Below are 57671 nucleotides of genomic sequence, written 5' to 3' on the forward strand. Positions count from 1 at the left end.
TTGTTGTATAAGCTTTGTTGCGTTGTTTAAGCAGTGAATTTAGTAAATAAAACACGAACGGCGAAATTCCGGAGGAATTTCCCAAGTGAGCTAAAGCCAGCAATAAAATTTATACGGTGTTGCCCAACGTTTTTCTTATTTTCAGTTCTTTTATTCTTTTTTCAATTACTGATGAATTATTTATAAATTCAACTTCTCCAGTACATTTTATTTCAGCTGACAATAATATTCTATTCCCGTTTTTGTCAATAAACAATATTCCTTCGTCGTGTCTTATTTCAATTTGTTCATCTGCAACTTCCTCTCTTGAAAGTATTAAAATCTCTGAAATCATAAATTCAGAAAAAGTAATGTTTGAGTTAATTCCTTTTTTTGAGGTTTTTTTCAACACATTCTCAAAACTTTCTACAAACTTTTCTCTTTCAACAACCTTAATTTTCAAGTTATAATAATCTATAAGAGTTTCTTTTTCTTCATTCCATTCAGATTGAAATTCAATTTTTTTTGATTGTTCAATTCCAAGTTCATCTTTCCAGAAAAATGGAATTTCGAATAAGTTTGCTGTGTAAATGTTTTCTTTCAGATTTGCTCCAAGATTTGAACATTTAATCAGATATATTCGTTTGTTAATTAAAGTACTTAATTCCTTTAATTTGTTGTCTTTTATATATTCTCCTAATCTTTTCAAGAGTCAGTTTTTAATGTTGGGCAACGTTGTTGTATAAGCTTTGTTGCGTTGTTTAAACAGTGAATTTACTAAATAAAACACGAACGGCGAAATTCCGGAGGAATTTCCCAAGTGAGCCAAAACCAGCAATAAAGTTTATACGGTGTTACAAATAGTACTTTTTTCACTCGTTAATTTTCTATATCACAGTTTTTATTATAGTATTCAATTATCTCAATTAAATTCGTATGTTTTAATTCTTTTGTTTTTATCTTTTTTATTAATTCTGGACAATCTTCAAACAAGTAATAGTATTTACTTTTAATTTTGGTTCCAAGTTTTATTGTTTTGTTGTCTTTCTCAATATAATATAAATTTCCTGATGAAACAGGTAGCCCCATTCCCATAGCAGAACCTGCATTTGAAACAAATACGCTATATAAATTTATTTTCCCTGAACGAACTATTTTCATTCTAATTTTTTGGTCAGTTTTTATTTTTCTACCAGGTCCGAACCTTTGTTTATTCTTAAATTTACTTTCAATTTTTTTAAATCTATATTTAGTTTCAATTCCATCTTCAGTAATATTATAACCAATTAATTGTCTGTCATTTAGTTTTTTAACCGAAGAACTGTCATTTTCTTTATATTTGATTCCATCAAGTGTTCTAACTTTAATTAATCCTTTTATTTCAGTTGAATCTGTTAAAAAAATTATTCCTTTTTTATATTGAGCACTCGAAAGTAAAAAAGAAAATATTGCAATAAAAGTAAGAGTTCTTCTCATCGTTTATGTATTATTTGTAACGTTGTTGTGTATGGTTAGTGGCGTGTTTAAGCACCTAATTTAGCAATTACAAACTGAATAGAAAATCCGCAAGAATTTTCGTAAGCAAGCTAAAACTAGCCATTAATTATACACGGTGTTATGTGCTTTTTTTTACTTTATTAAATATCTTCTTTTATGTCTTCTTCCGATTTCATCAATTAAAGTTTCCAAGTTTTTGCGCTCTATATCTTTAGCACTACTTCTTAATGGCAACAAACGGTTAATTACAAACTCTTCATTTGCAATTGTCCGTAAAACACTATTTGCAATTAGATGTTTTTTTGTGTTTTTAAGTGTTTCAATCATGTAAGAAATTGACTCCTCAGTAAAATCTTCTAACTTCAAACCATTCATTTTTTTAAAAATAACATTAACCAATATGTTGCGATATTTGGAATTAGGATTATTAAATTCAGAAATATAGTCTCGTCTTTTATCAGCAGAAATATAATTTGAAATTACACTTGGTACTCTATCAGCAAACATCCACTTTTTACTTTTTGATTCATCGAATTCAATAAACCAATCTAACCACCAATTTATTGGTCCAATTTCGAATACATGTCGGTTTCCAATATCTTCTTGTAGAGCAAACCTGTCACATAGGTTATATGCTAATTCTGTATTCCTTAATTTTAACAACTTAACGAATAGATTTTCTTGTCCACTCCAGTTTAGTTCTCGCATATGGCCTAAAAGTTCAAAGTTTTCTTTTGATAGATTGTCAGGATCAATTGAAAGAAAGTCTTCAAATGCATTAAAAACAAACTTTTGATTAGTCGGATCTGATATTGAATAGCATAATGCGACTTTTATCATTCCACTACTTTGAGGAATATCTTTCTCAAGATAATAAATCAAATCTTTTCTGTTTGAAAAGATATAATATAGCGCTCCTAGTGCCCATTCCGAATTAGAACTTTTTTGACGCTTAACAATCTCAAATAAAGACCTAATATGTTCAGTTGTGAAAATTGAATAGTCAATATTATCTTCTTTATTAGAAAATCTAACGATAAAATATATTTCTACAGCAATTTTATCAATACCTGCAATTAAAAGATCAGCTGAGATTTTTAATCCATCGTTATTTCTACAGTCCCTTAAATAATTGCACAATACATTAATTTGCACAATTTGTTCTTTTTTCGTTTTTTGAGGGTTATAAAAGGCTAACAAAACAGCTTTAGGATTAAGCTCTTCTAGTATATCTCCAAGAGCAGAATTAAACCCTCCAACTTCTTTGACAATTTTTGAATTTAGTTTTTCTTGAACTTGTTGGCTTAAAGTTGTGAGGAAAGGAAGATCATCTATTGTTACAAATTTTTTAATACTTCTTCCTACGTTACTACAAAAGTTATAATCATCACAATTGGAAACAAGTAAATTCAATGCTTCATTTTTAAAATTATATCCTAATAAATCTAAAACGCACCCAACAGCAATACCTCCCAAAGAATTTCCTTTATTAATTAAATTTTTTAATATTGGGATATGAGGTTCTGAAAAAGGTAGAGATGTTCTTAACTTATATTCGACTTGATCTAGCCATTCAACGTCTTCACCTGATGATGTTTCAATCCTATGTAAAAGTTGACCTACGATTTCATCAGTACTCTCTTCTATGTATTTAACGGATGATACTGCAAGCTCAAAATCGACACTTACTACAGTTTCAAGAAACTTATGAGCATTCTCGTTGTTTAAGAGGCTAAGTGTTAAGTATAGAGCTTGATCCCATCTTCTATAGCTTAGTTTTTCCTTAAGTATTGAGTTATTCTGAGTGAAAAGTGTTGCTAACTTTGATGCTGCTAAATATTCTGTTACAGATTGATGAAAGAAGCTCATTCTTCCATTAATAATAGGTATTATTAACTCTTGTGATATTAACCAATTAACAATATCTAAAGCAGGAACAGAAGATATGTTATCTATTATTAATTCGTCTTCAATATACTTTTCTAATAATTCTGAGGCGTATGTTTCCTCACCACTATCCATAGCGTCCATAGCGATATTTGAAAGCGGTTTTAATAGATTAAAGTTGACTTGAAACCTATCATTGAGTTTTCTGTTAATTAGGTTGATTAGGTTGAGATATATTTTTTGAGGATTTGTATCAGCCTCAATTTTTATATTCTTTTCAAATATAAGTTTGTAAAAAAATGGTTTTTGTAATAAACTTATGATTTCATTTCTGAATAGACCTTTTAGTTCAAATTGGTTTTTTACTAAGCTTGTTTTGATGAAATCCTTGTCAATAGTGTCTAAGTTAAACTCTGAAAATTCTAATTCTTCAAGCCCATCTATAGTTCTAGAAGATATGACAAGAGAAAAAGAATGACTTTTCAGTAGATTTTCGAAATCAGAATTCCAAATTTTAGATTCAATATATTTCTTAGGAATTTCATTAAATGCATCAAAATATATTTTAACTTTAAAATGCGTGCATAATAATGATAGGTTCATTCCAACAGGAATGTTTTGTTCTAATAATTCAACTATATCTCCTTGATAAAGTTTTAAGTCCACATATATAGGTATAATAGTTTCATTTATTTTTACGGAGTCTTCAATGCAACTCGCTGCAAGAGATTTTGATAGTCTAGAAACACTAGCTTTTATTGAATAACTTTTACCTCCTCCAGGTAGACCGATTAGAATGAGTCTATCAGGTCCATTGTCAAGTAATTTTTCGACTGGAGCTTCGTGAAATCTATAGTCATAATTTTCTCTTTGAGTACTTTCTAAGGGATGAACAACTAGAGGAAGGTGTAATCTCTCAATATTAAAGTCTATGTTCTTAGCAGCATGCCTATTAAGACTTAATATGAATTCTGAAGTCAATATGAGATTTGGTTCTATCTCATCAATTTTTATAGATAATAAATCATCAAGTAATTTCAATATAGGAGAATGATCTCTTCTTCCGTCATTTTTTTCAATGGTTTGGTAATCAATTAAATGAATGCCAAAATTTCTTAGCCAATATTCTTTCTCCTGACTACCAATATCAGGCATTATTGCATAGTGATCTCTAGCTCCACCTTTATATGTGTTAATTAGCAAATCTTTTAAATATAAAAAATCTGGATCTCTTAGTCCAAAACCAATGTATACTATTGGTCTACTCAACATTAAAGTCTTAGTGGAATCTAGAGCATGTTGTAATTCACCTCCAAAACTTAAAACTCTATATTGTTCTCTTGTTAAAATAATTGTATCTGAATTTTCTGCATCACCATGTAATTTGAATAAAAAATTATTCGCTCTGGCACCTACAATTTCAGCTGTTTCTGTAAGTTGGTTATTTACAACTGTTCTGAGGTAGATATCAGATTTCCATTTCTGAAAACTTAACTCTAAAAGCTTATCATAATTAGTTGTTATATAACAAGTGGGTCCAAGTGAGATGATTTTTTTATGTATATCATGTGGTTGCGCAACACCTAGTCGACTTGCTCCTCTAATAAATTCAGCAACTTGAGGTTTACTTAATTTGTCAAAACCGTAACTTGCTGCTTGTAAATAGTCTCCTCTTTTAAGTTCATTTTCTGCTAAAGTTGCATCTAAACCATTTTCTTTAATAAAGACAATAAGTTCTTGAATCATTCCTCCCCATGTAGGTAGACCTGACCATAATGATATTCCTGACCCGATAAATAAAACTGTATCTTCTTGTTTGAGTATTCTTTTTAATTTTTCTATCATGCTTTAGAATCGAGAATTTTGTTGGAAATTGCACATAACGGCTTATATCAAAACAAATATATTGATTATACCTTAAATTTCAAGGGATAATCAAACATATTATAATTCTTTAATTTATTAATTAAAGATGATAATTATTCTATGGAAATTTAATTTTCATGAAGTGACATTCTATATTTTATAATATAAAGAGTAAATTTAATTTCTTATTAAAAATAAAAACCCACATCGTTGAGAGGTGGGTAAAATTGCTATGAAAAAGTCTTTAAAAAGACTTTTCGAAAAAGAACTTAAATATAGTGATATTATATTAATTATAATTATTTAAAAATCTAAACTGTAATCATCAGAATAATCTTCAGGTAAAGATGCTCCAATATCGCGGAGGTACTTATTTAAGCTATCTACAGTTTTGTGTCTTGTAATTGGTAACATTTTATGCTTGGCTTCTAAATCTGTTAAACCTTGTTCTTTGTAAGTAGTAAAAATATCTATGGCTGCAGTATGTCTAAAGGAATAGATACCGTAATTTTCATCAAAATTTAAGGCTTTTTTTACTTTAGCAAAACGTCTACCAAAATATGTTCTTTTTACAGTATCCTCAACAAGCCAATTACTAGGTTCTAATTTTGAACTAAATAAGTGATATTCAGTATCAAATTTATGTAAATCCATTTCTGCAATGGTTTCTTTTAATTGCTTGGTAAGAAATACCGTATTTGCAGTAGCATCTTCTGTTTTACTCTGCACAGAAATAGTATTACGATCTATATTGATGTCCTTAATTTTTATTCTACAAACTTCTACAGGTCTAAAAAAACCATACATCACAAATTTTATAAAAAAATATAAATAAGGATCATGTTCTAGTAGGTGTTCTTTTATAGTTTCCATTTCTTTTTTACGAAAGGGAATATTTTTTTTAGGTTTAGATGCAAGTTTAGGAATTCCTTCTACAAAGTTTTTATCAATAATATCGTCAGCAACCATTTGATTAAATAAACTACTTATTGTTTTTCTGTAGGTGTTTCTAGTAGTTGCATTAACTGGCTTACCTTTATCTTTACCAAGATTATTTAAAAAAAGAATAACATGTCGTTTGGTTATCGTTTTAATATCATTTTGGTAAAGGTTATGTTTTTTTAAATAACGAATAAAAACGTTAATAGGGAATTTATTTATGTTAATGGTAGATGCACTCCAGACTTTGTGTTTTTCGGTAATAGCATTTTCTAAAGCTTCTTCAGTTGTCCATTCTTTTTTATCTGCTAAATCTACTTTGCGATATTCAAAAGGAGAATAACCAAGTGCTAAAAATTGTTCGACGGCAATACGAAGGTTCCTAATAGCCATTTTTCGCATGGTAACGGTTTTGTGCCTATTGATTCCTGCTTTTTCTTTAAATTTTTCCATCTTACCAGTCTTAGGATTCCTATAAGAATATTTAACGTACCAGTATTTGCCTTTAGCAACACTAGGTTTTAAAATACCTGCTGCATTTTTTTCTTTGGGTATAAATATTTTAGGTTTTGAAAAAGTCATTTTATGAATTTTAAGGGGCACGATTGGGGGCACGAATGCTTTTTTTAGTCTCATTTTAATTTTTGTTAAAATCAAAATAAACTCCTAAAACACTGTACTACATACAGATACTTGAAGTGCGCACGAGAAGATTCGAACTTCCACGTTCTTGCGAACACAGCCCCCTCAAGGCTGCGCGTCTACCAATTTCGCCACGTGCGCATTTGTATAAAGCAAAAATGTTAAGCATATTGCTTAACATTTTTATTTGTGACCGGGCTGGGGCTCGAACCCAGGACCCTCTCCTTAAAAGGGAGATGCTCTACCAACTGAGCTACCAGGTCTATTTTGTAAACCGGTTGCAAATATACAATCAAACATTGGAATTATAACCATTAAAATGAAAAAAAATTATAGATATTTGCATAAAAATAAAAATCAATGAAAATAGTATTATTAGGGTATATGGCTTCGGGAAAATCTAGCATAGGTAAAAGACTTTCTAAAAAACTGTCTATGAAGTTCTTAGACTTAGATGACTATATTATTGAAAAAGAAAAAATGTCTGTTTCTGAAATATTTAAAACCAAAGGTGAAGTATATTTTAGGTTGATAGAAAACAAATATTTAAAAGAAATTCTAGATAAAGACGAAAAATATATCCTCGCTTTAGGAGGCGGAACACCTTGTTATGCAAATAATATGGAAGAAATTAATAATTCTGATGCAAATTCTATTTATTTACAAGGTAGCACTGCAACGATGATAGAGCGCTTAATTAGAAAAAAGGCTAAAAGACCCTTAATAGCGTCTTTAGGTGATGATAAAATTCCTGAATTTGTTGCAAAACATCTTTTTGAAAGACGCCCTTTTTACGAACAAGCAAAAACGATTGTAAAAATAGACAATAAAACTAAAACAGAAGTTGCAGAAGAATTAGAAAAAATATTAAGCTAAATAAGCTACAGCTTCTTTTCCAGAAAACTCAACTTGTATATGTTCCTTTATAGAGGTAGATAAAGAAATCCCTTTAAAATCTGCCTTTACAGGATATTTTTTGTGGTTTCTATTCACTAATACAGCTGTTTTAAACCTTTTTAAAGGGACGTCTAAAAAATGCTTAATTCCATAAATTAGGGTAGTTCCAGAACTTAAAACATCATCCACTAAAATTAAAGGTTTATTTTTATAATCCTCAACATTTAAAGAAGTGGTAATTGGTTTTAAAGGATGTTTTTTATCAATATTAACTTTACAAATAGTTACTTTTATAGGAGATATTTCTTGTAAAACTTCCATCAATTTTTCAGCAAACAGATAACCATTCCCCACAATACCGGCCAATATAACTTCTTTTTCAGAACTATTAGTTTCGTAAATTTGATACGCAATCCTTCTTATTTTTTGAGAAATTTGCAATTCATTTAATATAATGCTACCTGGTGTTGTCATACTTCTTCTGTTGTATCGTCTTGATAATTATCTATATCTCTTCTATCTTTTTTTGTAGGTCTACCTGCTCCTTTTTTTCGATAGTAATCTTTGGCATATTTTAAAAGATCTGTTTTCTCAAACTCTTCTTTAGGCGTAACATCTTTTCTGTAAAGATCTACTATTTTTGCTCCAACCCTACTTTTTGGTAAATCTAAAACTTTTATTTGATAATTGATTTGGTTTTTTCTAACGAATATCAATTCATCTCCAAAAACTTCTTTAGAAGGTTTTAGGCTTTTATTATCTATCTTAACTTGGCCTTTTTTGCATGCTGTTGTTGCAATACTTCTTGTTTTATAAACTCGAATACACCACAAATATTTATCAATTCTCATAAAAATAGTTAAAATATAACGTTTGTCTTTTTACAAAGGTATAAAATTGGTAAATTGCACGCTCAAATTATTAAGAATAAATGAATAAAATAAAACATATTTTTGCTTTTGCAATTATTTCGATACTACTTTACTCTTGTGGTAGTAGCTCTTCTTCTGAGGTAGATGATTTTGATTATGAAGCACAAGCTTTAATAGATAATGACACGCTAGTTCAATTTTTAAAAAATCATTATTTTGATACTGATATAGATTCTATTAAAGCCTTAGTTCCTGGAAAAACGGCTTTATACGATGATAAAGAGAATCTAAAAACGATGAAGGTTAAAGAAAATGATATAGATTACAATCTATATTATTACGTAAATAGTGTAGGTACTCCAACAATAGACAAAGGAAACCCAACAGTTATGGATTCTGTATTTGTTAAATATTATGGACAAAGAATTGTAGATACCGAAACTATTAGTAACGTTTTTGATTATAATGATTATGTTTGGCTAAATTTAGTTCCTTATTATAGCAATGGAGTTTTAAAAAATGGAGTTATTCGTGGATGGGTTCATGGTTTCACTAATTTTAAAGGAGGTGATAATATTACAGATAATGGCCCAATTACTTATAAAAACGGAGGTAAAGGAATTTTATTTATCCCCTCTGGTTTAGGTTATGGTAGATTTGGAGCAAGTAGTATTTTAGCAAATGAATGTATTCTTTTTTATATTGATTTATATGACTTTGTAAAAGATACAGATCATGATAATGATGGGGTGCCTTCTATAATGGAAGATCCTGATGGAGATTTAAATCCGTTAAATGATGATACCGATTTAGATGGTAGAGCTAATTACTTAGATACGGATGATGATGGTGATGGTGTTCTAACGATAAATGAAGATGCTAATGATGATGAAAATCCTGCTAACGATCGTAGCGATCCTAACAATCCTGACTTACCAGATTACTTGAATCCGGATATTAATTAAAATTATAAAAAACTACATAAGACTCTTAAGAAATTAAGAGTCTTTTTTTTTGTTGAATGTTTTGTTTTTTACTATAAATTGGATGCTTAGAAAGAATGTAAATAAAATCTGTTAGAAAAAGGATTGAATAAGCGTATCTAAAAAAAAGTACTCCAACTATTCAGTCTGCTTTAAAAATAGAATAAAGACTTCTTATATCGCTTTAGAGAAAATTCTAAATTACTTTTTAAAATGAAAATTGAGTAACTAGTACATGATAAAAAATAATTGTAATATAAAGAAGGAATACTCAATTTTTTATACAACAGTAAACGAAGCTTTTACTATTAAATGATAGAAATAAAAAAAGCTCTTGAAAATTTCAAGAGCTTTATGGTGTTTAATAATCTATGTATTTATAACTTTAAAGAAAGTCCAAATATTATTTGATTTGTTCTGTTATCTACGGTAAACTTATCAGCAAATTTAGCTTCAGAGTTAGATAAACCTCTTTCCCAACGAACATCAACTCCTAAGTTTCCAAATTCTAAACCAAGTCCCATTTGAGCGCCTACAGAAAATTTATCAAAATCATCTGTAGTTAAGTTATTAAACTTAAAATCATCTTCTATTACATACTGTAAAGACGGACCAATAAAAGCGTTTACAAATCCAAAAAACTTTTTCCCGATTAAAACAGGAACATCTAGTTTCTTAAAATCGTAATCAGATTTTATAGTATTTAAAGCATATTCACTTTTTACTTCTGTATACACTATTTCTGGTCTTAAATATAAACCAAGAACAGGCAAATCTCCACGAAACCAAATACCTGCATGGTAACCAGATTTAGCTTTCGCTCCGTTTATAACATCACTTCCAGTAGTTTTAAAAGAATCGTTACCTGTATTATTATAATTAACCCCTGCTTTAATACCAAAATCTATTTGAGCATTAGACATTTGGATAGATCCAAAAGCCAAACACATCATTAAAATTACTTTTTTCATTATTTTTAATTTAAAGATTAAACTACTTTAAAACTTAAAACGTAATTATTTTCTAGAAATTACTTTTTTAACAGCTTTTACAACTGCAGCAGCATCTAAACCATATTTAGCCATTAATTGTTCTGGTGTTCCAGATTCTCCAAAAGTATCATTTGTTGCAACAAATTCTTGTGGAGTTGGTGTGTTTAAAGCTAACGTTCTAGCAACACTTTCACCTAAACCACCTAATTTATTATGCTCTTCTGCAGTAACAATACAACCGGTTTTAGCTACAGACTTTAAAATAATTTCTTCGTCTAAAGGTTTAATTGTGTGTATGTTTATTACTTCTACAGAGATTCCTTCTGCTTCTAATTGTTCTGCTGCTTGTAAAGATTCCCAAACTAAATGACCTGTTGCAACAATAGTTACATCAGTTCCTTCTGTTAATTGAATTCCTTTACCAATTTCAAATTTTTCATCAGCTGGCATAAATACAGGTACTTTTGGACGACCAAAACGTAAATATACAGGTCCATCAAAATCTGCAATTGCAATCGTTGCTGCTTTTGTTTGGTTATAATCACACGTATTAATTACGGTCATTCCTGGCAACATTTTCATTAAACCAATATCTTCTAATATTTGATGTGTTGCTCCATCTTCTCCTAAAGTAACTCCAGCATGCGATGCACAAATTTTTACATTTTTACCAGAATACGCCACAGATTGACGAATTTGGTCATACACTCTACCGGTAGAAAAATTAGCAAATGTACCTGTAAACGGAATTTTACCTCCAATTGTTAATCCTGCTGCAATACTAATCATATTAGCTTCTGCAATACCTATTTGGAAAAATCTTTCAGGATTTTCTTCAATAAATTGATCCATTTTTAAAGAACCAATTAAATCTGCACATAAGGCAACTACGTTTGGGTTTGTTCTACCTAATTCTGTTAAACCATCTCCAAAACCTGAACGCGTGTCTTTTTTCTCTGTGTACGTGTATTTCTTCATTATAAATTTGTTGTGTTGTAAAATTTGCGTAAAAATAAACTTTTATTTTACTTTAGAGAAGATAAAAGAGATAATAGCGAAAGACTTTTTAACATATTGTAAGGAAGTTTGACTAAATAGATAAAAATGCACAATTCCAAAAAATATAATAGATGTCTCTTTTTTCTGTTAAAAAATATTTAAACTTCTAAATCTTTATCATAAGGAATGCTATTTAAAATGTGGTTAATAACATTTACTCTAGCTTCTGTTTTTCTATTTGCTCTAATTATTTTCCAAGGAGAAATATCTGTATTTGTTTTTTCAAACATCGCATTTTTATACTCTGTATATTCATCCCAAAAATCTTGAGCTTTCTCATCTAGTTTGGTCATTTTCCATTGCTTTAATGGATTATTTTTTATATCCTCAAAACGTTTAGACTGCTCTTTTTTAGAAATAGACATATAAATTTTAACAACATGAATTCCAGACTCTAAAATCATTCTTTCAAAATCATTTACCTGATTCATAAAAATTTTATAATCTTCCGGAGTACAAAACCCATTTACGGGTTCTATTACCGCTCTATTATACCAACTTCTATCAAAAAAAACAATTTCGCCTGCTTTAGGTAGTTGTTCTATATATCTTTGAAAGTACCATTGTGTTTCCTCATCTTCTGTGGGTTTTGATAATGCAACAATACGCATATGACGTGGATTAATACGTTCTGTTAACCTTCTTATAGCTCCTCCTTTTCCGGCAGCATCTCTTCCTTCAAAAACAACAATTATTCTTTCTTCTTTATTAATAGCCCACTTTTGTAAACGTATCAATTCTACCTGTAACTTTTCCAGTTTTCTTTGATAATCTACATATCTAATGGCTCTATCTATATTTAAAGGTTCTTTAGATAAAAGTGCTAAAAGGCCTTTTTTAGAGTTTAATTTTTTTAAATTTTTAGACGATATTTCCATAGTAAATTTAATCTATATTTGTATTAGATCTATAATAACGCATTACTACATTAGGATCTGGATTTAAAACTGTTTTTGCTTCTTTTTTCCCTTCATAATCAAACTGAGATAAAACATGTCTAATAGCTTCTAGTCTTGCTACTTTTTTATCATTTGTCTTTATCATCATCCAAGGGCTGTATGAAGTATGCGTTTTAGAGAACATTTCTTCTTTATAATAAGTATATTTATCCCAAAGAATTTGTCCTTGTTTATCTACAGGACTAAATTTCCATCTTTTTAATGGGTTTTCCTTTCTGCCTTCAAAGCGAGTTAATTGTTCTCCTTTAGAAATTGACAACCAAAATTTAATAATCACAACACCATCTTCGTACATCATGTGCTCAAATTCTGGTACTTGCACTAAAAATTCTTTATATTGTAAGTCTGAACAAAAACCCATAACAGGTTCTACAACCGCTCTATTGTACCAACTTCTATCAAAGAAAACAATTTCTCCAGGATTTGGCAATTCTTTTATATATCGTTGAAAATACCATTGCCCTTTTTCTATTTCTGTAGGTTTGTTTAAAGCCACCAATCTACTAGATCTCGGATTTAAATGTTCCATAAATCTACGAATATTACCTCCTTTACCAGCTGCATCTCGTCCTTCAAAAATAATAGCAACACGCTTGTTGTTATTAGATATCCATCTTTGTAATTTAACAAGTTCTATTTGAAGCAACCTTAGTTCTTCATTATATATCATTGTTTTTTTTACTTTCTTACTAGCAGCATTCTTCTCCTCTATTAACGCTAATAATTCTTGACTATTTTTAACGCTTTGAAAGTCCTCTGAACTTAATCCCTCTTTAATTTCCATAAATTCTATTTACTCGGACTAAAATAACTACTTTTTTTTAGAATTACATAAAAAAATCATCATTTTAAATAAGTTCTTTTATATTTGTCTTTTATGAAATATTTTATCCTTACTATTATTGTGTTTGTTTCTTCTTATACAATTGCACAAGAAAAATTTACTAAAGAAATTAGCCTAGTAACAGATAACGATCTTTATGTTTCTGCCCATAGAGATAGGTATTATACAAGTGGCATTTTTTTAACGTATAGATATCTTTCTAAAAAGAAAAAAACCTCTTTAGAAAAACGCATTTTAGAATGGCAAATAGGGCAAGAAATGTATACGCCTTACAAAACTACAGTAGAAGATGTAAATGACCAAGATAGACCTTTTGCAGGATATTTATATGGAAGTTTCGGTATAAAAAGGATTTATAAAAATAATCAAATTTTTAAGACATCTGCTCAAATTGGGGTAATTGGTACTAATTCTTATGCAGAAGAATTACAAGAATTTATACATGATATGTATGGTTTTAAAAAAGCAGTAGGATGGAAATATCAAATAAAAAATGCTTTTGCACTAAATTTTAATGCAGAATATTTAAAAACCATCTTAGAAACTACTGATAATAACTTTGATATCACTTGGGTTAACAAGGTAAATCTTGGTACTGTTTATACAAATATTTCTACAGGTTTTTATAGTAGAATTGGGCTAAAACCACTTCAGAAATTAGCAAATTCAATTGCATTTAATACTAATTTAAATAATAACCAAACAGATTATTATAGAGAAGTAGAATCCTTTTTTTTTATAAAACCAATGTTGCGATATGCTGCTTATGATGCCACTCTACAAGGTAGTTTTTTAAACAAAACTAGTCCAATTACGAATGCATTAAAACCAATTGTTTTTGATATTGAGTTAGGTTTAAAATTTACCGTTAATCGTTTAAACTTTGGATATTCTTTTAATTATAATACTAGTAAATCTAAAGATTTAAGATATACCTACGGGCATAAATATGGTAGTATAGCAATTAACTACCTGCTGCGTTAACATCGTTTTCAATTACTTCTAGCGCTTTCTTTAAATCCTATTTTATCGCTATTCTTCAAAAAATTCATCTTTAAAACCAATTAAATACAATTTTTCTTGCGCTCTAGTTAAAGCGGTATATAGCCATCTGTAGTATTCTTTAGAAACTCCTTCTGGCAAATAAGGCTGCTCTATAAACACCGTTTTCCATTGTCCTCCTTGAGATTTATGACAGGTCATGGCATATGAGAATTTTACTTGTAATGCATTAAAAAACACATTCTTTTTAATTTCCATAAACTGTTTTGACTTCGATTTTATATGTGCATAATCTTCCTTTACTGCTTGATACAATTTGTTAGATTCTTCATACGTTAAAGAAGGCGTTTCACTAGTTAGTGTATCTAACAATAAAACCGTTTCAAAAGGTTGCATGTCTGGGTAATCAATCATACGAACTTCTACTTCTGCAAATTTAAAACCGTACAATTCTTTAATAGAAAATATTTTTAAAATTTCACAAATATCTCCATTAGCTATAAAACCTGCGGTTGAATTTTCTTTTAACCAATAATAATTATTTTTTACCACCATAATATAATCTCCAGCAGAAATTTCATTTTCTTGCCCTCGAATTTTCATTCTAATTTGTTGATTATATTCATTTGCTCTTTTGTTAGAACGTACAATAAATGCAGTATCCTCTACTCCATCACTATCATAAGCGGTAACCAAAGCATCTTCAATATCATAACCATCATCTAATCTAATTATATCAGGAAAATTAATATCAAACTTAAAATTAGTGGTATCATTTTGAATCATCAACCTTAATAACGTTGCATTTGCAAGAATACCAGAGTCTTCATGCTGACGCATAACTTCATCTAACTCTATTGATGTAACATTTTTATGATAATCATACACCAAGGTGTCTTCTTCTAAAGCAGGACTAATTTTTAATTTAACAGGAGGTAATTGAGCAGTGTCTCCAATAAAAATTAATTTACATTGATGACCAGAGTATACATAACGAATTAAATCATCTAATAAGGAGCCGGTTTCAAATAATTTCTGATTTTGTCTACTATCCGGAATCATAGAAGATTCATCTACAATAAAAACCGTATTTCTATGCTTATTTGGTTGTAAAACAAAACCTACAGAACCATTTGATTGCTTTTTAGGAAAATATATTTTTTTATGAATTGTAAATGCAGGTCTTTTAGAATACACAGAAATTACTTTAGCAGCTCTACCAGTTGGAGCTAATAAAACTGCTTTTTTACCGATGCTTACTAAACTATTTACATAAGCACTTATACTAGTTGTTTTACCGGTACCTGCGTACCCTTTTAACAAAAACAAGGCATCTGTGTCCTCTGTAAAACTAAAATCGCTTAAAAGCCGTAATAATTTGCTTTGTTTAGTGGTTGGAAAATGTTGAAATTTTTTCAGTAATTCTGCGTAAAAATTGGATGTTTTATTTATCATATAAAAATTAATACAACAAAGATACATTGAATTGTAAATAAAAGTTTTTATCATAAAAAAAAAATTGTAGATTTGCCTTAAGACTATTAAAAAAAAATACTTACAATGGGATTACTTGGAATGATTTTGGCAGCTCTTATAGCTGCAGTATTACTAGCTATTATTATAGTTAAATTTTTACCATTAAAATTAAGATGGATTGCCTCTATATCTCTTTTGGCATTAACCGCTTTTTTAGTTTATAAAATATACTATGGTATAATGGAACCGATTATTTTTAATAAAAATAAAGTTGCAAAATACTCTAAAGTTATTCAAAACTTAAAAATAATTAGAGATGCAGAAGTTAAGCATTTTGAAGTAACAGGTACATACACTAAAGACAAGGCTGGTTTAATAAAGTTTATTGATAGCGCTAAATTAGCTTTAACAGAAACTAAAACTATTGTAGAAAAAGAACACAGAGGTGGTGGTATTATCATTGATGTAGAAAAAAGACAAACAGATACTATTGGTTACGAACCTGTTTCTAAATACTTTAAAGGGAAAAACTATAAAGAAATGTTTAAAGTACCTGGCGTTGCAGGTAAAGAGTTTGAAATAGAAGTAGGAACTGTAGAAAAAGTACCAGGAATGGTAGTACCAACATTTTATGTTAAAACAGCAAAACAAGACATTTTAAAAGGAATGGATGAATCTCTTCTTAAACAAGAATTAGAGCAAATTGCTACAGATCAAATTAAAGGAGAATATGTTTCTGTTGGTTCTTTAGATGAAGTTACAACTGGAGGTAATTGGCCTCCTTCTTATGACAAAAAAGACGGTGATAAAGAAGAATAGTATACATACTTTAACACACGTAAAAGATACTAAGTTATCCATCCAATTTAATTTGGATGGATTTTCTTTTTGTATAACAAATAATGCATCAAAAGAAACCTTTTACTTTTCTGAATACATCTTTAAAGAAAAACAATTAACGCCAGAAAATCTATTAAAAAAAATAGAAGAAATATTTAAAACAGATATACACCTGCAAAAAGACTTTTCATCTGTATTAGTTATACATCAAAATAATTTATTTTCTTTGGTACCTAATCAATATTTTAATGAAGAAATACTTTCTGAATATCTTAATTTTAATATAAAAACATTAGCTACAGATTTTATTGCTTATGATGATATAGAAAGCATCAACGCAAAAAACGTATATGTACCTTATGTAAATATTAATAATTACTTATTTCAAAACTTTGGTGAGTTTGAATACAAACATCATTTAACCATTTTAATTGAAAAATTAATTACTTTCAATAATTCTGATCAAAAAAAGGTATTTGTAAATGTATCAAAAGAAGCTTTTGACATTGTTGTACTTCAAAATAAACAGCTCCTATTTACAAATTCATTTAATTTTGAAACAAAAGAAGATTTTATTTATTATATCTTATTTACTTTCGAACAATTAAAATTAAATGTAGAAGAAACTCAACTATCTTTTATTGGAGATATTGAAATGGCTTCTGAAATTTATAAAATCACGTATCAATATATTAGAAATGTTTCCTTTTTAGAAAGTGATAACAAAATTTTTAATCAATTAGATGCTTCTAAACATTCAAATTATATCCTTTTAAATTCATGAGAATAATATCTGGAAAACACAAAAGCAGACGTTTATCCGCGCCTAAAAACTTACCTGTTCGTCCTACAACAGATATGGCTAAAGAATCGCTCTTTAACATCTTAAACAACACTTATTATTTTGATAGTATTGCTGTTATAGATCTTTTTTCTGGTACAGGAAACATTAGTTATGAATTTGGCTCTAGAGGAACCAAAGAAATTTATGCCATAGACGCACACTTTGGTTGCATAAAATACATTAACGAAACTGCCAAAACCTTAGATTTACCTATAAACACTTTTAAAAGTGATGTTTATAAATTTCTAGAAAAGACTTCTTTACAAGCAGATGTTATTTTTGCAGACCCACCTTATGATTTTGAAGAAGAACAATTCTTAAAAATAGTGGATTTGGTTTTTACCAAAAATTTACTAAAAGAAGATGGTATTTTAATTGTTGAACACTCTAAACACACAGATTTAACTAAACATGAAAAGCATAGTTATGATAAACGTTATGGAGGAAATGTGTTTAGCTTTTTTGAAAACGAATAAATTCTTGTAAAAAAATAAACGCAAAGTTTGCAAAGTTTTAACACCTAATTCTTTGCGAACTTTGCGTTTTTCTTTACATCTTAGCGACTTCTCTATACCTCTAGAGTTCGTTTTACAACAAAGAATTAATAATATCTGCAACAGAAACACCTTCAGCTTCTGCTTTATAATTTTTTACAATTCTGTGCGATAAAATAGGGATAGCTACTGCTTTTACATTTTCTATATCTGGAGAAAACTTCCCGTTTACGGCCGCATGTGCTTTAGCCGCTAAGATTAAGTTTTGAGATGCTCTAGGACCTGCTCCCCAATCTAAGTACGATTTTACTAAATCTGTAGCTTCTTTAGATTTCGGTCTTGTTTTACCTACTAAACGAACTGCATATTCAATAACATTATCGGCAACAGGAATTTTACGTATTAGTTTTTGAATTTCAACAATTTCTTCTGCAGAAAATAATGACTTTATAATTTCTTTTTTATTACCCGTTGTACTTTTTACAACAGCTACCTCTTCTTCAAACGAAGGATATTCTAAATAAATAGAAAACATAAACCTGTCTAATTGCGCTTCTGGCAACGGATACGTTCCTTCTTGCTCAATTGGGTTTTGTGTTGCTAACACAAAAAAGGGTAAGTCTAATTTATAATGATTTCCAGAAACTGTTACAGAACGCTCTTGCATTGCTTCTAACAAAGCTGCTTGTGTTTTTGGAGGTGTTCTATTTATTTCATCTGCAAGTATAATATTAGAGAAAATAGGCCCTTTTATAAATTTAAAATGTCTGTTTTCATCTAAAATTTCACTTCCTAAAATATCTGAAGGCATTAAATCTGGTGTAAATTGTATTCTTTTAAAATCCAATCCTAAAGCATCGGAAACAGTATTTACCAACAACGTTTTTGCTAAACCCGGCACTCCAACTAATAAGGAGTGACCACCACAGAAGACAGACAACAAAGTAAAACTAACAGCTTCATGCTGCCCAATTATAACTTTACCAATCTCTCTTTTTAACTTGTTGTATTTATCTACTAAATCTTTTACTGCTTTTACGTCAGACATTATTTATTTACTTCTTTTTTCCAGTTCTTCTCAAACGTACATTTACTATACGCAGGTCCAATATTAATGTAGGTATCTTTTATTTTTTCTTTAGACCATTTTGTAATGGTTTCTTCTTTCTTTTTTTGAAGTGCTAGTTGTTGTACTTTCACATAATCTTCAACAATATCTGCAACATGCGTATCTGTTCTATCTTTCATTAAAATGAACTTGTACATTTTATCACCAGATCTCTCTTCATCATAAAAAGGGTCTGTCATTTCTCCTTTTTTAAGATCACTTACTCTTGCATAAAAAGTAGGATCCATTCTGGTTAAATCAAACTTAGATTCTCCTGTAGACGGATTAACAATAAGTCCACCATTATTCTTAGTGTCATCATCATTAGAATATTTTTTAACAGCTTCCTCAAAAGTTAATTCTCCTCCTTTAATTTCTAAAATAATATGTTCTGCTTTATCTTTAAGTTCCTTCATTTTTTCTTCAGGAATTTCTGGTTGCATTAATATATGAGAAGCAACTCTTGTATTCCCTTTAATTGCATGTAATTGCATAATATGATAACCAAATTGCGATTTAAATGGTTTAGAAACTTGACCAACGTCTAAAGTAAATGCCATTTCTTTAAATTCCTTAATAAAAGCAGACTCTTTTGTTACCGTATATTCACCTCCATTACTTGTTACTCCAGGATCATCAGAATTAATAATAGCTTTCATTCTAAAACTAGATCCCTCTTCTATTTCTTTTTTTAGTTCATTTAATTTATTAATAATTCTGTCTGTTTCTTCTTTTGTAGGTATTGCTTTTAAAACTACTTGAGCAAGTTCTATTTCTGCCGGAAACTGAGGTAATTCTCCTTTTTCTTTTAATCCATTATAATACAAACGCACCTCTTCTGGAGTAACATCAATCTTTTCTGTAATTTTTTGTTGCTCTTTTTCTATTAAAAGGTTTTCTGTTTGAACCGTAGACAATTCCTTCTTTAAATCATCTAAATCATTAAAACCATACGCTTTAATTACTTTTTCTTCACTACCATATTGTTGTGTAAAGTATTGGATACTTCTATCTACTCTAGACATAATTTCTGAGTCGGAAACAGTAACACTATCTACAATGGCATGATGCGCCAATAATTTCTGTTGCATCAGTTCTTCTAGCATTTCACAATCTGTAATTTTTACTTTTCCTTCACTTCTTAATTCTACTTCTTGTTTAAATTTAGCAATATCAGAATCTAAAACAATGTTTTTACCAATAACCACTGCTACACCATCTATCTTTACTTTTTGTGCTGATGTTTGCAATCCTAAAAACCCTAGAAAAAGGGTGAAAATTGAGATTTTAATATATTTTGAAATTGTTGTTCTGTGTTGCATCTTTTACTATTATTTTTTCTATCTCTCTTAATAATTCAATTTTACGTTTATGTAAAATCATTTGTTTTATTGTAGGTGTAATATAACTTAAAGGCGCTATAGAGTTTCGTTCTAACACGTCATTTATAGCCACCAAATATAAACCTATTGAATCTTGTTTTTCGATGAATTTTGTTTTTTTTAACAGTTTTTCCTTTGAAAAAGGAAGTTTTAACAAAATGTTATCTAATTGCGTCCAAACAGAGTCGTTAAACTGATAAGATTTAAAACTTAGTTCTTGTTTTTCTAATATTTCTAGGTCGCTAATACTATCGGATTTAAAAAGCTTTAAAATATTTTTTTTGTCTTTTATATTCTTATCTACATGAAGGAATTTTATTTTAACAAGTTCTTCATTTAATTTAAAATTCTCTTTATTCAACATATAATATGCTGAGAGTTCTTCATCAGAAATAACAGTATCTAATTGTTGTTTTACTAATTGTTCTTTAAAGTTATTAATTAACAAACTTTCTTTATAATCTTTAACCAAATCATCTATTTGATTCATCGTTTCTAAAGAACTATTATTCTTAGCTTTTTCTAGTAAAAGTCTTTTTATTGCCCAATTCTGAATATAGCTTTTCACTAAAACTAGGCTATCACTTTTACTTATATTTTTAGGTAAAACATTTACCAAGTCTTCTCTAAAAAGCTTTTCTGTATTAACAATAGCTACAATTTCTGAAGTATTGGTTTCTTTCTCTTTCATTGTAAAAAAATCACAAGAAGAAAAAAGAACAAGACAAAATAAGATAGCTAAATATTTCATTATTTATTTTTGTAAAAATTTATTAATTTTTTCAATTCTTTTTTACTTACTTTAATTTTGCTCTTTTTTATTAAATCTGCAATCCAATTTTCTTCTAAAAAGTTTTGATAATCATTTATTACCTGACCTTTTATACTTTTTAAATCAGTTGTTTTATAATTAGTAGTGTGTGTATCAAAAAACTTTTGCAAACCAATGGTATCACTAGAAGATTTTGTCCATATTTTTTCTTGCATTAATTCAAAAAGCAACAAACCATCCTCGTACTCTTTTAAAGTATATGCATATTCTGGTTCTGTATAAATTAAGTTTTCTTTGTAATACGTTAATATTTCTTCCTCTTCAAACATTTCAAAAAGTTTAAAAACGGCTAAATGTCTTCTATTTCTAATATATTTAATAAAAGCTTCTTGTGTAATATTTTTATCATTTATCCTTAAAATTGTGCTCTGTAATGAATCTATAGGAAGTGCTCTTAGATTTTTTTTATTTAAAATCTTTTTAGCATCTTCAAATTCTGTAATAGTATATTCTTTTTTCAATTTATTTACAACTGCTTTTTCAGACAACTGCATTCTAGAACTTTTTTTCACCTTTTCTTTTAACTCTTTTTTCATTTCATCAAAAGATTGAATAGGATGTTTCTTTAATACCTTAGCAATGTGCCAACCAAAACGAGTTTTAAATGGTTTAGAAAAATCATTTATATTTTCTAAAGCAAATACGGCATCATCAAATGGTTTTACCATTCTACCTGTACCAAATTTACCTAACTTACCTCCATTCTTTTTAGAACCCGGATCTTCTGAGTACTGCATTGCTAGATCTTCAAATTTCTCTTTATTTTTTAATTTGGTATAAATACTATCTATCTTCAATTTACCTACAGCCGTTGTATCTCTAATTAAAATGTGTGCCGCTTCTATTTCACCCTTAGACTCTTTTAAATCATCTACTTGCATAATATGATATCCAAATTGTGTTCTAAAAGGCATAGAAATTTCACCTACTTTAGTATTATAAGCGGCTACCTCAAAGGGGTACACCATATTAAAAGCAGCGAAATAACCTAAATTACCTCCATTCCCTTTTCTTCCTGTTTTAGGATCATCTTGGGCAGATTTATCTTCGGAATACTGTGCTGCAATTGCTTCAAATTTTTCACCTTTTAGAATTCTTTCTCTTAATGCTAAGATTTTATTATAAAGCATTAAAGTGTCTTTTGGTGATGCTTCTCGTGGTAATCTTAATAAGATATGTTTTGCCTTAACTTGGTTTTTTGTTCTAAAATAAGCATCTTTTACCAACTGATCTATAAACGTAGTATCTTGTAAATAGGGCGCAGAAAGTTGGTTTTTATACGTTTCCATTTCTCTCTTATAAGAAGGCAGAGTATCTAAATTAATACTATAAGCTTCTCTAACTTTTAACTTGTAATTAATATACAAGTCTAAATTTTTAGAAACACTTTTAGCTTCTTTATTATCTATAGCATCTAAATTTTTTTCATAGACTCTTTTAAATTCTGAAACAGTTGTTTTCTCTCCGTCTATAGTAACTAATGTTTTATCTTTCTTCTGTGAGAAGGCAGATATTGATACACCTAAAACTAATAATAAAACTATTTTCTTCATAAAATACGTAACTATAATGATATAATTCCTTTAATGTTTTCAGCTTTTAAATAATACGAAATCACTTTATCGGCACTTTCTATATTTAATACGATAGAAACGCTCACATATTTTCCGGTCTTAGACTTTTTTGTATTTATTACGGCTCCAGAATCGTTAAATAAATCTTCTACTTCTTGCACCTGATTGGCATCTGTAGGCACAATAAATTTATACAAATAATCTGCAGGAAATTTAGTAGTACCATTTAGTTGCTCTTTTAACTTTGCATAAAACTCTTTTTTATCACTCATAAAAACATGTTCTTAAATCTAAATTAATTATAAATAACAAGAAACAAAATTACATTAAAAATTAGTTTTATAAAGAGATTCATTTATTTTTGTGAAATGCAGCAAAAAATAGTCTTAATAGGTGGACCAGGAACGGGAAAAACTTCGGTTATAAATGAATTAACAAATAGAGGGTGTTTTTGTATGCCCGAAATTTCTAGAGAAGTAACTTTAGAGGCTCAAAAAAAAGGAATTGACCAACTGTTCTTAACAGAACCTTTATTATTTAGCAAAATGCTTTTAGAAGGTAGAGAAAAACAATTTTTAGAAGCGACTAAAAGCAAGGAAAAAATTGTTTTTTTTGATAGAGGAATTCCAGATGTTCACGCATACATGGATTATTTTAAAACAGAATACCCGATAACATTTTTCGAAAAAAGCAACCACTATAAATACACCAAAATTTTTCATTTTTCTCCTTGGGAAGACATTCATACTACAGATAATGAACGTTATGAATCTTTTGAAGAAACTTTAGAGATTGACAAATTTTTAATGAAATCTTATACAGATTTAGGATACACCATCATTAATATTCCTTTTGGATCTTTAAAAGAAAGAGCCGATTTTGTTGTTAATTCGCTTGCTTGCGATTTATGATTGCTCCAAAAGAAATATTAAAAAAATATTGGGGATTTTCTGAATTTAGACCCCTACAAGAAGAAATCATTGCTGCTTCATTGGCTCAAAAAGATGTCATTGCATTGCTACCAACAGGTGGCGGTAAATCTATCTGTTTTCAAATTCCGGCTTTAGCAAAAGAAGGTGTTTGTTTGGTTATTTCTCCTTTAATTGCTTTAATGCAAGATCAGGTAGAAAACTTAACACAAAAAGGAATTAAAGCCACAAGCATTAAATCTGGCTCTACACAAGATGAAATGATTACCTTGTTTGACAATGTTAAATTCGGAAGCATAAAATTCTTATATCTTTCTCCGGAAAGGTTGCAGTCTTATTTTATTCAACAAAAAATAAAAGAATTAAACATCAATTTAATTGCCATTGATGAGGCACACTGTATTTCTGAATGGGGACATGATTTTAGACCTTCTTACAGAAATATCAATATTTTAAGAGAACTAAAACCCAATATTCCTTTTATCGCCTTAACAGCAACTGCAAACCAAAGAGTTCTTGAAGATATTGCTACAAACCTTCAATTAAAAGACCCTCAACTTTTTAAAAAGTCTTTTTTTAGAGAAAATTTAGCATATCAAATATTTACCATTGAAGATAAATTACAACGCTTACTTCAAATATTTACAAAAACGAAAACACCTGCAATTGTATATGTCAATTCCAGAAAAAAAACAACTCAAATTGCCGCGTTTTTAAATGCAAATAATTTTAAAAGTTCTTTTTATCATGGAGGATTATCATCCATAGAAAAAAACAGTTCTTTTGAAAACTGGATGACCGAAAAAACGCCCATTATGGTGGCTACAAATGCATTTGGTATGGGAATTGACAAAGCAAACGTTGGCTTGGTTATTCATTTAGATTTACCTACAAGTATAGAAAACTACGTACAAGAAACCGGTAGAGCTGGTAGAAGTGGTAAAAAATCATTTGCCGTTTTATTATTTAATAAAAATGATATTATATTATTTAAAGATCGATTAGAAAAAACACTTTTAAGCATCCCAGAAATTAAAGATATTCACAAAAAATTATATCAATATTTTAGAATTTCTTTAGGCGAATTAAGCGAGGAGTCATATTCTTTTAATCTTTTAGAATTTTCTAAAAAGTACAATTATTCCGTATTAAAAGTAGATACTGCTCTAAAAATATTAGCCAATAACGGAATTATAGAAATTAGCAATCAGTATAATAAAAAGTCTACTTTATTATTTATAGTAAGTAGTAAAACTGTTTTAAATTATTTGGATAAAAATCCAATGCTTAAAAAATTCACCAACTCCATATTAAGAACCTACGCAGGTTTATTTGAGGAAGAAGTAAAAATTGATGAATTTTTTATCGCAAAAAAAGCAGGTTTAACCACTAATCTGGTTTTAGCTAATTTTGAACGATTAGAAAACGATAATATTATTGCATATAAGCCCGTAAAAAATGATGCCGAACTAGTTTTTTTAGTACCTAGAGAAGATGATTACACCATAAACAGGTGTTCTAGAGAAATGAAGCAATTCATCCATCAGAAAAAACAAAAATCAGAAGATTTAATTGCTTTTGTAAATAACAATTCCGTTTGTAGAAGTAATCAGGTTTTAAGTTATTTTGATGAAATAAAAACAGAAAAATGTGGTATTTGTGATGTTTGTATTTCAGAAAACAGAAAGCCTACCAAAAATTTATCATCAGAAATAATACAACTTTTAAAGAATAAGCAAGTTTTATCATCTCAAGAAATTAGTGCGTCTTTAGTGGCGAATGAAAAAGACATTTTAATACATTTGCGACAATTATTAACCGATGATAAAATAAAAATTAATCATCAGAATAAATACCAATTAATCCACTAATTATGAAAGATGTACGTATTGTTTTTATGGGAACTCCAGATTTTGCCGTTACTATTTTAAAGCATTTGGTAGAAAATGATTATAATGTAGTTGGTGTTATTACAGCAGCAGACAAACCAGCGGGAAGAGGACGAAAGTTAAATGAATCTGCCGTAAAAAAATATGCTACTTCGGTAAACTTACCTGTTTTACAACCTACCAACTTAAAAAACGAGAATTTTAATAAAGAATTAAAAGATTTAAATGCCAATTTACAAATTGTAGTTGCTTTTAGAATGCTACCAAAAGTTGTTTGGCAAATGCCTAAATATGGTACATTTAACTTACACGCTTCTTTATTGCCAGAATATAGAGGTGCAGCTCCCATACATTGGGCTATTATAAATGGAGAAACTAAAACCGGTGTAACTACTTTTTTTATTGATGATAAAATTGATACAGGAGAAATTATCTTACAAGAAGAAATAGCGGTTTCAGAAACTGAAACAGTTGGTACATTACATGATAAATTAATGTTTTTAGGAGCCGATTTAGTTGGTAAAACAATAGACCTCATTGCTACTGAAAAAGTAACAACAACAAAACAACCCGATTTAGAAGAAAAATCTGCTTCTAAACTGAATCCTGAAAATTGTAGAATTGATTGGACAGATTCTTTAGAAAACATCTATAATAAAATTAGAGGTTTAAATCCTTTTCCGGCAGCCTGGACCATTATTAAAAATGGAGAGGAAGAAATAACGGCTAAAATCTATGCCATTAGAAAAGAAAAGGAAGAAGAAGCTCATAATTTTATTATTGGTAAAATTTTAGCTACAAAGAAAGAGTTGAAAGTAGCTGTTAATGGCGGTTTCATTATTATTGATGAAATAAAACTATCTGGAAAGAAAAAAATGGATGCAAAAAGTTTACTAAATGGCTATACTTTTTCTTCTGAAGCGAAAGTCTTCTAAAGCCTTTATCCGTATGGTTTTTACAGATTTTTGTGTTTTACAACTACCTTTATTAACAATTTACACATATTTATTAACAAAAGGGTACTTTTTTAGCACTCTAATTTGCGTAAACCCTTAATCCATCTATATTTGTTAAGCTATTAAGCAAAAAATATTCAATTAATTTTAAAAAATTTATTTATTATGAACAAGTCAGATTTAATCGATGCAATGGCAGCAGATGCTGGAATTTCTAAAGTAGCAGCTAAAGCGGCATTAGAATCTTTTACAGATAACGTAACTTCTGCTTTAAAAGGTGGAGATAAAGTTGCATTAGTTGGTTTTGGTACTTTTTCTGTTTCAAACAGAGCAGCTAGAACTGGTAGAAATCCTCAAACAGGAAAAACGATAGAAATCGCTGCTAAAAACGTAGCTAAATTTAAAGCGGGAGCTGGTTTAAGCGATGCTGTAAACTAAGACCTTTAGTTTTAAAGTATATAAAACTCTCTTTTTTAAGAGAGTTTTTTTTTATGAAAATTTTTATTACATTTAACAGAACCATTCTAAACTTATAAATTGAAACTAAATAAAGGTAAATTATTAATTGCAGAGCCATCTATTTTAAATGATAGCGCATTTAATAGAACCATTGTTTTACTTACAGAACACACACCCAATAACTCTGTTGGCTTTATATTAAACAGACCTTTAAATTATACTATTAACGATTTATTACCAGAAATTGATTGCAATTTCCCTGTATATCAAGGAGGTCCTGTAGAACAAGATAATCTATACTTTGTGCATAAAGTACCCCAACTACTCCCAGATAGTATAGAAGTTGCTAATGGCATTTTTTGGGGAGGAAGTTTTGAATGCCTCAAAAACCTATTAAACAACGACGCATTAAACACCTCTGATATTCGATTTTTCTTAGGATATTCTGGTTGGGAAAAAGAACAACTAGACCAAGAAATGAATCAAAATTCTTGGTTTATAAGCGATAATGATTTCGAGAATATTTTTTCTATGGATGATGAAAGCCTATGGAAAAATAAATTATTACAAAAAGGAGGAAATTATAAGCTTTGGGCAAATGCTCCTAGCGATTTTAATTTAAATTAATTTCCTGCAACCTGTAATACTTTTAAATTACTCCCTATTTTCTTTCCAATTTCCGTAGTAAAACTTTTTTTCTTATAACTAGTAACCGGTTGCACACCCATAATTGCATTTGTTATAAATACCTCATCTGCTTTTTGTATCTCAAAAGGTGAAATTGAAGTTTCTTCTAACGTATAATCTTTATTCTTAGATAAAATATCAATTACTTTATTGCGGGTAATGCCTTTAATACAACCTTCGGAAAGTGCAGGAGTTTTGATAACATTTCCTTTCACTACAAATATATTAGCATTTGTTACCTCTACTACCCCCTTTTTCTCATTTAATAAAATGCAATTATCTAATTCATTTTCATCTGCAAAAATACTAGCCAAAGTATTCAACATTCTATTATTAGTTTTTATGGTTGATAAAAGCCCTGAGTAATTATAAAAATCTTTATAAACATCTAAAGAATAAGATTCCTTTATTTGATAAAAACTTTCAGTAGCTTCTATAGTGTAATCTATTTTATTAGATTTAGGTGTATATAAACCACCGTCTTTTCTAAAAACATTTAAGCGAACTCTATACGTACTTGCTTCAGCTTGGGCTGCTACCGTTTTTAAAATTTCTTGCTCTAAAGATTCCAAAGTAAATTCCATAGGAATTTTCATACGAAGCATTCTCATAGAAGCCATTAATCTAAAATAATGATCTTCCCAAAAAACCACTTTTTTATGCATCACTTTTACGGTTTCAAAAATGGCATCTCCATATTTAAAAGCTCTGTTTTCTGATGATAATTTTATATTTTCTGGATTTAATAATGCTCCATTAAAGTTAATCATAAATACGTTTTTTTAGAGTTACAAAATTAATGTTTTTAAAATATGTAAGCATAAAAAAACTCAACAATAATGTTGAGTTTTTTTTTAAAATCATACGTATTAAACTACAAAACCTGCAATTTTTTTTAACTGAATACTACTAATAAATAAAGGTTAAAACTTAAGCTCCAATTGTATGTCTTAATTCATCTATTTGGTTTTCCCATAATTGTTTTGCTTCTTCCACATCATCTTCATCATCCGCAAAATCGGTAATAATTAAAGAAACGTCTTTTGTTAAGTCATCTACCTCAATTTTAATTTCAAAATAACTATCATCATCTTCACTTTCTAACCATTTAAAACGAATTCTATCATCCGTTTTCTTCGTGATCAATTCTGCAATTTCTTCTTCACCTTCCCAAGTAAAACTATACTCCTTACCTCTTGAGTTCACTTTATCTGCAAACCATTCTTGCAAATTAGAAGGAGACGAAATATACTGATATAACATGTGCGGCGATGCGTGAATTGAAATTTCAAGTTCAAATTTTATTTTATCCATTATTCTTTTATTCTTAGGCTCACAATATAGTTATAAATTCTTTTTAAAAAAAATTTACAACACTACTTGTCAGTTTGTAAAATTCTATTATATTTGCAGCCTCAAAAGTATGGCGAGGTAGCTCAGTTGGTTAGAGCGCAGGATTCATAACCCTGAGGTCACGGGTTCAAATCCCGTTCTCGCTACAAGTATAGTACGGAAAGTCAAGATTTATATCTTGACTTTTTTTGTTTAGGTACAACATAGGTACAACAAATTGATTTTTTGTATTCTTTACCCCAAAACAATACATATCATCTTAAAAATTATTAATTGCTGTAATTAGTACTTTAAATAAAGAAAACATTATGCTTTTCTCAATATCAACGTCTTTTTAAAGCCAATAAAACATCTTCAAATTTGAGAACTTCTTAAATGGATATTTTTTTTTTAACCTAATCACCTCAAAAATAAAAACCTAATTAATTGGTCATTCTGTTATAAAAATAGCTTCTCTTTTACGAATACAAAACTTACATATTCTAAAAGACTTTTCCTTGTTTTTTTATTCTCATAGAGAAACCTTATATTTATAGCATTACAATAAACTTCTAACACTTATTGTTCAAATTCTTACAACTTGTAAAACTATTGAAGAAGTAGATTATAAAATTCTCCCAACTGAAACGAATACTAACATTAACCATTTCCTAAAAAATGCTAATATTCGTTTTGAATATAAAATTGAACGTTTATTAAAAAAAGAGCAATGCTAGCACAAAATATTAATGAAACTAACCTGTCAAAAATCTTAATTATTATGATAAATAAAACAGCAAGCCTAAAAACAATTTTACTTTAATACAAATAATATAGATTACCAAAAGAAGATCTCTGAAAAAATAATTACAACAAATAAACATACTAATTGCCAAATTATATTATACCAAATTAAATTAATAAGTTTATTATAGTCCTTCTTCAATTTTTATTAAATGAATATAAATAGATATTAATCTTTCTAATATTTTTTTACAAGATATACTTGTGTTTCCATTAATTACTATTTTTAGTAAAATTTGATTATTTTCAAGGTTTAAACTTACCATCTCAAACCATCCATTTGGAAAATAAATTTTCAAACTAAAAGATTCAGTCATAAAGTATAAATCAAAATCACCTTTAACCCAATTAACGTACTTACTGTAAATCAGTAAATTATCAATTAATATGTCTTTTTCTAAGTTATAAGGGTATATTTTAATGCATAACCGTTCTTTATTCATTTTATTCACAATAAATTTACTTAATACTTCCATCTTACAAAAGCTTCCATTGCAGCATAATGAGAAAGACCTAATTGATCATATAAATCAGCTGTTTCTTTATTTCTATCTTCTGCACGCTGCCAAAATTCTCTACTATCTGCACCTTGAAATACAACTCCATCTTTTTGTGATTGATGTTTAAAAATACCTTTACGTTTTTCTAACACTTGATCAGGCCCCATAGGTACTGCCATTTCAATTTCATCTATACCCCACTCTTGCCAAGCACCTCGATACAACCACAACCAACAATCATCCATTAGATTTTTAGCCTTTAATTCTTTTACTGCTTTAAAAATAGCATCTAAACAAACTTTATGGGTACCGTGTGGATCAGCTAAGTCTCCTGCTGCATAAATTTGATGTGGCCTTATCTTTTTTATTAAATCTGATGTTATCTTTACATCTCCCACACCTATCGGGTTCTTCTTTATCGCTCCCGTTTCATAAAAAGGTAATTCCATAAAATGAATTTGTTTATTTGGAATACCTATAAAATGACAAGCAGATCTTGCTTCACCTTTTCTAATTAAACCTTTTATATCTCTTACTTCTTGAATATCAATCTCACTTGATTTTTTATTCTTCAGAAACTCTGAAGCTTTTTTATAAATACTCTTCGCCTCTTCTTTATTAATACCAAACTTATAATTAAAATCACAAACAAAACTAGCAAAACGCAATACTTCATCATCAGCAACCGCTATATTTCCAGAGGTTTGATATCCCACATGCACTTCATGACCTTGTTCATGTAATCTCTTAAAAGTTCCTCCCATACTAATTACATCATCATCTGGATGTGGACTAAAAATAATAACTCTCTTTTTTTCTGGTTCTGCACGCTCGGGTCTCTTAGTATCATCAGATTTAGGCTTCCCCCCTGGCCAACCTGTAATCGTATTTTGTAGTTTATTGAATATCTTTATATTAATATCATAAGCAGGACCTGCATCTGCTAATAGATCGCTCATCCCATTTTCTATATAATCAGCATCTGTTAACATTAAAATAGGTTTCTTTAAATGAAGAGCTAAGTTTAATACTGCTTTCCCTATTAGCTTATCTGTCCAAGATATTTTCTCAACTAACCAAGGGTAGTTAATTCTTGTTAATTTTGATGAGGCTGCCTTGTCTAAAATAAAAGTCGCATTATTATGCTCTTGTAAAAAAGATGCTGGTACACGACTTGTTATTTCTTCTTCAACAGAGGCTTTAATAATATTAGATTTACCCTCACCCCATGCCATTAAAATAACTCTCTTTGCTTCCATTATTTTCTTTATCCCTAAAGTAATGGCGGTTCTAGGTGTATTTTCTAAACCAGAAAAATCACCACTTGCAGCAACCCTTGTTATATGATCTAATGCTACTAATCTAGTTTTAGAATTTTGAAGCGAACCAGATTCATTAAAACCTATATGACCATTACCTCCAATACCTAAGATTTGTATATCGATACCTCCTAAGGCTTCAATTTTAGATTCGTAAGCATCACAATAATCTGCAATATTTGATTTAGATAGTAAACCATCTGGAACATGGCAATTTGTTGGTAAAATATCTACATGATTAAACAATTGTTCATTCATAAACCGAACATAACTATTTATAGAATCAGGTTCCATAGGATAGTATTCATCTAAATTAAAAGAGATTACATTCTTAAAACTTAGACCTTCTTCTTTATGTAACCTAACCAATTCAGCATATAATCCTTTAGGAGAAGAACCTGTAGCTAACCCCAAAACACAAGGTTGTTTTTGGGCTTGTTTAACATTAATTAAATTGGCTATTTCTTTTGCAACAGCTATAGATGCTGCTGTAGAATCTTTGTAAACTACTGTACCTATATTCTCAAATCGCTTTTCAAACCCTGTTGCTTTGTCAATACTACTTTTTAACATAACGTATATTTATTTCGGTGAAATTATTTTTTTTGTGTGTATTATTTTTTTCTATTCCAACTTTTAATTTTGTGTCCAGAAACGGCATAAAAAAGAATAAAAGCATAACAAGGCGTTAAAACCCAATAACCTTCTGTTGAAGAAACTACCAATGCGTCGGCATGACTTAAGCCTTCTCCTATTAAATTTAATTTATTTATATCTACAATTTTCCCATATAATGGAGGAATAATTGCTCCACCTGAAATTGCCATAATTAACAATGCCGAACCTGTTTTTGTAAACTTCCCCAAACCACCTAAAGTTAAAGGCCATATTGCTGGCCAAACTAAAGCATTGGCAATACCTAATGCTGCAACAAATAATATTGAAGTAAACCCTGTTGTTGATATGATACAGACACTAAAAATAATACCTAAAAAAGCACTTGTTTTCAATGCTGTACTTTGTTTTATGTACTTAGGAATTAGAATAACTCCCAAGAGATAAGTGGCTACCATAGCCATTAAGGTATATGTTGTAAAATATTTAGCTTCTTCTCCAGTAAAACCAAGGGAAATCCCGTAAGCTATAATTGTATCTCCCGCAATAACCTCTACTCCTACGTAAACAAACAATGCTAAAACCCCCAACCATAAATGTGGAAATTGAAAAATACTTGTTTTAGAACTATTTTCGGCATTAGCTTCAACTTTCTCTTCTACTTCTACATTTGGTAAAGGTGCTTTTCTAATTAGTCCCCCTAAAACAAAAAGTACTAATGCCATCGTTAAATAAGGTATAAAAACACTATCAGCCATAGAATCTAACAGAATATTTTTTTCTACTAATGTAACAGATCCTAATTTTCCTTTAACTTCGTCTATACCAGATAATAATATAGCTCCAAAAATTAAAGATCCTAAAGCTCCGGCTATTTTGTTTGCTATTCCCATAATAGCAATACGTTTTGCCCCACTTTCCAAAGGCCCTAAAATAGTAATATAAGGGTTTGCAGCTGTTTGCAACAAAGTCATTCCAACACCTTGAATAAAAATACCTGTTAAGAATAACCAATAAGTCCTAGCCTCTGCCGCAGGAATAAATACTAATGCTCCTATCCCCATAATAATTAAACCTAAAGACATCCCTTTTGTATATCCTATTTTATTTAAAATATAAGATGCAGGCAAGGCCATAACCACAAAAGAAATATACGAAGCAGAAGCTACTAAGTATGATTGCGCATCTGTAAGCTCGTTTATAGTTTTCATAAACGGAATTAATGCACCATTTATCCATGTTACAAAACCAAAAATAAAGAATAGACCTGCAATAATTATAATAGGTACTAGTGTGTTTTTTTTGCTTGTTAAATTTTGTGAGTTTATCATAGAATTTTAATTGGTATTAAATTTTTAAAAACTGTTACACCTTTGTGTTAAACAATTAATAGGTTTGTATTTTACTCAGTCTAAATTATGTTCTAAATATTAAGTTCATTTAATGTTGCAGTAATTACAACATTTCTAATATAATTTGAAAGTTTAGATCACAGCAATTATCTCTGAATTACATTAAAACCTACATCATTCTTTATAACTAATGTATTTAATCCGTGTTAGTTTAATTGGGCAAAAAAGATGTTATAAGTTTATATTAATAGTACTCCCCTCTTTAATTGTTCTTTTAAAAGTCTTATCTGTTTTATTCTTTTTTATTTCAATAACTAAACTTTTATTTTTACGTTTCACTTCAATATTAAAATCTTCACCAAAAGCCTTTATATTCTCTAAGGACATTTCATTCCATTCTTTTGGCAATCTAGGGGTAAGATTAAAACTTTTTAAACCTGTTGGTACAATCCCAAACATACCCTCTGTAAAAACACGACAATACAATCCACTTTCTGCAGATAAATGTGCCATGTTTCCTTCTGGGTAAGCCTCTACAACGTAAGGAACACGGTCACCTAATAATCGTTTACTTGAAAACTCTTTAAGCTTTTGTAAAGACTCTTCTGTTGCTCCTGCTAAAAAAGTTCCTCTTAAAGCATACAAGGTACCACGATCCCAAAAAATTTCTGATATTGCCTTATTAGCATCATTTTTTTCTACATGTACACCGTTAGGTGACCATAATTTATCAAACAAAGCTTTAATTGTGGCATCTTTTCTGTCAAAAATTTTAACTACAAGAGGCAAGCAAATCCAATGCCTTAAATTGGTGTGTTCTTTATAATATTTATAAGTTGATAAACCTCCAATATTTGCTCCAAAATAATCATCCATGGCTTTCGCCAATTGTTTTGCTTCTTTTTTATACCTTCTGGATTGACTTTTAGACTTCCCTAAGGAATGTCCTAAATCTGCCGATAAATTTAATGCTCCATAATATAAACTAGAAGTAGATAAATTTGCATTTCCTGTTTCTATTCTATCTTCCATTTCATCAGACTCTGATGATACAACTCCTTCATCATTTAATTTTCTTTTGTTGTATTCTAAGCACCAAGTAATTAATGGCCAAAGTTTTTCTGCAACCTTTTTATCTCCTGAGGTTAATGCAAATTGTGCTGCTCCATAGGCTATCATTGCTGCATCTCCCCGATCTAAAGTATTAATAGGCGCATCTCCTTCCATTTCAAAAGAATACCTAATATTACTATAGTCTTTACTTGTTTCTTTTATGTATAAATTATACATATTCATTGCTGCACTATTACCCAAGTCATAACCTAAATAAGGGAAAAAAGGGTTTACATATTCGGCTTGATCGTTTGCCCAAAACCCAACATAATACCTACCACCACCCGGAGAATGCATTAAACCTAATTTAGATTCAAAAATACTTTCTGATGCTCTAATTTTTGAAAATTCGAATAGTGTATTTAATGTTTTATCTGGAGTATTTAATACTAAAGCGTTTTTCATCTCGTCTAAAAAAGTATTACGCTCCTTTAAAACTTCATCACCTTTTATTACTATTTTTTCTTCATCATTTAAAGTTGCAGAAATACCGACAGAAAAGGTATAAGAATCTCCCGCTGCTAATTCTATTTTACTTTTTATATTACTATTAGTATATAATGTGTAATTCCCTTTAACTCCTTTAACATCCTTTCTTGTTTCATTTTTATCTCCCCATAAAACTACATCATTATTAGTTGTATTAGATAAAGTCCACTGTTCTACGAATAAACGTTGTGTTGCAGAGGGATAAAATGTACGAATTAAAGAAATACCTTCTACAGCTGCATGTTTAAAGGTTAGCTTACCATTAATAAATGTATTTTGTACTTTTCCTGGTGCATAAATTTTATTATTTAAAACTATAGTTGGTAATATTGCGTCTGAAAAGGTGTCTTTAAAATAAGCTCTATAATGCTTCCACTCTGGATCATTCGTTTTTATAAATGTTCGCAATTGCGGAAAAAAAACTTCTCTAGAAACAGACAATTCTTTTTCTTTACCTATACTATAAGTCACAATACCTGAAACCCGTTTACCAGACATTTCTATATTATCTTTGTACGGATTATTTTTATCGCTAGAAGCATCTAAACGTATTTGATTGGTATTATCTATAGCCCAATGTGTTAATTGCTGCGATATACTAATTTGAGCAATTAATAAAAAAGTAATTAATATGATATTCCTTAGTCTCATTTAGTTTCTTTAAATTAATTAATTTCTAATAACGTCCAATTATCATTAACAACACCATCCAAAATATTTTCTACACAAAGATTCCAACTAATAAAACCTACTATATTTCCATTTTCATCTACATGATCATCACTAGGTGCAAGAGCTTTCCCTGTGTCAGCATCATAATTTTCATGCATTGTATTATGTTTGTTAATGTCTTTTAAAAGTAAATCTCCTAATGTTTTTCCTAACCATGCAATATCATCAGAATACCCATAATTTTTAAGTCCAATTGAGTAAATATAATTTGCAATTGGCCAAACAGGACCTTGCCAGTTAGAAAAAGGAACTATAATATTTTTATTATTATAATCAACATCTTGAGCAGATAATGTTCTAAATCCATATTTAGCCTTCATATGTTTTTCATTTAATAAATAACTATCTATCATTGCTTTACCATTTTCTTGAGAAGGAATACCTGCTAACAATGGTAAAAAAGACGAATAACTTATTCTTTTATAAAATGCTCTAGTATCCATATCTACTGTATAGTAAACATTATCTTCTTTAGACCATAGAATTTTATTAATAGCTTCTTTTAGTTTAATTGCTTTCTCTGAATAAATCTTAGCATCCTCTTCATACCCCAATTTTTTGGCAAGTGCAGATTGCGCTAAGTATTCTTTGTATTGCCAAGTACTAGCGTCTGGAGCTAAAAAAGAACGTTTATCTTCCATAAAGTAATTTAAACCAGCATTATTGTCAGCTCCACTTTGCATGGCAATATCCCAAAAGAATAGCCCAGTAATACTATCTTGTTGCGTTTTCTCTCTATATTCAATTACTTTCTTAATATCTTTATAATATGGCTTAGCCCAATTAAAATCCTTTAATCCTTTTGAAGCTAAATATACCCCTTGAGACAAAAAGGGTTTCATTGCAAACTTACCAAATATAGGTCGTGGTCCTTTTACAGTTGCACAACCAGAAACATAACCTTCTTCATCTACTCCTTTTATAAGGTTCAAAGCCCAATACTGTAAATACTCTGGTTTTCCTTTACTTGCAAAATAATTCCCCATAAAAAAGGCATCCCAATCCCACATTTGCTTATAAAAACCTGCTGGAATTAAATAAGGATGTTCTAAATACCCTTCTGCCGGTTGTATCACTTTAGGACTTAATACGGCATATTTCTCTTTTAAATCTATGTATACTTTTTCTATGTCTTTGTCTTTTATAGTATTCATACTTATTGTATCAGTTTCTTTATTTTTAGACGTATCGGTACAGCTACCAATAGCAACTACTAAGGCTGAGATTAAAACAATCTTTTTTAAGTTTATCATATTTTTAGGTATTAAAGTTGGTAGGTGTTTTTTAATTGATCTATTTTTTCTTGAGTTACCGGAAATTTCCATGTTTTAAAAAGTGGTACTAAATCTACATGAGCCTCTTTACTTAATACCAATGCTATTAAATTAATTTTATTTACGGCTCCTTTTGGAGGTGTAAATCCTTTGGTGTTTAATGTTCTAAAGGTTCTGTAAAACCCCTTGTAGACATCCCAACCGTACATATATTGTATCCGTTGAAAAAGCGAATGCATTTCATCTGAGCTCATACTGTCCCATTTTCTTGAAGCATCTGACAAATACTTATCACCAAAGAATAAAAAAGATTTTTCTGCAAATTCTTTCCCTTTTAATCTTCTTCCTTTTTCTTGAAACGGATAATCTTTTACAACAATAGTTTCCGGTATTCTAAAAGATTGTTCTTTCATTGTTTCTATTATAAAGCATAACTTAAAATTTGCCTGAAACTCTGTATACGGACCATTAAAGTTATACCATTGCCCTATGCCATCATCAAAATCATGCCCCATTTCATGAATCCATCCAAACGGGAAAATTCCATCCTCAAATTCTTCAATAGACTTGCCAACAAACTTGGTATTTAAAATTATTTTTTGTCCTGCATATGCAAAATATGGATTTTCTACACTCTCTGTAAATACAATCGTTTTTCCTTCATAAGGCGTACCTCCTACAAGTTCTTCCATTGCTACATAAGATTGATTTAACCACATCATAGCTCTATCTATTGTTGAAAAATTTTCATATCTAGACTCTTGCAAAGACAAGGCTACTTTACCTTTTGTTATCACCTTAGAAGATTCTGGTAAATAAGCTGCAGGAATATCAAATTTAAAAGGAAACTTCTTTTCCTTACCATTTACTTCGGCTAAAATAAATCCTTTTTTAACTGGATTTTTTTTACCAAAATCGGCTACTGTTTTTGCTGACAAATGACCTATTTCTGTTTTCTTCCATACTTCATTCTCTCCCAATTCTTTGTCTAATTTATTTACTCTTTCTTTAGCGCCTTTCCATTGTATACTATAACCTTTAATTAAAACTTTAGCGTCACTATTATTGGTTACTGCTATCGTATAACTACCCCAACCATTTGGCATCCAACCAGCTTCTTGTCCTAAATTAGTTTTTACTTTAAGTTGAGCGAAAGTTCCATTCACCGCTAAAAAACATAAAGTAAATGCAGTAATATATTTTTCTTTATTCTTCATAAAATTAGTTCTCATCATAATCTTATTATTCTCTAAATTGATTTATAATAGTTGTTAATTCTTTTACTTTTTCTGGGTATTCCGAAGCAATATTTTTAGATTCAGAAATATCTTTAGGAATATTAAATAATTCGACACTAGTTTCATTTATCCCTTTCTTTTTTATAGTTACCAATTTATAATCTCCTTTACGCACAGCGCGTCTAGATAAACTAGTATCAAATTCCCAATAAAGGAAATCGTGTTTTTCTTGATTTTCTTTATCACCAACCAACGTGGGTAAATAAGAAATACCATCACTAGAATTGGGTAACTCTGCGCCAGATAAATCACAGGCAGTTGCCATAAAATCCCAAAAAGTTGCTACTGCATCAGTTTTCCCTGGTTTTATAACTTCGGGCCATTTTGCTATAAAAGGAATTCTAATTCCTCCTTCATAAAGGTCTCTTTTCATTCCTTGTAATTCTCCATTACTATCAAAGAAATTTAAATTCCAACCGCCTTCTTGATGTGGACCATTATCAGACGTAAAGACAACTAGTGTTTCTTTATCTAACCCTTTTTCTTTTAAGGTTTTCATAATTTTACCAATGTATGAGTCTAATCTAGAAATCATAGCTGCACCTGCCTTTTTAGGTTCTGGCCAATCTTCATTAGCATAAATACCTAAATCTGGTACTTCCATTCCATGTTCATTAATTAAAAAACTCTCATTATCTGCATGTGGTATCGTGTAGGCTAAATACAAGAAAAAAGGATTATCTCTATTTTCATTTAAAAAATTTAATGCTTTTTCTGTAAAAAGATCATTAGAATATTCTAGCTTCTCTACAGCAGCACTACCAATACCTACGGCATAATTAGTACTATCTGTAACATAAATTACTTTATTTTTTAAAGGGTACTTTTCTCCGTTTTCCCATAAATAATCTGGATAATAATTATGAGCCCTAATTTGATCATAATATCCATAGGAATAATCAAAACCCTGATCGTTAGCATAACCTGTAGTACCAACATTACCTAAACCCCATTTACCAATAACACCTGTGGTATAGCCACTGCTTTTAAGTAATTCTGCCACAGTAACATCTTCTGACTTTAAAGGTTTCTCCATAGACTTTATAGTTGTATGCCCCATATGTTGACCAGTAATTAGACTATTTCTAGACGGAGCACACACGGTAGCTCCAGCATAATGCTGCGTAAAAAGCAACCCTTGAGATGCTAACTTATCTATATTAGGTGTTTTTATTACATCCTGCCCGTAACAGCCTAAATCTCCATACCCTAAATCATCTGCCATTATAAAAAGTATATTGGGCTTAGATGCCTTTACTTTTTCATAGGCAGTCTTTTCTTTGGCACAAGAACTTAGAGTTATTATTACAACCATTAAAAATGCTTTACAAATACTTTTATTCATCTAAAAAAAATTAATCTAAATTATTTAAAGGTTGTACTAAATTCTCAAAAGGTTCAAAATCTTGCATCTCTTTTGTTCTGTACATAATGTTTAATTGATTTTGAATTTGCTGATAGAAATATTCTATCTTTAAATTATGTATACCTGCGCTTAATTGTATTTTAAATTCTTCAGGTTTATTTTTAAATTCTGTACCTTTTGCTACCAATTTATCGTCTATATAAATATTTCCTAAACCATCATGCGTTTGCAGTTTTATGGTATACTTATCGGTATTATCAATAGAAATCTTACCCGTCAACTCTATAGCATATGGATTATAAATACCTCTAAAACGAGTATCTATATGCCCTATTGATTTTACTTTTGCAAACAGTTGACCATTAATTTCATCTAGCCGTTCTTTAGTTGTTTTGGCAGTAACTCCCTCTCTCATTAATGGAATTTCGTTAAAATTAGGAATAGCATTCCATCCTTTAATAGGAGCAGGTCCGTAAACTTTATATTTGTATGCTGGTATAACTTTTTGATAATATTTTTGCTCTGAGTATCCAATAACATTATCAAATTCATCTCTTTTTTGAATTGTTAACACACCACTTTCTGCTAACTTAATTGGTTCTTTGTATAAAGACATCTCAGTCTTAGAAGGTACATCCCAAGATTTCGAAAAAGCCCATGAATAACTAGCATCTTTAGGACTATCTAAAACTATCTCTGCAGGGGATGTAAACTTTAAATCATCACTAGAAATTAAATTCTTATCCGTACTAGAAATTGGTCTAAATAACTTAGAATATAATTTATTACTAGTACTAAGATCCTTTTTAAAATCTTTAAGTTTTTTAGTTGCTGTTGTATTCCATAAACGCTCTGCAAGAACAGGAACTCTGTCTTTTAAAACAGGAATAACTTTAAAATGATTTTGCTCCCAATAAGATATTTGTCCACCTATAATATTAGGATTTTCTTCAACATTAACCTCTTTGATACTTTTGTTCCAATGTTCCCAATTAGTAACTTCCCAGTTGTAAGCTCTATCTATAGAAGGTGCTAAATTCATTGCTCCAACCATATACCAAGGAATCCAAGTGGAGTTTATAACCTTATAGCCATTTTTTAATAAATTATTAGGGTTATTATAGGTGGTGTTCCAAACTACAATTGTAATATCCTTATCTATTGTTACACTTCCAGCTCCTGTGCCATGAAAACCTTCCCAAGCAATAGTACTTTTACCTGTTGCTTTTACCATTTGATTCATTTTATTTATAAAATGACAAAAAAGCTCATTAGCATTTCCTTTTTCTGCAGCTGTCAAACCATTCTTTTTAGTATAATTTTGGTATTCTGGTGCCTTTTTAAGGTTTTCTAAATAAACCTCATCTCCTCCAACATGGATGTACGGGCTAGTGTAAAACACAGAAGCTAATTCTTTTATAATAGTATTTACCGCTTCGTACGTTTTTTCTTTAGCTATATTTATAACATATAATTGTTCAGGCTTATTCGTTTTAGGTTTAAAACTTCCAAAAGTTTCTGGATATGTTTGCCATAAAATAGAAGAATGACCTGGTAAATCCACTTCTGGTATTAAAGCTATACCTCTATCTTTTGCGTATTGTACAATATCTTTTAATTCCTCTTTTGTATAATATTCTCTTTCACCTTTACTATTGGTTTTATTAATTTTAGGGAAATCTTTAAGAGGAAAAGTAAATCTACTATTATCACTTAAGTGAAGATGTAAATATGGTATTTTATACAACCACAATAAATCTATTGTTTCTTTTATGGTTTCTGTTGGATGCCAAAATCTAGCCAAATCTAACATTACAGACCTAAAATCCAAATCTGGATTGTCTTTTATAGCTACATAAGATATGTAAGCACCTTTTTCATCTACTTTAATTAATTGAGTTAAAGTAGCTACCGCATTTGTTAATTCACTATAAGAATTACCTTCTAAGATTACCTTTTTATCAACAACAACCGTATGTGTATTATTATCTAAATCTTTATTGTATTTTAAAACAATACTATTATTGGCTTTTATTTCTTTTGTAACAGTAATACCTGTACCTGTAATTCTTTTAGAATATTCTGCTAAAATATTTGCAATAGGTAATAAACTTTCATCTTCTACACCAATGGATGTTGAGTTGGTAAAATTAAAACTTCCATTTTTCTTAATAATCTCTTTCGGAACAGGAATAACTGCTATACTTGTATTAATTTCTTCTCTTTTAAAGGAACTACAACTAACAACCCCACAAAGAAACAAGAGTAAAAACCTATATATTATATTTTTATGTATCATTCTTTATTTTTTAAAAAAGTGAGCATATTCTTTCTGCAATCTTTTAGCTACTAAAACTGCATCTCCAGTAACTGTGGCTGGGTATGAATCTGTACTTTTAGTCCATTTATAATCTAATACTCTCACCTCATTATCAAATTCTTTAGGGTTAAATGGAGTATTTGCTTTTAGAGATTTACTTAAATGATTAATAAATAGTTGCCATCTAGGTTTATAATATCCAGAAAATAGGCCGTTCCATTGTTTACCGGCATAATCTCTTAAACCACCTTCTGGGTAAGGCTGCCAAATAGTTACAATTGTACGTGCATTCCATTCATAATAATCTTGCTCTGCTTCTGTAACACCCCAACTTCTAGCATCTTTTATCCATTTACCTAATAAAAAGTTTTCATTAGTACCTGTAATTGCCTCCAAATCATTTAGAAGTTTTAATAAAGTTATAGACGCATTATTAAACTGTTCTATATTTTTTTCCTGATAAGAAACACTAACATCATTAATAACCTTGTGCGTTAAACTAAATAATAGTTCTCTATATACATTAGCCACATCAAACTTATATGTATCCTTATTTTTTAACTCTTCACTTGCCGCTAAAAGATTATCTGCTGCGCTAGCCATTTTATAGACATTAAAATCCCAAGCAAAAGGATCTTCTGCTGTTATTTTAAAATCTTTTCTTACGTGTCTAATATCTTCTTCACTTCCTTCTTCAAAAATCATTAAACGTGGTGTAGTAATTAATGGAGACCATAACGTTCTAGTTCTGCGATAAACAGATTCTTCTAAAAAGTTCCATGCTTTAATTGCATGCTCATTTTTAGTGTTATATCTATTTGAAGCATAAGAACTAACCCATTCTTTTACATTAACCTCTTTTTGGTTCCATGCTTTTTCAAAAATAAAATCTTGTATTATTGGATTGTATCCTAATCCTTCTGGTATAACACCAATTCCTTGTAAATTATTATTGATTTCTGATTTAAAAGCTTCTTGAAATTGCTCTTGCATTACCTCTAAATCTCCACTCATATTTACTTTCTGGTCTTCGTTACAGATAACATTCCAAACCCAAGGCTGACCGTAAAAAGCATCCGTTTTATTCCAAGTAGGATTTTTTTCACCATACAAGTCTAACACAATAACTTTGTCTTGAGGTATACCATTTAAAAAGGCGCTACCTCTTTCTTTTGTCCAAAAATCTTTCTTAAAAAAGAAAAACCATCCTTGTAAAACCCAAGTAGCCTCAGGGTCTGCCTGTGCCATAGAGTGATACACACTTTTACTTACCTGCTGCAAAAACTCTGGATCTTTAGATGGTGGGTTCACTTCTATAAAACAATCTGCATCATACAAATGATCTGTACCATACATTTCTGTTTGTTTTTTAATAAAAGCAGTCCCAATTTCTTGAAATAATTTGTCGGTAGGATCTAAAAAGTAAGTACCGTCTACACCTGCCCAATCTTCTATTTGAAAAATATTAGCATCTGGATATAATTCCTTTAAAGATTCTGGAACGTGCCCCGTAAACGCTTGTAATACTGGCTTCATCCCCAAAGAACGCATACGCTCTAAAACCTTTATTTGTAGTTCTTTTCTTTGCTTAATCCAATTATCAGGTAAAGGACCTCCCATACCATCTATATTTCCCATCCATCCCCAAGGTAAATGAGCCGGACCTACAAAAAATTCATTAATTTTTTCATCAGGCATCCCCATATCTCTAAATACTTCTTGCCAAACAGCTTCTTGACCAATCATGGCTAAAGGCATATTAACTCCTTTAAGTGCCATATAATCTATCATCTGTTCCCATCGTTCCCAATCCCACCAAGGCATTGTATAACCATAAGTACAATAGTTAAAAAAATACCTATAGTTAAAAGGAGTTTCTACTTTTATAACTTCTGATATTACAGGTAATGTCTCTGGCAACTCTATTTGATTGTAATTTAAAGACGTCTGTGAGTTACAGTATTTACTTAAATACCAATCTAAACCAGATGACATTGCCACCGAATTATTTCCTTTTATAAGTACTTTACCTTTTTCTGTACTAATTTCAAATACATCTTTATCTTTAGTAGCAGTAATTTCTTTAAAAATAAACTCTGAATTACGTTCTGGCATAATTCGTTTCGCTAACGCGTAGGCCGATTTTTCTGCTTGTGTTTCTTGTTTCTTCTGATTACAAGCTGTAAGTAATAAAAGGACTAAAATTGGTTTTAATAATTTTATCATAAATAGGTTAATTAGTATTTTTTGGCGTATGTGTAGATTAAAAAATTTAGAATTAATTGAATTTAAACTTATCAAATACACTCCTTATATAAACTAAAAAAAAAGGAATGTATGAGATAAGTCTTAACACTAGTTCAAATAATTATTGTAATATTTTTATCCATTTAGAAATATATTTTTTTTTAATTATTACTGATGTAAATGTAAGATTAGATGTTCTTTTTCAATTATAATAGCGTATCATATTCTTATAATATAATTACAAACCCCTATGTTTATTGACATAAACAAGACTAACTAGAATAAAACATCTAAAAAATGGAATATTTTAGTAAATTCTGAACTCTACAATATGTACACCAATATTCGCATTGTTTTTTATCATATTTACTCTAAAATATTTTGCTTTGATTGGTTTTATTTTGTGAACATATCCTTTTTCGGTTGCTTTTGTTTTATTTGTAGAAGCATCTACAATTTTTTTCCAATTTTCACCATCATCAGAAGCGTCAATAGTATAAGCATAACTTCTATAACCATCCCAATAAGTAAACAAGTGCACCTTGCTAATTGTAGTAACTTCTGCCAATTTAACTTGCCAACTTTGCGGATATGGTGATGCATCCCAAAATTTCTCTTTATCAACAAAGCCGTCAACGGCATATGAAGATTCATATCCTTTGTTAGAAACAGAAGCTTTAGTCTCTTGATGAAAAGTCAAATTCTCTTCATAATCAATCTTTTCAAACTTGGCTTTTCTTAGAGTACTGATAGGTTTTCCATTAAGATCAAAAACCATTGCATTAAGTACAACTGTTTCACTAAAGGCCAACGGTTCATTATATTTTTTTGAAGATGCTATAGGTACAGACCCATCCAAAGTATATCTAATTATTCCTTTGTTAATCTTGGCCTTGATTTGAACGCTTATCTCTGTCATAAAATTATTTTTTTCAGCATCATTCAAACCGTCTGCACTAATTACAAAACCTTTGTCATTTTCATTATTCCATGCTCCTGGCTTCGATATTGACGGCGGCAACTCACTAATACCCCATTGCTTGTTAGGTTTTGGTCCCATAACATATTCAATTGTTCCTCCTTTTTGAATATCAGAAACATAAATCCAGGTTTTGTTTAAAGGTTTACCATTTAATTTCGCAGACTGAATATAATAATTAGTATCACTATTATTTTTAGCTATAATCTTTAACTTTTTACCGTTTTCTAATGTTACAGTAGCTTGCTTAAACAATGGTGCAGTTAAATCGAAAATTGGCTGTATTCCACAACCACCTTGCATTTGAAACAAGCCTAAAGAGCTCATTACATACCATGCTCCCATTTGCCCTTGATCTTCATCACCTGGCCATCCGTCTTCTGGTGTATCTCCATAATATATATTTAAAATTTCACGAACCCAATGTTGTGTTTGCCACGGCTGTCCTGCATAATTAAAAAGAAATGCTGCTTGCATATTAGGTTGATTTCCATGATTGATAGGAAACTTTGCATAACGATCTCCTGTTGCATTAAATTTAGATTCTTTAGAATTGGTAAACCCCCAATTTAATCGCTCTAAAAACTTATCTTTCCCTAAAAAGTTAATAATACTTTGCACATCATGAGGAGCATAGAAAGTATATTGCCATCCGTTACCTTCTATAAATCCTTTTGAAGAAAACGGATTATTAGGAGCTATCCATTGGCCTGTTGAACTTTTTATCCTTGCATAAGTTTCCTTTTGATCTAGGTGATTTTTATAACTAGATGATCGTTTTAAGAAATAGTCATAATCTTCCATTTTACCTAAATCTTTTGCCATTTGTGCTACACACCAATCCTGAAAAGCAAGTTCCATTGTATTAGAAGCAGGACCACTTTCACTTGCTACATAACCGTAATCCATATAAGGTTTTAGCCAGCGGTTTCCTACAAAACCATTGCTTTTATGCACTTCTCCAGGCGTTTTCATTATTTTTACAATAGCTTCATACGCTAATTCTACATCATAATCGCGTATGCCTTGCATGTAGGCAGCAACAATAAATGAAACCGCGGGAGAAGAAGTCATAATAGCAGAATACTCTCCTGCATTAGGGCCTTTAGGAAGCCAACCGCCTCTTTTATATATTTCTAACAAAGAGTTTACCCATGAATTGGTAATGGACGGAGTTACTAAAGACCAAAGTCCATTAAGATTCCATTTCATCCCCCAAAAAGCATCAGCGCCATATACATTAAGCCCTGGCTTTCCTTCTACCACCTCTTCATTCATGTCTACCCACTGCCCATTTACATCACTCCATATTGTTTTTGCACAATACGTTCTATAAAGGTTGGTATAAAACTTCTTTTTATTATTTTCATTATCATCTTCAATCTTTATGGCACCTAATAAGTTGTTCCAAATTTTTCTGGCATCCTTTTTATATTTTTGAAAAGCAAATTTGTTGTTATTAGTTTCTGTATTTAAATTTAATCGTGCCTGATCTGTACTTACCATAGACAAGGCGGTATGCACATTAATTTTTTGTCCTTTATTCGTTTTGTACCTTAAATAACAACCTACATCCCCAGCTCCTGTAAACTTGGATATATCCTCAAACTTCGTTTCATCTTGCCAACCGCTAAGACTATCAAAGGGCGTATCTGTTCGTGTTACAAAATAAAGATAATAGTCATTTTGAAGCATAATGGTTACCCCATTATTCTGTCTGTCCATAACTTTAATATATCCTTCAATTTCGGTATCGCTAACCTTGTTTACCATTACTTCTAGCACTTCGCCTGGATCTTCATAAGGAATTTGAAAATCAAACATTACCGCAGATTCTTCTGACTCTGGGAAAGTATATTGCTGCACTCCTACCCTTGTAGTTGCAGAAACTTCTGCCGTAATATCATAATCTTCTAAGTAAACAGAATAATATCCGGGTGTTGCTGTTTCTCTATCATTAGAAATTCTAGATCGATACCCTAATTCTGGATGATCTTCCGTACCAGGTTGAGTTTGAATTTTCCCCGTAACAGGAAGCACATAAAAGGTAGATAAGTGATAGTCGTGTACAAAATTAAACCCTGCAATGTTTTTAATAGCATAGTCATGTCCTGCTTTCCAATTTGACTTTTGATTATCTGGACTTATTTTCACCATTCCGAAAGGCAATGTGGCTCCAGGAAATAATAACGGTCTAGAATCATGAGTTCCTATAAAAGGGTCTACATAATCTACAGGGGTTTGTCCAAAACTAAGTTTTGGACAAATACAATAACATAGTAAGCATAGGTACAGTATTTTTTTCATGTTTTATCTTTTTAATAAGCTCTTAATTCAACAATATGCATGGATGGATTTGCACTATTATGCAACATATTTACTTTAATATATCTGGCCTGTTGTTCTAAAAACTCATCAACATACCCTTGCTCTGTAGCTTTCTCTTTATTATCGGAACGATCTACTACTTTTATCCATTTTTTTCCGTCAATAGATAATTCTATGTTGTATTGATAATATCTCCTGCCATCCCAATATGTAAACAATTCCACCTTTTTTAAAGTAGTACGTTTTTCTAAATCAACAATTATTCCTGAAGGACCACCTTGAGAATCCCAGAAGGCATCTTTATCAACAAAACCATCCACAGCTTTATTCATTCCATAAATTGGGCTGTTTTTATTTTCAGGTGAAGTCACTTTTTTACCCATCGTTATATTTTTCTCAAAATCTTTTTTAATAAATTTAGATTCATACATTAATCCTACAGGTTTCTTATTATAAAAACAAACCGCTTTTACTACCTGAGGTTTATCAATAAGTATAGGATTATTATATAATGGGGAAGTTAAAGAAGGTCTACTCCCATCAGTAGTATATCGAATTTCACTCTCTTTTTTTAGTAACTGAAAAGAAAGCGTAACATTACCAATAAATTCTACCTTAGGTCTACTAATAATTGTATCTCTTAATGCCAAAGTATTTCCTTTTACAGTAGGTACAATAGGATTTAATTGGTAGTTGATCAATTTATATCCCAACCTATTTCCTTTTTTATCAAAAACACCTAATTTCGCCTTAAAATCTTTATCTATTTTTAAGGTTGAAGGCAATGGATTAGAGTCTTTAGTTGGCATCTTTCCATCTGTGGTATATGTTATTTTTGTATTTGGTATGTTTGGATTAAATGTGAGCGATGCAACATCTCCAAACTTATTTTCTCTATTATAATAGATTCCTTCATAATTGGGCTCGGTAAAACCTTCTTTTACCACTGTTACAGGAAATATTAATTGATTAAACTGTGCATCCGTCTGTAGATAACGTTTATGATAATGGGCATATTTTTGTTTGTTATCACCATTCCAAAACACTTCACTAATAGCGGGTACACGATTATGAATACTAGGAATTTGTTGTTCTTCACTCATTTCCCAAGAACACATTTGTCCGCCTAAAATTGGTTCACTTTCATCAAGTTGAATTGGGTTATGATATGCCGGAGTTGCATTCCAATGATTTTCCCATCGATGAAGGTTCCATTTATAAATATAATCTGTATTCCATCTAAACCCTGGCGTCACATAAGCTGGTTTCCATGAAGCATTAATTATAGAATATCCATTTTTCAATAAACTTTCTGGACGTTGATATGCCGTTTCCCATGCAAATACGATTATATCTTTTGGAATCTTTACTTTTCTACTTCCATCTCCTGCAAAGCTTTCCCAAATTAAGGTTTTTTTATTGTTCTTCTTTACAATAGAATGCATTTGCACCATAAAATCTAAGTAGATATCATGTGCATTATCAAATCCTTTCTTTTTTATATATGCTTTAGTTTCATCTCTTTTTTCAAACTCACCTAACCATGCTTCATCAGCTCCTATATGAAAATATGGCGATGTGTAAAATACATCCATCATTTCTTCCATAATAGTTTCCATTGCAGTATACACACGTTCATCAGCCATATTTATAACACCTAATCTCGATTCCCCAAATAATTCTGGCATTGCTTTTCGCATGGCTTGCGTATGACCTGGGGCATCAAATTCTGGAATTATTGTTACGCCACGTGCTTCTGCATAAGACACTAAATCCTTTAATTCTTTTAAAGTATAATGACGGTTAGCAGTTGCTAATTTAGGATAAGTAGTTGATGGAAAAGTAAACGATTGATCATCCGTTAAATGAAATTGCATATATCTAATTTTATACCATCTACAAAGATCTATCACTTGTTTTACCGTAGCAATGTTATGCCATTGCCTAGCTACATCTAGCATAAAACCACGGTAAGAGGAATTTGGAAAATCCTTAATTGTGCATAATGGAAATTCTAACTTACCATCTTTTAATTTTGCTAGTTGTAATAAAGAAGTTGTTCCCATGCAAACCGCATTGTAACTACCTCCGCTAATTACGATTTGTTTATTGTTAATTTCTATAGTGTACGCTTCTTCTTCTAAAGTAAAGTCATAATTTAGTAAGACATCTCCTTTCCTTTTTTTTACAGTAGAAGAAAATTGATAAAGGGTTTGTAAGTCTTTTGCAATTAACTTAGTTGCAGGTTCTAATTCTTTTTCTGATGTAGCTATTTTAATACTCTTAGAAAAGGTTAAATACCCATTTAAAATTTTAACTTCTTTAGGGTAAGGCACTATAGAAATAGATTCTTGTGCCAGTAAATTAAATGACACTAAATTTATTCCGATAAATAAAATAAAGAGTTTTTGTTTAATTGACATTTTATAATTGTGTTTATTAATATTATCCATTTTCGAATTTATAGAACTAATTAAATTTATATGTTATACTCAATTTATATCTTTTCTTCTCCAAAAATTATTTTATTTTAAATTTTAAAACTTTAAAAAACCTATATCAGCCTGTTAAAAAAAAGAGCAGGAAAAAAATAAACTATTTAGTCCTGCTCAATTCTAACTCAAACTGTTAATCAAAATCTATTTATTGTTTTCTAGCTATTATCACTTTTTCTGTAATAGTTTTACCATCCCAGTCTAACCCATCACCTTCAAATAATTCTATATATTCTAAGGATATAGCCCCTGTATCTGCCCTATAACTTCCTTTTCCCACAATATAAACGTTATCTACATATCCATTTCCGTCTAAATGATACATATATTGCAAAGGAATCTCTATTACTCCATTTTCTTTAAAAATAATTTTAGCAAAATCATCGGTACCTTTAGAATTTAAATATCCCCAACTTTCATATTGCAATCTATTTGCCTTTAATAAATTTCCAAACATAATAGCTTCTTCCCCGGCTACAGCTGTAGTTGTGGTTGAAAAAGGTAGACTCTCCCCTTCAGCTGGAGCAATTAACCCTTCATAATCTCCTACAAAATTACTTGCACTACCCGTTTTTCCTACTAAATCGATATAAGCAACACTAAAATCTGCGCTATAGTAACCTTCTGTGAATGCTGATAATCTTATTTGTATACTATCTCCAGGTACTTCAAAAGTATAAGTTGGATTTTTATCTAAACTGGTAAAACCATCTCCAAACTCCCATAAATAATGTGTTGCATTTTGAGATTTGTTAGTAAAGGTGGCCGTATAACCATCAACCGACAAATCAAACTCAACAATTGGCGTAGGTGCACTAAGATCATAATCTTCATACTCGTCACAAGAAACTAGTGAAGTTATTGCTATGGTAAACAAACAAAAACTTTTAATTAATTTACTTTTCATATTGTATATTTTTTAATTCTTAAATTTATAAATAGCAGGTGTAGTGTAGGAAGAATTTTGATTAACCGTAACACCTTTTGCAAACCACAAATTACCCCAAAGGTTTTGTACAACACCTTCATCTGAAAAATTGCGTTCACCTTTTTGATTGAAACTATAAGGTATTCTATCTGGAAAACCATAATCTTGAGCAAACCCTACAGCATCCCATTTAAGTACCGGATAACTAGAACGTCTTATCATGGCAAATGTATTTAGAGACTGATGAAACTGCTCTATATATCTTTGATTTATAATTTGCTCTTTGGCCTTACTGGCATCATAAGCAGCAAAATTTTCAATTATATATTGGTCTATTAAAGTTGAATCTGAAACGCCCCATTTATTCATAGATGCTACTATACCTGCTTCGTAAAACTCTTTAGCGGTTCCGCCAACATTATACCCCTTACTTGCTGCTTCTGCTCTAATAAATAACACCTCTGCATAAGATATAATATCAATTGGGCGATAAAAATCAAATGTTATAGCTTCTCCTACCATTGAAACTTCCGATTCTTTAAAAGAAACTATTGGAGATAACGTATTGGGTGGAGTACCTGTGTATTCATAATCAGTCCATTTTCCTGCCTTTACAGAATCAATAGATTGCTGAGTAGCATTTAACATAATAGTACGTCGTGGATCATTATTAGCACAAAGCAAATCAACAATTAAATCTCCCGCAAATCGTTGTGTTCCAGATCTACTTTGTTGAACAAATGTAGCTGTATTTACTCCAGAGCTTTCTTCTATAAACTTGACACCTACATTGTCATCATTCTTTTCTAGAATTGGATATGTAGTAATATCACCAAATATTTCTTCTAAACCAGCTTTTGCGATTGCATTGTCCGCTTCAGACATCCTTAGATATAATCTAGCTCTTAATGAATTAGCAAACTTTTTCCATTTTAACATATTACCTTGGCAAAAAAGATCTGACCCATCATCTACTCTTGCTGCAGAAGGATCAATATCTAGTTTTGCTTCCGCTTCTTTTAACTGTAATACAAGATCTTTATAAATACTTTCTTGTGTATCATATTTAGGATAAAGAAGACGATCTGAAAAGGCTTTTAGAGCTTCACTATATGGAACATCCCCATACATTTCTGTGTAGTTAGCAAATATCCATACTTTCATTATCATAGCAATACCTTCATAATTTTTATGATTTTGTTTAATTGCTTGTATTCTTAAAAGCTCTATATCATTCAAAACAAGATTAACACTATTAAAAATTCTATCCGTATTCCAATTATAATCATAGGTTTGCTCATTGTAACCATTGCGGCCTTGATATTGTGTCCAACCTAGTACAGAAAAAACATCATTATCATCTAATAAAGTATGAGTAATTGTTCTTTGCGCTTGTAACAATATTGATGATGAAGTTGCACTAACGGGATTATTAGGGTCAATATTCATTTCATCAAACTCTTTTGTACAGGACAGAATTCCAAGAGAGCATATTAATATATATATAATATTTTTCATAATTCTTTATTTTTAAAATTCAACATTTAACCTAAAACCTATTCTTCTAGCTGCTGGCAGTGCACCATTTTCTAGCCCTTGTCCTGCATTACTACGTCCTAAGGATACTTCTGGATCAACATTTGGAATGCTACTTTTAAGAACTCCTAAATTATATCCTGATAAGGATAAGGAGGCTCTTTGAATATGTTTAAGAGGTTTTAGTATTTCTTTTGGAAATTGATACGTTAAAGTAACTTGCTGTAATTTAATATAACTCGCATCAAAAAGGTGTGCTTCATGAATTCCTCCTAACCAATTATAATATGTTTCAGCTTCTAAGTATGTGTCGTTTTCAACATACCCAGTTACATTACCGCTAGAATCTTTTACTTCTTTAACTCCATCTGCTCTAACACCTCCACCTTGAGATACGGGTAAACGTTTTTCTATACCTCTGTCATTTAAACCTACTGTTTCTTTTAACAATCCATATTTAGCATTATCGGCATTAGACTGAGAATAAACAACACCACCAAATCTAGCATTAATCGTAGTACTAACTCTAAAGTTTTTGTATCTAAAAGAGTTGGTTAATCCTCCTACCCAATTAGGTTGTGCATTACCAAGATATTGATCCCAATCTGTGTTTGGATAATCTTGTGAGCGATAGTACCTACCATCATCTTGAATAATTTTTCTTCCATCAGGATTGGTCATAAAACTATACCCATAAATATCTCCATATTTTTCACCTGCTGTTACTCTTGTTTCAAGACTGTGCCATCCCGTTCTTATAAATGATACTTCATCTGATAACTCCACCAATCTGTTTTCATTTTTAGCCGCATTTACAATAATGTTCCATTGAAAATCCTTTGTTTTAATAGGTGCTCCGTTAACCATAAACTCTATACCTTTATTTTGTACATTTCCGGCATTAATTGTAGCTCTTCCTACTCCTGATGTTCTTGGAATTCCAACGGTTACAATTTGATTTTTTGTATTCGTTTTATAATAAGCAATATCAAAATTCAACCTATTATTAAACATATTTATTTCGGTACCAAACTCAATAGAATTGGTTCGTTGCGGTTTTAAACCAAGCGCTGGAAGTGTTGTAGTATATGCGTTTGTTTGTCTACCATTCCAATCCAATTGAGACCCATAAGTACCTGTTAATTGATATGGAGATGTATCACTACCAACTTGTGCCCAACTTGCTCTTAATTTAAGAAACCTAAGTGTCTCCGATTTTATATCAAATGCTTCTGTTAGTAAAAAAGATGATGACACAGCCGGATAAAAATAAGATCTATTTTCAGAAGGTAATGTAGATGACCAATCGTTACGTCCTGTTATATCTAAATATAAATAGTCATTATACCCAAAAGAAAGAAGTCCGAAAACACTTTGTGTTTCTTTTTCTGAATAAGACTGTCTAATATTTTTAGTACCCAAACCATTGCTTAATGCAGCTATATCTGGCGTAGCTAGTTCAGAAACACTTGCTCTCCAATTTGATGAGTACGTTTCTCTTTTATTAGCGCCAACTGTAAATGATAGGTCTAACAGATCTGTTAATTCTCTACTTCCAAAAAGACTAAAGTCATAATTGTTTTCAGAATAAGCTCTTGTTCCTATACTATAGTCACCATCATCAAAAAAATCTCCAGATTTAGCGACAGCTAAATCAATCTGCCCAAAGCTTCTATTATCTACATTACTATAGTTTTTAGATATTGATACTCTTGCTTCAACATCCTCCATAATTTCATAACGCAAACCAACTCTTCCGCTAAATCCTCGTCTTTGGTAACTTGAAAAATCTTCTTTTAAAGACCAGTATGGATTATCAAACCCTGTAAACTTATTCATAGACCCATCTAAATTTTTATGAGGTACAGAATTAATATACTTCATATCAAAATTAGAAGGCATTCTCATAAGGTTTTGAGTAACACCATTCCCCCATCCAGGAACTCTATTATCACTTCCAGACTCACTATAACTTACATTCGTTTCTACTTTCCATTTATCAGTTAAATTACCAAGAAAACTTGCGTTTAAATTAGTTCGTTGCTCATCGGTATCAGGAACCATTCCTGACTCATTTGCACTTCTTAAAGATACACGTCCATAACCCGATTTACCATTAAAACTAAGCGCTAAATTATGCTCTAAATTTAAACCTGTACGTAAAAAATCGTCAACATTATTTGGATGTGCTACCCATGGAACAGGAACAATAACCCCATTTACAACTGGAGATCGAAATTGTGGTATAAATAAATTTTTATCAAACTTACGTCCCCAAGAATATTGTGTATACTCATTTACACCCGCATCATTTCTGTTACCTGTATATTCATATTGACCATTTTGACCAGCTCCATATTCTTGCTGAAATTCTGCCTCTATTACAGGATTAGAAGCTATTGCATTAAGAGTATAAGTAATACCAATACCTTGTTTAACACCATCTCCTTGTTTTGTTGTAATAAGAATAACACCATTTGACGCTCGAGAACCATATAGCGCGGTTGCACCTGCACCCTTTAATATTGAAATTTCAGCTATATCCTCTGGATTCACTTTTGATATTGGATCTCCAAAATCTACAGTTCCTTTCGTATTCCATGCATCCCAAAAAGATTGCTTATCTACTTCTTCATTATATAATGGAATACCATCAATAACAAATAATGGAAGATTATTACCACTTAAATTAGAATTACCTCTAATAGTAATATTTGAAGACCCCCCCATACCAGACGTACCTCCTGTTACATACATTCCTGCAACCTTACCAGCTAATCCATTTACAATATTTGGGTCAGCAGATAACGCGATCTCCTCTCCCTTAATCTCTTGTACCGAATATCCCAAAGCTTTTCTTTCTCTCTTAATACCTAAAGCGGTAATAACTACTTCATCAAGCTTACCTGCTTCTTCCGTCATTATTATAGATAAATCTCCACCTTTTGAAATAACCTTTTCTATAGTTTTAAATCCCATATAAGAAAATACAACAGTTTTTCCTTTAGTGACTACAAGTTTAAAATTACCGTCAAAATCAGTTAACACTCCCTTTTTAGTCCCTTTTTCCAGGACATTTACATAGGCTATTGGTACCTTATCTACATCAGTGACTTTTCCTCCAATAGTTATTTTTTCTCCAGATGTTTGTGCATTTAATACACCTGTAAAAAGTAGTTGACAAATTAACGTAATTACTATGTAATTACGATTTAGTAACTTATTCTTCATATTAAATTGTATTGGTTAATAGTATTGTAAATGTATCTTACATGCACATATTTCCCTTATAAATGCGTATCAAATACTTATAATTTTATATCAAACACCCTATTTTAAAGAGAATACGCTATGGATTAACAAGAAAACTAAAATATATTTTACAAAATAAAAACCTAAACAATAAGTTGAGTTATCATATTGAAGAAGGTAGATATGCTAAATTAAGTAGAACAACAAATTACAAGCTTCAGAGTTGTAGGAAAACGAAAATTAGAATATATTCTGTAAAAAAAAAACGTAAAATTAAATAATTCTAGAGTCCATTTAAAACAAAACTAAGGAGAACTATATATTCCAATTAAGTCCTAGATTATTAGAAAAAAGAATATACTTTCTATAAAAAGAACAGTTTCCTCGTTTAGACCAGGTTTGGATTTCTTATTTAGCATACAAACAAAAATAAACTTGCATGTAGTAATGGTTTTCATTGATTTAGCGAAGACAAAGGCACTTATTGGGTCTATGACAATTGATTTAACCATTCAAAACACAATTATTCTTAACATAAAATAGTTACAAGCATGATTATTATATATGAAGAACTTTTATTTCATTCTGATATAAGATCTCAAACGCTGTACTAATTTCACAGGTATTCTTAAACGTTAAAAGGGATTAATCAAATAATTTATGAGTAAGAAATGAAATTCAAGGGACAATGATGTGGCGGAATGCTTCTGTTAAATCATTATCAGTAGATTGGAACGGATACCAATATTATTATTCGTCTTTAATTGGAAAAAAGCTTAATAAAATAAAGAATTAACAGATTTTATCAATAAATACGTAACCATGATTTATCCACATAAATCTCTCAACAAATTAAACAATAATATGATGGACGTCTATTGCCTTGGTTACAAACATTACTAGTGTAAAATTGAGAGAGGAATACAGAATAACTCAAGGTTCGTACTACATCTGACAATCCTCACATATTCTTAAATTCGCTTTGTTTCAATATGATAAATCAACAAAACGTTGCGATTCATTAATTATACCAAGCTATCTGTTCAATTTTATAGAATTACCAAACCCTTGCTTTTATCACATATAACCTCAGACTTAAAATTTTATTATTTTTATAAAACCTTTAAATATATTTAGCACAAATCCTCTTTTATCCTTTATAAGTTATTCTCTTTACCAATCTGCATAAGTCTAATTTTATTGATAAACTTACTTTTTCACAAAACTAATACCCTCGCTGCTATAATAAGGTATGGTAATTTTATAGTCATGATTTTTTGATTTCACTTTTATCTTTACGGCCTTTTCATTGTCTGAAATAATTTTAGCTTTCAATAAAGATATTTTGCTTTTGGAAGGTTGAAGTATCCACACAAAAGTAGAACTGGTATTAATATCCGTGCTATAGATACTTGTAATATTTGGAGTAAACAAATTGTACATGGAGCTATACCATCCTTGAATGTTGGGTTTTTCCTGTCCTTTAATTAGATTAATTTTAAAA

Annotated in this window: 44 protein-coding genes and 3 tRNA genes (1 of these 47 running past the window's edge); 12 read left to right on the forward strand and 35 right to left on the reverse strand. The window is 30.2% G+C overall.

The genetic code is table 11. The features are described from left to right. Positions 1-109 precede the first annotated feature (109 nt). The 6 genes from MPF19_RS13495 to MPF19_RS13520 form a co-directional block, all read right to left on the reverse strand. The gene (locus MPF19_RS13495) at positions 110-688 is read right to left on the reverse strand and encodes a hypothetical protein (protein ID WP_249988635.1); all 579 of its coding nucleotides are present in this window, start codon (positions 686-688) and stop codon (positions 110-112) included. 170 nt (positions 689-858) lie between these two features. After that, complete coding sequence (locus MPF19_RS13500) at positions 859-1455, reverse strand: hypothetical protein (RefSeq protein ID WP_203395241.1); 597 nt, start codon at positions 1453-1455, stop codon at positions 859-861. A 153-nt stretch (positions 1456-1608) separates the two neighbouring features. After that, complete coding sequence (locus tag MPF19_RS13505) at positions 1609-5208, reverse strand: SIR2 family NAD-dependent protein deacylase (RefSeq protein WP_249988636.1); 3600 nt, start codon at positions 5206-5208, stop codon at positions 1609-1611. 324 nt (positions 5209-5532) lie between these two features. Continuing rightward, positions 5533-6750, reverse strand: coding sequence for a tyrosine-type recombinase/integrase (locus MPF19_RS13510; protein ID WP_249988637.1), 1218 nt, complete (start codon positions 6748-6750; stop codon positions 5533-5535). A 117-nt stretch (positions 6751-6867) separates the two neighbouring features. Beyond that, a tRNA-Leu gene (locus tag MPF19_RS13515) sits at positions 6868-6951 on the reverse strand. 49 nt (positions 6952-7000) lie between these two features. Further along, positions 7001-7073, reverse strand: a tRNA-Lys gene (locus MPF19_RS13520). A gap of 97 nt (positions 7074-7170) precedes the next feature. Between MPF19_RS13520 and MPF19_RS13525 the strand changes: the two genes are divergently transcribed. After that, the gene (locus tag MPF19_RS13525) at positions 7171-7686 is read left to right on the forward strand and encodes a shikimate kinase (RefSeq protein WP_203394353.1); all 516 of its coding nucleotides are present in this window, start codon (positions 7171-7173) and stop codon (positions 7684-7686) included. On the opposite strand, the gene MPF19_RS13530 is transcribed toward MPF19_RS13525, so the two are convergent. After that, positions 7678-8181, reverse strand: coding sequence for a phosphoribosyltransferase family protein (locus MPF19_RS13530; RefSeq protein ID WP_203394352.1), 504 nt, complete (start codon positions 8179-8181; stop codon positions 7678-7680). The genes MPF19_RS13525 and MPF19_RS13530 overlap by 9 nt on opposite strands. Further along, a complete protein-coding gene (locus tag MPF19_RS13535) occupies positions 8178-8558 on the reverse strand; it encodes an RNA-binding S4 domain-containing protein (protein WP_249988638.1) in 381 nt (126 codons plus the stop codon). The genes MPF19_RS13530 and MPF19_RS13535 overlap by 4 nt, the downstream gene beginning before the upstream one ends. Before the next feature lie 80 nt (positions 8559-8638). On the opposite strand from MPF19_RS13535, the gene MPF19_RS13540 reads away from it, so the two are divergent. Next, positions 8639-9544, forward strand: a complete 906-nt coding sequence (locus MPF19_RS13540) for an FKBP-type peptidyl-prolyl cis-trans isomerase (protein ID WP_203394350.1) — start codon at positions 8639-8641, stop codon at positions 9542-9544. Between the two features lie 395 nt (positions 9545-9939). Here the strand turns inward: MPF19_RS13540 and MPF19_RS13545 are convergent, their stop codons facing one another. The 4 genes from MPF19_RS13545 to ppk2 (MPF19_RS13560) all read right to left on the reverse strand — a co-directional run bounded on the left by MPF19_RS13545 (position 9940) and on the right by ppk2 (MPF19_RS13560) (position 13356). Next, positions 9940-10533, reverse strand: coding sequence for an outer membrane beta-barrel protein (locus tag MPF19_RS13545; RefSeq protein WP_203394349.1), 594 nt, complete (start codon positions 10531-10533; stop codon positions 9940-9942). Between the two features lie 45 nt (positions 10534-10578). After that, the gene (locus MPF19_RS13550; protein WP_203394348.1) at positions 10579-11532 is read right to left on the reverse strand and encodes a transketolase family protein; all 954 of its coding nucleotides are present in this window, start codon (positions 11530-11532) and stop codon (positions 10579-10581) included. Between the two features lie 179 nt (positions 11533-11711). Further along, the gene (ppk2, locus tag MPF19_RS13555) at positions 11712-12491 is read right to left on the reverse strand and encodes a polyphosphate kinase 2 (RefSeq protein WP_203394347.1); all 780 of its coding nucleotides are present in this window, start codon (positions 12489-12491) and stop codon (positions 11712-11714) included. Between the two features lie 7 nt (positions 12492-12498). Beyond that, positions 12499-13356 (reverse strand): polyphosphate kinase 2, encoded by an 858-nt coding sequence (gene ppk2, locus MPF19_RS13560; protein ID WP_249988639.1) that lies wholly within the window; start codon positions 13354-13356, stop codon positions 12499-12501. Positions 13357-13449: 93 nt separating this feature from the next. Between ppk2 (MPF19_RS13560) and MPF19_RS13565 the strand changes: the two genes are divergently transcribed. Then, on the forward strand, positions 13450-14400 hold the full coding sequence (locus MPF19_RS13565) for a lipid A deacylase LpxR family protein (RefSeq protein ID WP_249988640.1): 951 nt from the start codon (positions 13450-13452) through the stop codon (positions 14398-14400). 48 nt (positions 14401-14448) lie between these two features. On the opposite strand, the gene MPF19_RS13570 is transcribed toward MPF19_RS13565, so the two are convergent. Then, a complete protein-coding gene (locus MPF19_RS13570; RefSeq protein ID WP_203394344.1) occupies positions 14449-15873 on the reverse strand; it encodes an ATP-dependent DNA helicase in 1425 nt (474 codons plus the stop codon). A gap of 105 nt (positions 15874-15978) precedes the next feature. On the opposite strand from MPF19_RS13570, the gene MPF19_RS13575 reads away from it, so the two are divergent. From MPF19_RS13575 to MPF19_RS13585, 3 genes are read left to right on the forward strand one after another with little or no spacing between them, the layout of a single operon-like run. Then, positions 15979-16713 carry a hypothetical protein gene (locus tag MPF19_RS13575; RefSeq protein WP_203394343.1) on the forward strand — a complete coding sequence of 245 codons (735 nt, stop codon included), beginning with the start codon at positions 15979-15981 and terminating at the stop codon, positions 16711-16713. Beyond that, a complete protein-coding gene (locus MPF19_RS13580; protein ID WP_203394342.1) occupies positions 16682-17518 on the forward strand; it encodes a DUF3822 family protein in 837 nt (278 codons plus the stop codon). Before MPF19_RS13575 ends, MPF19_RS13580 begins: the two co-directional genes overlap by 32 nt. Beyond that, positions 17515-18054 carry an RsmD family RNA methyltransferase gene (locus tag MPF19_RS13585; RefSeq protein WP_249988641.1) on the forward strand — a complete coding sequence of 180 codons (540 nt, stop codon included), beginning with the start codon at positions 17515-17517 and terminating at the stop codon, positions 18052-18054. Before MPF19_RS13580 ends, MPF19_RS13585 begins: the two co-directional genes overlap by 4 nt. Before the next feature lie 112 nt (positions 18055-18166). Here the strand turns inward: MPF19_RS13585 and MPF19_RS13590 are convergent, their stop codons facing one another. Genes MPF19_RS13590 through MPF19_RS13610 form a run of 5 tightly spaced genes read right to left on the reverse strand, consistent with a single transcriptional unit; the run spans position 18167 to position 23240 of the window. Further along, positions 18167-19120, reverse strand: a complete 954-nt coding sequence (locus tag MPF19_RS13590) for an AAA family ATPase (protein WP_249988642.1) — start codon at positions 19118-19120, stop codon at positions 18167-18169. Then, complete coding sequence (locus MPF19_RS13595) at positions 19120-20502, reverse strand: peptidylprolyl isomerase (RefSeq protein WP_249988643.1); 1383 nt, start codon at positions 20500-20502, stop codon at positions 19120-19122. Before MPF19_RS13595 ends, MPF19_RS13590 begins: the two co-directional genes overlap by 1 nt. After that, positions 20468-21253, reverse strand: coding sequence for a hypothetical protein (locus MPF19_RS13600; protein WP_249988644.1), 786 nt, complete (start codon positions 21251-21253; stop codon positions 20468-20470). Before MPF19_RS13600 ends, MPF19_RS13595 begins: the two co-directional genes overlap by 35 nt. 59 nt (positions 21254-21312) lie before the next feature. Beyond that, the gene (locus MPF19_RS13605; protein WP_249988645.1) at positions 21313-22947 is read right to left on the reverse strand and encodes a peptidylprolyl isomerase; all 1635 of its coding nucleotides are present in this window, start codon (positions 22945-22947) and stop codon (positions 21313-21315) included. An 11-nt stretch (positions 22948-22958) separates the two neighbouring features. Further along, the gene (locus MPF19_RS13610) at positions 22959-23240 is read right to left on the reverse strand and encodes a DUF493 family protein (protein ID WP_203394336.1); all 282 of its coding nucleotides are present in this window, start codon (positions 23238-23240) and stop codon (positions 22959-22961) included. Positions 23241-23336: 96 nt separating this feature from the next. On the opposite strand from MPF19_RS13610, the gene MPF19_RS13615 reads away from it, so the two are divergent. The 5 genes from MPF19_RS13615 (at position 23337) to MPF19_RS13635 (ending at position 27828) form a co-directional block, all read left to right on the forward strand. Beyond that, a complete protein-coding gene (locus MPF19_RS13615) occupies positions 23337-23879 on the forward strand; it encodes an AAA family ATPase (RefSeq protein WP_249988646.1) in 543 nt (180 codons plus the stop codon). Beyond that, on the forward strand, positions 23876-25768 hold the full coding sequence (locus tag MPF19_RS13620; RefSeq protein WP_249988647.1) for a RecQ family ATP-dependent DNA helicase: 1893 nt from the start codon (positions 23876-23878) through the stop codon (positions 25766-25768). The genes MPF19_RS13615 and MPF19_RS13620 overlap by 4 nt, the downstream gene beginning before the upstream one ends. Before the next feature lie 2 nt (positions 25769-25770). Further along, complete coding sequence (gene fmt, locus MPF19_RS13625; RefSeq protein ID WP_249988648.1) at positions 25771-26721, forward strand: methionyl-tRNA formyltransferase; 951 nt, start codon at positions 25771-25773, stop codon at positions 26719-26721. A gap of 186 nt (positions 26722-26907) precedes the next feature. Continuing rightward, the gene (locus tag MPF19_RS13630; protein WP_068449845.1) at positions 26908-27180 is read left to right on the forward strand and encodes an HU family DNA-binding protein; all 273 of its coding nucleotides are present in this window, start codon (positions 26908-26910) and stop codon (positions 27178-27180) included. Between the two features lie 99 nt (positions 27181-27279). After that, on the forward strand, positions 27280-27828 hold the full coding sequence (locus MPF19_RS13635) for a YqgE/AlgH family protein (protein ID WP_203394332.1): 549 nt from the start codon (positions 27280-27282) through the stop codon (positions 27826-27828). Here MPF19_RS13635 and MPF19_RS13640 read toward each other — a convergent pair. Further along, entirely contained in the window at positions 27825-28658 is an 834-nt protein-coding gene (locus MPF19_RS13640; RefSeq protein WP_203394331.1) for an aminotransferase class IV, read from the reverse strand. The genes MPF19_RS13635 and MPF19_RS13640 overlap by 4 nt on opposite strands. A 160-nt stretch (positions 28659-28818) precedes the next feature. Next, positions 28819-29202: an START-like domain-containing protein gene (locus MPF19_RS13645; RefSeq protein WP_249988649.1), complete on the reverse strand. Its 384-nt coding sequence runs from the start codon at positions 29200-29202 to the stop codon at positions 28819-28821. A gap of 111 nt (positions 29203-29313) precedes the next feature. Between MPF19_RS13645 and MPF19_RS13650 the strand changes: the two genes are divergently transcribed. After that, positions 29314-29387: transfer RNA gene (locus tag MPF19_RS13650), tRNA-Met, on the forward strand. A 762-nt stretch (positions 29388-30149) separates the two neighbouring features. Here the strand turns inward: MPF19_RS13650 and MPF19_RS13655 are convergent. The 15 genes from MPF19_RS13655 to MPF19_RS13725 form a co-directional block, all read right to left on the reverse strand. Further along, on the reverse strand, positions 30150-30467 hold the full coding sequence (locus tag MPF19_RS13655; protein ID WP_249988650.1) for a hypothetical protein: 318 nt from the start codon (positions 30465-30467) through the stop codon (positions 30150-30152). 20 nt (positions 30468-30487) lie between these two features. Continuing rightward, positions 30488-32416: a glucosamine-6-phosphate deaminase gene (gene nagB / locus MPF19_RS13660; RefSeq protein ID WP_249988651.1), complete on the reverse strand. Its 1929-nt coding sequence runs from the start codon at positions 32414-32416 to the stop codon at positions 30488-30490. A 41-nt stretch (positions 32417-32457) separates the two neighbouring features. After that, positions 32458-33789, reverse strand: a complete 1332-nt coding sequence (locus MPF19_RS13665; protein ID WP_249988652.1) for a sugar MFS transporter — start codon at positions 33787-33789, stop codon at positions 32458-32460. Between the two features lie 252 nt (positions 33790-34041). After that, complete coding sequence (locus tag MPF19_RS13670) at positions 34042-36063, reverse strand: six-hairpin glycosidase-like protein (RefSeq protein WP_249988653.1); 2022 nt, start codon at positions 36061-36063, stop codon at positions 34042-34044. 14 nt (positions 36064-36077) lie between these two features. Continuing rightward, complete coding sequence (locus MPF19_RS13675) at positions 36078-37397, reverse strand: MGH1-like glycoside hydrolase domain-containing protein (protein WP_249988654.1); 1320 nt, start codon at positions 37395-37397, stop codon at positions 36078-36080. Positions 37398-37408: 11 nt separating this feature from the next. Next, positions 37409-38635 (reverse strand): M60 family metallopeptidase, encoded by a 1227-nt coding sequence (locus MPF19_RS13680; RefSeq protein ID WP_249988655.1) that lies wholly within the window; start codon positions 38633-38635, stop codon positions 37409-37411. Between the two features lie 25 nt (positions 38636-38660). Next, positions 38661-40061, reverse strand: a complete 1401-nt coding sequence (locus MPF19_RS13685) for an arylsulfatase (protein WP_249988656.1) — start codon at positions 40059-40061, stop codon at positions 38661-38663. 10 nt (positions 40062-40071) lie between these two features. Then, the gene (locus MPF19_RS13690; protein WP_249988657.1) at positions 40072-42381 is read right to left on the reverse strand and encodes a family 20 glycosylhydrolase; all 2310 of its coding nucleotides are present in this window, start codon (positions 42379-42381) and stop codon (positions 40072-40074) included. Positions 42382-42384: 3 nt separating this feature from the next. Beyond that, positions 42385-44628, reverse strand: coding sequence for an alpha-N-acetylglucosaminidase (locus MPF19_RS13695; RefSeq protein WP_249988658.1), 2244 nt, complete (start codon positions 44626-44628; stop codon positions 42385-42387). A gap of 328 nt (positions 44629-44956) precedes the next feature. Continuing rightward, the gene (locus MPF19_RS13700; RefSeq protein WP_249988659.1) at positions 44957-47935 is read right to left on the reverse strand and encodes a GH92 family glycosyl hydrolase; all 2979 of its coding nucleotides are present in this window, start codon (positions 47933-47935) and stop codon (positions 44957-44959) included. 11 nt (positions 47936-47946) lie between these two features. Then, entirely contained in the window at positions 47947-50379 is a 2433-nt protein-coding gene (locus MPF19_RS13705) for a family 20 glycosylhydrolase (RefSeq protein ID WP_249988660.1), read from the reverse strand. A gap of 220 nt (positions 50380-50599) precedes the next feature. Then, positions 50600-51358: a PKD domain-containing protein gene (locus MPF19_RS13710; protein WP_249988661.1), complete on the reverse strand. Its 759-nt coding sequence runs from the start codon at positions 51356-51358 to the stop codon at positions 50600-50602. A 12-nt stretch (positions 51359-51370) separates the two neighbouring features. Then, positions 51371-52897, reverse strand: a complete 1527-nt coding sequence (locus MPF19_RS13715) for a SusD/RagB family nutrient-binding outer membrane lipoprotein (RefSeq protein WP_249988662.1) — start codon at positions 52895-52897, stop codon at positions 51371-51373. A 12-nt stretch (positions 52898-52909) separates the two neighbouring features. Beyond that, the gene (locus MPF19_RS13720) at positions 52910-56146 is read right to left on the reverse strand and encodes a SusC/RagA family TonB-linked outer membrane protein (RefSeq protein ID WP_249988663.1); all 3237 of its coding nucleotides are present in this window, start codon (positions 56144-56146) and stop codon (positions 52910-52912) included. Between the two features lie 1230 nt (positions 56147-57376). Beyond that, positions 57377-57671, reverse strand: the end of a protein-coding gene (locus MPF19_RS13725; RefSeq protein WP_249988664.1) for a heparinase II/III domain-containing protein. It continues 386 nt past the right edge of the window; only the last 295 of its 681 coding nucleotides appear in the window; its start codon lies beyond the right edge, outside the window; its stop codon occupies positions 57377-57379.

The organism is Polaribacter sp. Z014 (assembly GCF_023555435.1).
Taxonomy (GTDB): Bacteria; Bacteroidota; Bacteroidia; order Flavobacteriales; family Flavobacteriaceae; genus Polaribacter.

Excerpts from the sequence above, each read along its gene's own strand:
- MPF19_RS13580 (WP_203394342.1), top strand. The coding sequence starts at position 16,682 with ATGACAAAAAAGACGGTGATAAAGAAGAATAGTATACATACTTTAACA.
- MPF19_RS13600 (WP_249988644.1), bottom strand. The coding sequence starts at position 21,253 with ATGAAAGAGAAAGAAACCAATACTTCAGAAATTGTAGCTATTGTTAAT.
- MPF19_RS13545 (WP_203394349.1), bottom strand. The coding sequence starts at position 10,533 with ATGAAAAAAGTAATTTTAATGATGTGTTTGGCTTTTGGATCTATCCAA.
- MPF19_RS13665 (WP_249988652.1), bottom strand. The coding sequence starts at position 33,789 with ATGATAAACTCACAAAATTTAACAAGCAAAAAAAACACACTAGTACCT.
- MPF19_RS13685 (WP_249988656.1), bottom strand. The coding sequence starts at position 40,061 with ATGAATAAAAGTATTTGTAAAGCATTTTTAATGGTTGTAATAATAACT.
- MPF19_RS13690 (WP_249988657.1), bottom strand. The coding sequence starts at position 42,381 with ATGATACATAAAAATATAATATATAGGTTTTTACTCTTGTTTCTTTGT.
- fmt (WP_249988648.1), top strand. The coding sequence starts at position 25,771 with ATGAAAGATGTACGTATTGTTTTTATGGGAACTCCAGATTTTGCCGTT.
- MPF19_RS13695 (WP_249988658.1), bottom strand. The coding sequence starts at position 44,628 with ATGATAAAATTATTAAAACCAATTTTAGTCCTTTTATTACTTACAGCT.
- MPF19_RS13550 (WP_203394348.1), bottom strand. The coding sequence starts at position 11,532 with ATGAAGAAATACACGTACACAGAGAAAAAAGACACGCGTTCAGGTTTT.
- ppk2 (WP_249988639.1), bottom strand. The coding sequence starts at position 13,356 with ATGGAAATTAAAGAGGGATTAAGTTCAGAGGACTTTCAAAGCGTTAAA.
- MPF19_RS13655 (WP_249988650.1), bottom strand. The coding sequence starts at position 30,467 with ATGAATAAAGAACGGTTATGCATTAAAATATACCCTTATAACTTAGAA.
- MPF19_RS13720 (WP_249988663.1), bottom strand. The coding sequence starts at position 56,146 with ATGAAGAATAAGTTACTAAATCGTAATTACATAGTAATTACGTTAATT.
- MPF19_RS13710 (WP_249988661.1), bottom strand. The coding sequence starts at position 51,358 with ATGAAAAGTAAATTAATTAAAAGTTTTTGTTTGTTTACCATAGCAATA.
- MPF19_RS13595 (WP_249988643.1), bottom strand. The coding sequence starts at position 20,502 with ATGCAACACAGAACAACAATTTCAAAATATATTAAAATCTCAATTTTC.
- MPF19_RS13670 (WP_249988653.1), bottom strand. The coding sequence starts at position 36,063 with ATGAGACTAAGGAATATCATATTAATTACTTTTTTATTAATTGCTCAA.
- MPF19_RS13540 (WP_203394350.1), top strand. The coding sequence starts at position 8,639 with ATGAATAAAATAAAACATATTTTTGCTTTTGCAATTATTTCGATACTA.
- MPF19_RS13640 (WP_203394331.1), bottom strand. The coding sequence starts at position 28,658 with ATGATTAACTTTAATGGAGCATTATTAAATCCAGAAAATATAAAATTA.
- MPF19_RS13565 (WP_249988640.1), top strand. The coding sequence starts at position 13,450 with ATGAAATATTTTATCCTTACTATTATTGTGTTTGTTTCTTCTTATACA.
- MPF19_RS13505 (WP_249988636.1), bottom strand. The coding sequence starts at position 5,208 with ATGATAGAAAAATTAAAAAGAATACTCAAACAAGAAGATACAGTTTTA.
- MPF19_RS13715 (WP_249988662.1), bottom strand. The coding sequence starts at position 52,897 with ATGAAAAATATTATATATATATTAATATGCTCTCTTGGAATTCTGTCC.
- MPF19_RS13500 (WP_203395241.1), bottom strand. The coding sequence starts at position 1,455 with ATGAGAAGAACTCTTACTTTTATTGCAATATTTTCTTTTTTACTTTCG.
- MPF19_RS13680 (WP_249988655.1), bottom strand. The coding sequence starts at position 38,635 with ATGAAGAATAAAGAAAAATATATTACTGCATTTACTTTATGTTTTTTA.
- MPF19_RS13700 (WP_249988659.1), bottom strand. The coding sequence starts at position 47,935 with ATGAAAAAAATACTGTACCTATGCTTACTATGTTATTGTATTTGTCCA.
- MPF19_RS13620 (WP_249988647.1), top strand. The coding sequence starts at position 23,876 with ATGATTGCTCCAAAAGAAATATTAAAAAAATATTGGGGATTTTCTGAA.
- MPF19_RS13530 (WP_203394352.1), bottom strand. The coding sequence starts at position 8,181 with ATGACAACACCAGGTAGCATTATATTAAATGAATTGCAAATTTCTCAA.
- MPF19_RS13675 (WP_249988654.1), bottom strand. The coding sequence starts at position 37,397 with ATGATAAACTTAAAAAAGATTGTTTTAATCTCAGCCTTAGTAGTTGCT.
- MPF19_RS13705 (WP_249988660.1), bottom strand. The coding sequence starts at position 50,379 with ATGTCAATTAAACAAAAACTCTTTATTTTATTTATCGGAATAAATTTA.
- ppk2 (WP_203394347.1), bottom strand. The coding sequence starts at position 12,491 with ATGGAAATATCGTCTAAAAATTTAAAAAAATTAAACTCTAAAAAAGGC.
- MPF19_RS13610 (WP_203394336.1), bottom strand. The coding sequence starts at position 23,240 with ATGAGTGATAAAAAAGAGTTTTATGCAAAGTTAAAAGAGCAACTAAAT.
- MPF19_RS13535 (WP_249988638.1), bottom strand. The coding sequence starts at position 8,558 with ATGAGAATTGATAAATATTTGTGGTGTATTCGAGTTTATAAAACAAGA.
- MPF19_RS13510 (WP_249988637.1), bottom strand. The coding sequence starts at position 6,750 with ATGACTTTTTCAAAACCTAAAATATTTATACCCAAAGAAAAAAATGCA.
- MPF19_RS13585 (WP_249988641.1), top strand. The coding sequence starts at position 17,515 with ATGAGAATAATATCTGGAAAACACAAAAGCAGACGTTTATCCGCGCCT.
- MPF19_RS13525 (WP_203394353.1), top strand. The coding sequence starts at position 7,171 with ATGAAAATAGTATTATTAGGGTATATGGCTTCGGGAAAATCTAGCATA.
- MPF19_RS13575 (WP_203394343.1), top strand. The coding sequence starts at position 15,979 with ATGGGATTACTTGGAATGATTTTGGCAGCTCTTATAGCTGCAGTATTA.
- MPF19_RS13570 (WP_203394344.1), bottom strand. The coding sequence starts at position 15,873 with ATGATAAATAAAACATCCAATTTTTACGCAGAATTACTGAAAAAATTT.
- MPF19_RS13615 (WP_249988646.1), top strand. The coding sequence starts at position 23,337 with ATGCAGCAAAAAATAGTCTTAATAGGTGGACCAGGAACGGGAAAAACT.
- MPF19_RS13590 (WP_249988642.1), bottom strand. The coding sequence starts at position 19,120 with ATGTCTGACGTAAAAGCAGTAAAAGATTTAGTAGATAAATACAACAAG.
- MPF19_RS13630 (WP_068449845.1), top strand. The coding sequence starts at position 26,908 with ATGAACAAGTCAGATTTAATCGATGCAATGGCAGCAGATGCTGGAATT.
- MPF19_RS13645 (WP_249988649.1), bottom strand. The coding sequence starts at position 29,202 with ATGGATAAAATAAAATTTGAACTTGAAATTTCAATTCACGCATCGCCG.
- nagB (WP_249988651.1), bottom strand. The coding sequence starts at position 32,416 with ATGTTAAAAAGTAGTATTGACAAAGCAACAGGGTTTGAAAAGCGATTT.
- MPF19_RS13605 (WP_249988645.1), bottom strand. The coding sequence starts at position 22,947 with ATGAAGAAAATAGTTTTATTATTAGTTTTAGGTGTATCAATATCTGCC.